The following is a 55,608-nucleotide window of genomic DNA, read 5'->3' as shown; positions in this document are numbered from 1 at the left end:
GCGACATGGAGCACGAGCCCGACCTTCCTCGTGTGGCGACCGTGGTACGCCGCCGCGCAGGCCGAAGCGGCAGCACTCACCGCGGCCCCGAACCTGGACCAATGCCTGGCGTCGGCCACCGTCGCCACCCGCGGCAACCCCGTGGCCGCCGCGCTCGTCCGCCGTGCCGGAGCCCTTGCGCGAGGTGACCACGAGGAGGTGGCCGCACTCGCGGCAGCCTTCGACGACCTCGGCGCGCTCTACCAGCGAGACCGCAGCCGTCAACTCGGCCGGTGACGGCGGAGCCGACGCTGCTACGTCGTTGCGCACACGGACATTGATTGTCTGCCGAGCGCGGTGACGACGTGGCAGGCCCCGACGCCGAGCAGCGCCACCGTCATCACCCACCGGTGCGCGGCGCCGAGCCCGGCGAGCGCGCTGATCGTGTCGCGGAGCGGGTCGAAACGTGGCTGGAGCGCCGCGGCGACGCTCCAGCCGCCGATGAGCAGGACCGGTGCGGTGGCCGAGGAGACCACCGCGGACCACCGCACCGAGTCACGCATGCCAGCAGTATGAGGCGTCAGGACCCCCAGGCCTCCAGCTCCCACAGCGAGTAGCCCCACTGCGTCCCGCGCTGGGTGCCGTTGACCCGCAGGTAGCGGCCGGAGCCGTTGACGGTCACGTCGTCGATGCCGCCGTCGCCGGTCGTCGTGGTGTAGATGTTCGTCCAGGTGGCGCCGTCCGGCGAGGTCTGGATCTGGTACGCCTTGCCGTACGCCGTCTCCCAGTTGAGCCGCACCCGCGTGATCGTCCGGGTGGCGCCGAGGTCGAGCCGGATCCACTGCGGGTCGCTGTAGGCGCTGCCCCAGCGGGTCGCGGTGTTGCCGTCGACGGCGTTGGCGCCGGCGTGCGGGCTGCCGGACTCGACGGACGACACCGTCACCGGGCAGTTGCGGCACAGCGACTGCGGACCGGTGCTCGCCGGCGTGCCGTACACGCTGAGGTCCCAGATCGAGTAGCCCCACTGCGTGCCGCGCTGGGTCTGGTTCACGCGCACGTAGCGGCCGGTGCCGGTGAGGGTGACGTCGTCCACGCCGCCGTCGCCGGTGGTCGTGGTGGAGACGTTGGTCCAGGCGGCCCCGTCCGGCGAGGTCTGGATCTGGTACGCCTTCGCGTAGGCGGCCTCCCAGTTGATCCTGACCCGGTTGAGGTTGTACGAGGCGCCGAGGTCGACCTGCAGCCACTGCGGGTCGGCGTGGACGCTGCCCCAGCGGGTCGCGCTGTTGCCGTCGACCGCGTTCGCCGCGACGAGCGTGCTGTTGGGCTCCACCGACGACGCGGTCGCCGTCTTGCCGCGGGCGATGTCGGTGGCCGGCTGGCTGCCGTCGGTCCTGATCCGGATGTTGCGGTAGAAGATGTCGGCGCCGGCGCCGTCGTTCTGCACGCCGATGTAACCGGACTGGATCGCCCGGGTGCTCGTGTAGTCGTTGATCTTCACGCCGTTGAGCCAGATCTCGACCCGCTGGCCGTGCACGCCGATCTCGTAGGTGTTCCACTGCCCTGGCGCGTTGAGGGCGGCGGCGCGCAGCGCGGTGTCGGGGGCCTTGAAGCTGTAGACGCTGCCGGTGGTGCGGGTCGGGTCGGCGTCGGTGGCGTCGATCTGGATCTCGTGACCGGCGTTCACCGGACCCCAGGGGTCGCCGTTGGGGTCGGGGAAGCCGATGAAGACGCCGCCGTTGTCGTCGCCGGGCATCTGCCAGTCGACCTTCAGCGAGTAGTTGGAGAACTGGCTCACCGGGTACCAGAGCAGCCCCATCCCACCGAACGAGGTGAGCGTGCCGTCGGCGAGCGTGAACCCGCCGGGGCCGGCCTGCCGCCACTGGTTGAGGCTCGCCTGGCCGCCGTCGAACAGCGCCTGGTAGCCGGTCTCGGGGCGGCAGTCCGCCTGGACCTGCCCCGCGGCCCACTTGATGCCGCCGAGGAGGTGGGCGGTGAAGTTCGCCTCGGTGTAGGACGCCTCGGTGTGGCCGAGTCCGGTGTACCAGCTGCGGCCGCCGTCGAACTGCTTGCACCACGAGATGGGGTGGTCGCCGGCCATCGACCCGCCGCTGTAGCTGCCCTCGTCGAGGCTCATGAGGACCTTGGCGGTGCTGCGGGGGTTGGTCTGGTAGTTGTACCACTCGTCGGTGCGGGTCCAGGTCTGCGGCAGGTGCGCGGTGGCCGCGTGCGCGCGGTCCTCGACCCTGATCGTCGCCTGCTGCTGCGCCGGGTGCGAGCTGAACCAGGCGCCGACGAGGTTGCCGTACCAGGGCCAGGTGTACTCGGTGTCGGCCGCGGCGTGCACGCCGACGTAGCCGCCGCCGGCGCGGACGTAGGACTCGAACGCGGCCTGCTGGCCGGCGTCGAGCACGTCGCCGGTGGTCGACAGCCACACGACCGCCTTGTACTGGGCGAGGTTCGCGGTCGTGAACGCGGCCGCGTCCTCGGTCGCGTCGACGGCGAAGTTGTTCGCGTTGCCGAGGGCCTGGACGGCGGCGATGCCGTTGGGGATCGAGCTGTGGCGGAAGCCCGCCGTCTTGGAGAAGACGAGGATCTTGTACGCGGGGGCGGCGGCCGCGGGGGTGGCCGCACCACTCGCGGCGAGGACGGCGGCGACGGCGGCCGCCGCGATCAGTTTCCGAACAGGTCTACGCACGGGACGTGCTCCTTCCGGATGGATCGCGGGCCTGTGCGGGACCGTCGCGATCGCGGGGAGGGAGGAGCGCGCCGAACGCACCTTCCGTTGCTTCTGCCAGAACTTTGCCCCGGACAAACAAAAGTGTCAATGGGTCACTTCAGTCGTGCACGACTTAATCGCGTGCTACCGTTCTGGACGTGAGGGATGTCCTGGCACTCGACCAGCAGGTCTGCTTCGCGTTGTACACGGCCTCGCGGGCCGTCACCGCGCGCTACCGGCCACTGCTCGACGAGCTCGGCATCACGTACCCGCAGTATCTGGTCCTACTCGTGCTCTGGGAGCGGGACCAGCGGACCGTCAAGGAGATCGGTGCCGCCCTGCGGCTCGACTCCAGCACCCTGTCGCCGCTGCTCAAGCGCCTGGAGGCGGCCGGCCTCGTCACGCGGGCGCGCCGCGCCGACGACGAGCGGTCCGTCACCATCCAGCTCACCGAGGCCGGCGCCGCGCTGCGCGAGCGGGCCCGGGACGTCCCGGCCAGGCTCGTCTGCGACGGCGGGCTCGGCGTCGACGAGCTCGACGAGCTCCGCGAAACCCTGGTGCGCCTCACCGGCGCGCTCACCGACCTGCATGGAGGCCCTCCTGATGGCAGTCCTGTACACCGCTGAGGTCACCGCCACCGGCGATGGCCGCGACGGCCACGTCACCAGCACCGACGGCATCATCGACGTGGACGTCGCGGTGCCGAAGGAGATGGGCGGCGCCGGCGGCGCGACCAACCCCGAGCAGCTGTTCGCGGCCGGCTATGCGGCCTGCTTCCACAGCGCGCTGCGGCTCGTCGCCCGCCGCGCCAAGGCCTCCGTCGAGGGCAGCAAGGTCAATGCCCGGGTCGGCATCGGGCCCAACGGCAACGGCGGCTTCGGGCTCGACGTCACCCTGACGGTCGCCCTGCCCGGCGTCGAGCGGGAGGTCGCGTGGCAGCTGGTCGAGGCGGCGCACCAGGTCTGCCCGTATTCCAACGCAACCCGCGGCAACATCGACGTCAAGCTGGAGCTCTCATGACGACCAGCAGCAAGGTGTGGCAGCTCGCCGCCCGGCCGGCCGGCTTCCCGACGCCCGAGGACTTCCGCCTCGTCACCGAGGAGCTGCCCGCACCCGGGCCCGGCCAGGTGCTGGTGCGCAACGAGGTCATGTCGGTCGACCCCGCGATGCGCGGCCGGATGAACGACGTGCCGTCCTACGTGGCGCCGTTCCAGCTCGACGCGGCCCTCGACGGCGGCGCCGTCGGCACCGTTGTCGCCTCGGAGAGCCCCGACGTCGCCGTCGGCGACAGCGTGCTGCACGGGCTCGGCTGGCGCGAGTACGCGCTGCTCGACGCGAAGCACACCCGGGTCGTGGACACCACGATCGCGCCCGCCTCGGCGTACCTGGGCGTCCTCGGCATGCCGGGGCTCACGGCGTACGCCGGACTCCTCGACGTCGCGAGGATGCGGCCCGACGAGACGGTCTTCGTCTCCGGCGCCGCCGGGGCCGTCGGCACCCTGGTCGGGCAGATCGCTCGGCTGCGGGGCGCGCGGCTGGTGATCGGGTCCGCGGGGTCGGCGGAGAAGGTCCGCTACCTCGTCGACGAGCTCGGCTTCGACGCCGCGTTCAACTACAAGGACGGCTCGATCCGCACCCGGCTCAAGCAGCTGACGCCCGACGGCATCGACGTCTTCTTCGACAACGTCGGCGGCGAGCAGCTGGAAGCGGCGCTCTTCCGGATGAATCTGCACGGCCGGGTCGCGATCTGCGGTGCGATCTCGCAGTACAACAACCCCGACGCGACCGGCATCCGCAACCTGACGCTGCTGATCAGCAAGCGGATCACCATGCAGGGGTTCCTGGTGCTGGACCACTGGGGGCGGCGGCAGGAGTTCGTCGACGAGATGTCCGGCTGGCTGCGCGAGGGCAAGGTGAAGGTCGCGGAGACGTTCGTCGACGGGATCGACCACGCCGTCGACGGGTTCCTCGGCATGCTCCGCGGCGAGAACGTCGGCAAGATGATCGTCCGGCTCACGTGAGCGGGTTCGCGGAGCTCGCGCTCGCCGCCGGGCTCGCCCACCCGCGCGCCCGCCGCGCGGCCGGGCTCGCCGCCGCAGGCTTCTTCGCGGCGGTGTTCCCGGCCGACGTGAAGATGGCGGTCGACCGGCGAAAGGCGCCGCCGGCCCGCCGCGCGATCGCCTACGGCCGGCTGCCGCTGGTCCTGTGGGGTTGAAGGTGGCGCGGAAAGCGCGTATTCAGTAGCAGGGTGATGGTTACCGCACGGCTGGTGCTGCGCCGCTGGCGCGACGAGGACCGGGTGCCGTTCGCGGCGCTCAACGCCGACCCCGAGGTCATGCGGTTCTTCCCGCGGCCGCTGACCCAGGCCGAGAGCGACCAGTTCGCCGACCGGATCGAGGCCGCGTTCGACGAGCACGGCTACGGGCTGTGGGCCGTCGACGCGGCCGAGGCCGGTGGCTTCGTCGGGTTCGTCGGGCTGTTGTGGCAGCGGTTTCCGGCGCACTTCACGCCGGCCCTGGAGATCGGGTGGCGGCTGGCCCGGCACGCCTGGGGGCGCGGCTACGCGACGGAGGCGGCGGTGGCGGCGCGGGACTTCGCGTTCCGCCCCGTCGCCGACCCGGCCGGCGGCGCCGGCATGGACGAGATCGTGTCCATGACCACGCGGACCAACGCGCCCTCGCAGGCGGTGATGCGGCGGATCGGGATGACCCGCGACCCCGCGGACGACTTCCTGCACCCCAGCCTGGCGCCGGACCACCCCCTGGCCCCGCACGTGCTGCACCGGCTGCGGCGGATCTAGCGGTACCGGCTACCGGTACAGGCGCAGGTGCAGCTGGAAGGCGACCTCGGTGAAGCGGATCGTCGGCGGGCGCAGCGCCAGCAGCTGCCGCTCGAGGACGACCTGCAGCTCGCGCGGCGGCGCCTCCGGACGCGCCATGATCCGCACGCCGACGGGCCGCGACGGGCCCAGGCGGAACTCGACCATGAGCTCCTCGGTGCCGTGCCGGACCCCGGTGAACGCCCGGTCGACGATCCCCCGCGCCCGGTCGATGAAGTCGCCGAGCTCCGCCGCCGTCGTCGCCCGCCGCAGCTGCTCCTCCGGCGTGAGGAGCACGATCCGGCCGCGGTCCACGTGCCGGAGCGTCCGGCCGTCCGCGACGTCCGGGCCCGCCTCCTCGGCGCGCGGCGGGTGGTAGATGGTGAGCTCGCCGGTGCGGTACCGCTCCCCGGCGTTGTGGTCGCCACCGGCGTCGTCCGAGGGCCACTGGCCGCCCGGGCCGGGCCGCACCGCCGTCAGCTGGCGCGTCGCGGGGCCCGGGCGGGGCGCCAGCCGCAGCGCGAGGGTGCTGACCGCGCCGGCGGGCAGGCCGATCTCGATCGAGCGGCCCGCCTCGACCGCCTGCCGCAGCCGGGCGTACATCGCGCCGGTCAGCAGCACCGCGAAGCCGTCCTCGACCTGCCGGGCGGTCGGCTCGGCGGTGCCGCGGACCAGGAGCAGGAAGTTGCAGCCGATGCGGGACGAGCGCTCGCCGCCGGGCGCCACGATCGCGGCCGGGCCACGCTGGCCGGGGGCCCACACGTAGGTCTGCGGGACGTCGGCGAGGCCGGGCAGGAACGCGCACACGTCGTCGGCCTCACGCAGCGCCTCCTCGAACGCCTCCAGCTCCTCGTCGGCGCCGCCGATGTAGGAGGTCGGGTCGCCCGCGGTGATCGTCAGCTCCAGCCGGTCGCCGATGTGCACGACCCGCAGGAACGGCAGGTTGTAGGCGGGCGCCTTCGACAGCATCGTCGCGGCCCGGAACTCGGCGTCGTCGACGACCGGGGCGCGGCCGGGGCGGAACCACCAGGGGTACGGGTAGTACCGCTCCTGCGCGCCCAGCAGCGACAGGACCCGCGCGTGGCCGAAGCGCTGCACCACCGCGGTCTCGCCGGCCAGCAGCGGCAGCGCGACCAGCGGCGGGCGCTCGAAGCGCACCGTCGACGGGATGTCCTCGGGGGCGGCGGCGTACACGAACCCGGTGACCCGGCCGTCGCTGTCGATGCCGGGCTGGTTGAAGACGCTGACGTCGCCGGCCTCCACGAGCCTGCCCTCGGCGGCGAGCCGGTGGACGGTGCGCGCCATCGACAGCGGATAGCCGGGGGCGGGCGCCCCGGTGCGGACCACGGCGAACACCATCTCCCGCTGCCCGTGCCGCTCCAGGCCCTCGGTCGTGTAGAGCAGTGCGGGCAGCATGCCGGAGGCCGTGCGGATGCCACCCTCGTCGATGGCGACCGACAGCTGCCGGGGGATGAGGACCTCCCGGCCGACGGGTAACGCAGAGCCCACGGGGCCGATCATCGCATCCGCGCGCAACAGTTGACCTTGCCCGAAGCCCGGGTGCCGCCCGGTGCGCCGGAAACGTCGCTGGTGGTGAGGGTGGCGCTGCACGGTGTGGGCGGGCGACGATGGTGTGATGCGGATGACGTCGGAGCCGCCGGCCGAATACGTCGCGTTCGTGTCGCGGCACCTGGAGCCGCTGCGACGCGACGCCGTGCGCGTCGTCGGCGCCGAGACGGACGCGGATCATCTGTACGGCGACGTCCTCACCGACGTCGCGACCCGGTGGAGCTGGCTGGAGCTGCAGCGCACCCGGCTCGGGCACGAGGGCGCCGCCGACGACTTCCTCGGCCGGGTCTTCGCCCGCCGGTCCGAGCGCTGGTTCACCGGCGAGGACGCGGCCGGCGACGACGACCACGAGATCCAGGTGACCGCCTGGTATCCGGACGAGCACCCGGACCAGCGCCCGCCGGCGCGCCGCGTGTACGTGAGCAACGCCGTCCGGCTCGCCCCGATGCTCGTGCCGCGGCGCAGAAGCACCGTGTTCGTCGCCGGGCCGGCGTGCGAGGCGGCGATCGCGTGGTGGCACGCCTACGAGACGATCCGGCGGCGGCGCCTCGCGTACCTCGGATTCGTGGCGATCGTGCTCCTGCTGGCCCTGGCGAGCGTCAGCTCACCGCCCCCGGCGTGACGCACGGGAGTTGAGCTGCGCGACGGCGCGCCGGGTGTGTCCGGCGTCACGGCCGCCTGACCATGCGTCGGGCGGCGCCCTCAGCGGCGTTGACGCATCCTGCTACTGTCCGCCGAGGGCCGGTTGGGGGTGACATGAGCACGACGACACGCGTCGCGGGACGCTCGGCGCGGCACGGCGCCGCACATCGCCGGATCGCGGCGGTGGCGATGGCCGCTGCCTTCGCCGGCGGCGCGCTCGGCACGCTCGCCGTCGCCCAGCCCGCACACGCCGCACCCGCCGAGGCCGACGTCGAGGCGAAGGCGGACGGCAGCGTCCAGGGCAAGGCCGGCGACAAGGCCTCCCTCGGCTTCCGGGTCGCGAACCACGACAAGGTCGACGGCGACGTCGCGGTCATCGTCAGGATCACGCTGCGGGGCAACAGCGCCCAGATCGAGAGCGCCCGGATCGACTCCCCCGGCTCCTGTGCCGTCGAGCGCAACACGGCCACCTGCCGGACGACGCTGCGGGGCGAGGCGTCCGCCAAGGGCTCGGTCCAGCTCGTCCTGCGGGCCGCCGGCGAGGCCGAGGGCACGGTCGCCATCGGCCTCGCGCCGAACCAGAGGGTCAGCGACCCGAAGCCCGGCAACAACACCGACGCCTTCAAGATCCGGGTGACCGGTGGCAGCCCGACCCCGTCGAAGTCGACGCGCGCGTCGCAGAGCGCCTCCGCCGACCCGGCCGCCACCTCCACCGAGGAGATCGCCCCGCCGGAGGCCGGCAACGGCGCGATCCCGCGCGAAGACCCGAAGACCACCCCGGTCAAGAACGGGGGCGGCCTGTCCTTCGGCTTCTGGATCGGCGTGGTGGCCATCGTCGCGGCCCTCGGCCTGGTCGGCAGCCTCTTCTACTTCCGCCGCAAGGACCGCCTCGAGCCGGACACCGGCGTGTTCCAGCTGCCGAACGCCGGCGGCGACAACCCGACCTCGGTGATCCCGCCGTACACGGGCGGGTCGACCGTCTACGGCTCGCCCGCCGCTCCCCCACCGCCGCCCGGTCCGCCGGTTCCCCCGGGTCCGCCGCCCGTTCCGGGGCCCGGGAGCAACGACCAGACGATCCTCATGCGCAGGCCCGACGATCTCTGACCGCGCCGTGCCCGCTCCGATCGGGCAGGATGGTGCGATGCGCAGCGAGCGGACCTCATCGATGCGACCGGCCGCGCTCGGCACGGCCCTCGTCTTCACCGCCAGCGGCACGCTGCTCGGCACGTGGGTGTCGCGGATCCCGGCGGTCGTCGCCAAGCTCGACGTCACCGCCGGCGAGCTCGGGCGGGCGCTGCTCGCGCTCGGCATCGGCTCGCTGCTGTCGATGCCGCTGACCGGGCACATCTGCCGGCGGCTCGGCAGCCGCACCTGGGTCGCGAGCATGTCGGTGGCGGCTGCGGTGGTCCTGAGCTGCGTGGGGCTGGCGCCCGACCTGGTGTGGCTGTCGGTGGCCCTGTTCGCGCTCGGCATGGTGTACGGGTCGTGGGACGTCGCCATGAACGTGCAGGGCAGCGCCGTCGACCAGCTGGCCGGGCGCGAGTGGATGCCGCGGTACCACGCGTGCTGGAGCCTCGGCTCGATCCTCGGCGCGGCGGCCGGCTCCCTCGCCGCGCGCGCCGGCACCGGGATCGCCCTGCACTTCACGGTGGCCGCATGCGGCGCGACCGCCGCCACGTTCGTGGGGCTGCTGCGGTACGTGGACGAGCGCTCCGGCGCGACGCCGCTGGATGCGACCGGTGCCCGGCGGCCGGGAGCCCCGGTCAGGAACCGGGCCCTGCTGCTCATCGGCGCGCTCACCCTGTGCGCGACCGTCATCGAGGGCGCCGCCGGTGACTGGCTGGCGCTGTACCTGCACACCGGGCGAGGATTGTCGGAGGCGTCGGCGGCGCTCGGCTTCTCGGCCTTCGCCGCCGCGATGACGGTCGTGCGGTTCGCCGGTACACCTGCCGCGGCGAGACTCGGCCGGGCCGGCGCGGTGCGGGCGGGCGGCCTCCTCGGCATCGCCGGCGTGCTCATCACCGTCCTGTCCCCGTGGGTGCCGCTGACCTACGCCGGCGCACTGCTGTGGGGCGCCGGCGTGTGCCTGGTGTTCCCGGCCGCGGTGAGCGCCGCCGGCGAGACCGACCGGCCGGCCGAGTCGATCGCGCTCGTCACCAGCATCGGCTACGGGTCGATCCTGATCGGCCCCCCACTCATCGGCGCGCTCGCCGACGTGGTCGGCATGGACCGGGCGCTGCTGACCCTGGCCGTGCTGGCCGCCGGCGTCGCCGTCCTCGCCCCCGCCGTCCGGGAGTCGACCGACCGCACGCCGGTCGCCCGATAGCCCTCTCCCCCACGACAGCCACGAGCCGACCCGCGCGGCACGAGACGACACAGCACGAGACGACGCAGCACGAACGACGCGGCACGAGACGACGCAGCGCGAAACGGGACGGCGCGAAACGGGACGGCGCGAAACGGGACGACGCAGCACGAACGACGCGGCACGAGACGACGCAGCGCGAAACGGGACGGCGCGAGACGGGACGGCACAGGACAGCGCGGATATGTCCGCTGCGCGAACATATCCGAAATTTCGGTTATGTCGGTTAGGAGCGGCAGGCCGGCACCACCGCTGGTCGGGGCCGCGGTCAGTCCGGCAGGGCGTCCATCGCGCGGTAGATGCGCACGTCGGAGACCGGGTAGGCGGTGCCGAGCGCCTGGGCGAACAGGCCCACCCGCAGCTCCTCGATCATCCAGCGGATCTCCCGCAGCTCGGGGCTCATCGTCATGCCGGCCACCAGCTGGTCGTACTCCCGCTGGACCTCCTGCACGGTCAGCATCCGGTCGCGGTCGCGGGCGGTGTCCGTCGGCACCTTCTCCAGGCGCCGCTCGATGCCGCGCAGGTACCGTTCGAGGTCCGGCAGCCGCTGCCACCCCGTGTCGGTGACGAACCCCCGGTACACCAGCCGCCCCAGCTGGCCGCGCATGTCGGTGAGCGCCGGCAGCAGCAGCGGATTCTTGGTGCGGGCGAGGCGCTGCTCGACGTCGTAGGAGGCGGCCAGGATCCGCTGCACGTTGCCGACGACGTCGAGGGTGAGGTCGACCAGGTCGGCGCGGACCTTGTCGCGCAGCTTCGCGAACGCCTCGCCGTCCCACACGGGGCCGCCGGCGTCGGTCATGAGCTGGTCGACGGCGCAGGACGCGCAGTCGTCGAGCAGGTCGACGGCGTTGCGGTGCGGATTGCGGCTCAGCGCGAGCTTCGCCTCGTTGGACAGCCGGCCCTGCACGAACTTCGCCGCCGGCGGCAGCGTGAGCAGCAGCAGGCGGCGGGTGCCCGCCCACATCTCGTGCCGCTGCCGGGCCGGCAGGTCGAACGCCTTGACCGCCACCGACGTGCCCTCGTCGACGATCGCCGGGTAGACGGTGATGGTGTGCCCGGCGACGGTCCGCGACAGGCTGCGCGGCAGCGTGCCGAAGTCCCAGGTGGTGCTGCCGGTGCGGGTGACCTCCGTCGCCGCCTCGGCGACCGTCTCCTGCACCTTCGGCGCCAGCCGGTCCCGCAGCTGCGGGAGGCTCTTGCTCTCGGCGAGCACCTGGCCGCCGTCGTCGACGACCCGGAACGACATCTTCAGGTGCTCCGGCACCTTGGTCAGGTCCCACGCGTCGCGCGGCACCGTCACCCCGGTCAGCCGGCGCAGCTCACGCTCGAGGGCGTCCAGGAGGTGCCCGTCGCGGACCGGCATCCCGGCGAGCGCGTCGCGGGCCGTGTCGGGCGCCGGGACGAAGTTGCGCCGCAGCGCCTTCGGCAGCGACTTGATGAGCGCCGTCACGAGGTCCTCGCGCAGGCCGGGCACCAGCCAGCTGAAGTCCGCGTCCCGGACCCGGCCGAGCAGCGGCAGTCCGATGTGGACGGTGACACCGTCGGCGTCGGCGCCGGGCTCGAACTGGTACGTCAGCGCGAACCGCTGGCCGTCCTGCTCCCACGCGTCGGGGTACTGGTCCTTCGCCACGCCGCCGGCGGTGTCGTTGACGAGCATCGCCGGGTCGAACGTGAGCAGGTCGGGCTGGTCCCGGCGGGTCTGCTTCCACCAGCTGTCGAAGTGCCGGCCGGAGACGACGTCCGGGCCGATCCGCTGGTCGTAGAACTCGAACAGGGTCTCGTCGTCGACGAGGATGTCGCGGCGGCGGACCTTGTGCTCGAGCTCCTCGACCTCTTCGAGCAGCCGCCGGTTCTCGGCGAAGAACGCGTGATGGGTCTCCCAGTCGCCCTCGACGAGCGCGTGCCGGATGAACAGCTCGCGCGACAGCGCCGGGTCGATCCGGCCGTAGTTCACCTTGCGGGAGCTGACGATCGGCACGCCGTACAGCGTCACCTTCTCCATCGCCATCACCGCGGCGGGCTTCTTCTCCCAGTGCGGCTCGCTGTAGTTGCGTTTGACGAGGTGCTGGGCGAGCGGCTCGATCCACTCCGGCTCGATGCGGGCCGCGACCCGCGCCCACAGCCGGGTCGTCTCGACCAGCTCCGCCGCCATCACCCAGCGGGGCGTCTTGCGGAAGAGCGCCGAGCCGGGGAAGACCGCGAACTTCGCGCCCCGCGCGCCGAGGTACTCGTTCTTCTCCGCGTCCTTCAACCCTATGTGCGACAGCAGCCCGGCGAGCAGCGACACGTGGATGTTGTACGGGGCGGCCGGCTCCTCGTTCGGCACCACGTCCATGTTGCGCAGCACGGACCGCAGCTGGCTGAAGATGTCCTGCCACTCCCGGACCCGCAGGTAGTTGAGGAACTCCGCCTTGCACAGCTTGCGGAACTGGTTGCTGGACAGCTCCTTCTGCTTCTCCTGCAGGTAGTTCCACAGGTTGACGTAGCCGATGAAGTCGGAGTCCTTGTCGGCGAACCTGGCGTGCTGCTGCTGCGCCTGCGCCTGCTTCTCCACGGGCCGCTCGCGCGGGTCCTGGATCGACAGCGCGGCGGTGATGACCATGACCTCGCGGACGCAGCCGTTGCGCTCGGCCTCGAGGACCATCCGGGCCAGGCGCGGGTCGACCGGCAGCTGCGACAGCCGGCGGCCGAGCGGGGTGAGCCGCTGGCCGCTCTCCAGCGCGCCGAGCTCCTCCAGCAACTGCACGCCGGCGGTGACGTTGCGGCGGTCCGGCGGGTCGATGAACGGGAACGCGGCCAGGTCGCCCAGGCCGAGCGAGATCATCTGCAGGATGACGGACGCGAGGTTGGTCCGCAGGATCTCCGGGTCGGTGAACTCCGGCCTTCCCTCGAAGTCCTCCTCGCTGTACAGGCGGATGCAGATGCCGTCGGAGGTGCGGCCGCAGCGGCCCTTCCGCTGGTTCGCCGACGCCTGCGACACCGGCTCGATCGGCAGCCGCTGCACCTTCAACCGGTGACTGTAGCGGGAGATGCGGGCCGTGCCGGGGTCGATCACGTACTTGATGCCGGGGACCGTCAGCGACGTCTCGGCGACGTTCGTGGCGAGGACCACCCGGCGGCCGGTGTGCGACTGGAACACCCGGTGCTGCTCGGCGAACGACAGCCGGGCGAACAGCGGCAGGATCTCGGTGTTGCGCAGGTCGAGCTTGGCGAGGGCGTCGGCGGTGTCGCGGATCTCCCGCTCGCCGCTGAGGAACACCAGCACGTCGCCGGGGCCCTCGGCCTGCAGCTCCTCGACGGCGTCGCAGATCGCGTCGATCTGGTCGCGCTCGTCCTCGCCCTCGTCGGGGGCCTCGATCGGGCGGTACCGGACCTCGACGGGGTACGTGCGACCGGACACCTCGATGATCGGGGCGTCACCGAAGTGCCGGGAGAACCGCTCCGGGTCGATCGTCGCCGAGGTGATGATCACCTTCAGGTCGGGGCGCTTCGGCAGCAGTTGCCTGAGGTACCCGAGGATGAAGTCGATGTTGAGGCTGCGCTCGTGCGCCTCGTCGATGATCAGCGTGTCGTACTGGCGGAGGAGCCGGTCCTGCTGCATCTCGGCGAGCAGGATGCCGTCGGTCATCACCTTGACCATCGTCTGGTCGCCGGAGTGGTCGGAGAACCTGACCTTGAACCCGACCGTGGCGCCGAGCTCGCTGCCCAGCTCCTCCGCGACGCGCTCCGCGACGGTCCGCGCCGCGATCCGCCGCGGCTGCGTGTGCCCGATCTGCCCCGCCACGCCCCGGCCGAGCTCGAGACAGATCTTCGGCAGCTGGGTCGTCTTGCCCGAGCCGGTCTCGCCGGCGACGATCACGACCTGGTGGTCCCGGATCGCGGCGAGGATGTCGTCCTTGCGCTGGCTGACCGGCAGCTGCTCCGGATAGGTGATCTTCGGTACCCCGGCCCGGCGGACCTCGACCCGCTGCTCGGCGCGCTCCACGTCGGCGCGGATGGCCTCGGCGATCGCCTGGGCGTGCGGGGACTTCTTCGCCCCTTCGATGCGGCGCCGGAGCCGGTGCTGGTCCTGCGGCATCAGCCCCGACAGGCGCGCGCGGAGCTCACGGAGCAGCTCCTGGCCGGCAGTGCTCTCGGGAGCCTTTTCCGCGTGTGTACGACTTCCGGGCCGTCTCCGGTGTTTCCTGCCGCTGTTCTTGTCGCCGCTTGTTTCGCCGCCGCCCTCGTTGCTGGGCTCGGTCACGCCGGTGGGCTGGGGCACGTCAGACATAACGCTCGCAAGGATAGGCACGCGTCGCCGCGATTGCCCGGTGATTTTCCGCTCCGCGGGTTCTGCGATTCTCGGCGGATCGCCACTTCTGCCACTACCGTCACACCCATGGCCTCCTCCCAGCCCGTGAAGCCCCGGCCCCCGAAGGCGCTGGAGCTGGCGACCGTCGATGAGGACGACCTCCGCGACGAGGGCTCCTACCGCGGGATCGGCTTCTACGACCTGGACCTGACCGGGCGCTCGGCCAAGGGCGCCGAGTTCGACCAGTGTCGCTTCAACCGGGCCGACCTGAGCGAGTCCTCCCTGGTCAAGGTATCGCTGACCGACTGCCTGGTGGAGAGCAGCAACTTCGCCAACGTGCACGGCGACCAGTCGGCCCTGCTGCGGGTGGCGGTCAAGGACTCGCGGCTGACCGGCCTGCACTGGCTCGACGGGGTGCTGCGCGACGTCACGCTCAGCGACTGCCGGACCGACCTGTCGGTGTTCCGCGCCTCCAGGTTCGACACCGTCCTGTTCGAGGACTGCAACCTGACCGGCGCGGACTTCACCGGTGCCGACCTGACCGGCGCGACCTTCACCCGCTGCGACCTGACCGGCGCCCAGTTCTCCGGCGCGAGCATGGACGGCACCCGGCTGACCGGCTGCGTCCTGTCCGGCGTGGGCGGCGTGACCAGCTTCGCGGGCGCCACGATCAGCACCGGCGACCTGGTCACCCTGTCGCACACCCTGGCCGCGGCGCTGAACATCACCATCGCGGACGCCTAGCTGGGCCACCCCAGGTCGCTGCTCTTCCGGCGGCGGGCGGTCACTTCGATCTCGATCCGCATCCGGGGGTCGGACAGCCCGCACACCTGCATCGTCGCCGCCGGGCGGACGTCGCCGAGCCACTCGCGCAGCACCGGCCAGCAGGGCTCGAAGTCTCCGGCGTCCGGCAGCAGGTACCGCACCCGCACCACGTCCGCGACCCCCGCCCCGGCCTCCCGCAGCGCCGCGTCGATGTTCACCCAGCACTGCCGCGCCTGCGCCACCACGTCGTCGGAGATCGTCATCGACGAGTAGTCGAACCCCGTCGTCCCCGACACGTGCACCCAGTCACCGTCCACGACCGCCCGGGAGTATCCGATCTCCCGCTCGAACGTCGACCCGCTGGAGATCAACCGCCGCTCACTCATGCCGACACCGTAGCGTCAGAGCACACCCAGCTGCCGCATCACGTCCACCTCGTCCGACATGACCCAGATCTCAGTGATCTTCCCGTCCTCCACGGTCAGGATGTCGGTCACCCGGATCTTCAGCCGCCGGCCGGTCGCCTCCACCCGCCCGAGCGGCGTGTCGTACGGCCCCACATGCCGCGCATGGATGAAGAAGCCGATCACGAGCCGGTCGGCGGTCTCCACCCGGTGCACCAGCTCGGTCCGCCGGTCCGCGAACGCCACCTGCATCGCCCGTGCCCGTTCCACCAGGGCGCCAGCGGTCGCCGGGGTGCCGTTCACCGGCACCGGATCGGCATACCACTGCCTGAAGTCGGCAGCGGCGTCGGTACGGCCATCGACAGGCTGATCCCACAGCGCCAGCACCGCATCGAGGTCGATGGTCTTCAATGATTTCTCCACCCCTCCACTCTGCCCGGCCCGATCGCCGCCGCTGGCATCCTTGTCGGCATGGCGTCGACATTGAACCGGCCCGGCCGGCCGAGCCGTGCAGACCTGGCCGCCGCGGCGGACAAGATCCTCCCGGACGTCATCGCGCCCGGCCTCGACGTCCTGCTCTGCGGCATCAACCCCGGCCTCTGGTCCGCCGCCACCGGCCACCACTTCGCCCGCCCCGGCAACCGCTTCTGGCCCGCTCTGCACCTCGGCGGCTTCACTCCCCGCCGGCTGCGCCCCGACGAGCAGGACCTGCTCCCCGGCTACGGCCTGGGCATCACCAACCTGGCCGCCCGCGCCACCGCCCGCGCCGACGAGCTGACCCGCGAAGAGCTCACCGCCGGCGGCGCGATCCTCCAGGACAAGGTCGAACGCTTCGCCCCGAGGTGGCTCGCCGTCCTCGGCGTGACCGCCTTCCGCACCGCCTTCGGCGCCGCACGGGTCAAGGTCGGCCCCCAGGACCAGCACCTCGCCGGCGCCCGCCTGTGGATCCTGCCCAACCCCAGCGGCCTGAACGCCCACTTCACCCTCGACGGACTCGCCGCCGAGTTCGCCGCCCTGCACCGGTCCGTCACCGCCGGCCCGGCCTGACGCCCGCCCTGTTACGCGGGCCCCACTTCCCCGGCCGGCCCCTCGAACCTGGCCGCCCGCTCCCGCAGCAGCTGGCCGAACAGCCCGCTCGGCTGCCCGCAGTCCGCGCAGACGAAGTTGTCGTCGAGCCGCGCCCCGCCACAGTGGTCGCAGGACCCCCGGTCCCGCGGGTCCTGATACGAGACCAGCGCCTCCACGAACGCCCGCGCCACCCCCGGCGAGAGCCGCACGACGGCGTCGCCGGCCGTCACCTCGACACCGCCCCCGCCGTCGCCGGGCGGCGGGTCGAACACCGCGATCCTGCGAGCGAACCCCTCCACCGCGGCCGCGACCTCACCAGCCGTCGCGCCCGGCCACCGCACCGTCATGCAGCGACCCTAACCCGCCCCTCCGGCCCGACGGGACCAGGTCGCCGGCCGCCGGCGGCGGTGTTCAATGCCGCGCGGTGTCGCCGATCGCCTGGCCCAGGATCTGCAGACCCTGGTCGATCTCCTCGTCGGTGCTGGTCAGTGGCGGCGCGATCCGGAACGTGCCACCCATCCCGGGCAGCTGCACCACGTTGACGTGCAGGCCGAGCTCCAGGCAGCGGCGGGTCACGGCGGCGCCGATCTGGTTTGCGCCGGCGCCCTCGTCCTTCAGCTCGATGCCCTGCAGGAGTCCTCGCCCGCGGACGTCGGCGACGACCGGGTGGCGGCGCTGGATGTCCAGGAGCCCGTCGCGCAGGCGGGTGCCGAGCGTCGCGGCACGGAGGTCGAGCTGGTCGCGTTCGAGGACGTCGAGGACGGTGTTGCCGACGGCGGCGACGAGCGGGTCGGAGACGTGGGTGGTGTAGAAGAGGTAGCCGCGGTCGTGGGCGCGCTCCTCGATCTCGGCGCTGGTGAGCACCGCCGCGAGGGGCAGCCCCGCGCCGAGCGTCTTGGACAGGGTGAGGATGTCGGGGACGACGCCGTCGCGTTCGAAGGCGTACCAGGTGCCGGTGCGGCACAGGCCGGTCTGTGCCTCGTCGAGGATCAGCAGCATCCCCCGCTCGCGGCACTTGCGGTGCAGTGCGGCGAAGTAGCCGGGCGGTGGTTCGATGACGCCGCCGGAGCTGAGGATCGGCTCGACGAGGCAGGCGGCGAGGCTGCCGACGGACTGGGCGTCGACGAGGTCGAAGGCGAGGTCCAGCTGCCGGCGCCAGTCGTGGGAGCCGTCCGGCGCGGTGAAGTCCGGCCGGTACGCGTTCGGCGTCGGGATGGCGATGTTGCCGGGGGCGTTCGGTCCGTACCCCTTGCGGCCGGCGCTGTAGGTCGCGGCCGCGGCGGCCTGCGTCATGCCGTGCCAGGACTTGGCGAAGGAGACGATCTCGTGGCCGCCGGTGACGAGCTTCGCCATCCGGACGGCGGCCTCGTTGGCCTCGGCGCCGGTGGTCAGGAGGAGCACCTTGTCCAGGGGTCCGCCGCCGGCCGGCGCGCCCGGCAGCGCTGCGGCGGCTTTCTCGACGGAGGCGGCGAGCCGGCGGCTGAGCTCGACGACCGGGCGGGACAGCATGCCGCTGAAGAGGTGGTCGAGCGTGCCGACCTGGCGGCGCACGGTGGCGACGATGTCCGGGTGGGCGTGGCCCAGGATGGCGCTCATCTGGCCCGAGGTGAAGTCGAGGATCGCGCGGCCGTGCTCGGTGTAGACGTAGCTGCCTTCGGCCCGGTCGATGACCTCCGGGGTGAAGGTCCCGCCGTACCGGATGACGTGCCGCCGCACGTCCTGCCAGAAGTCGTCGCTCATGGCTCGACGGTAGGCGCGCGCGTTGTCAGGCTCCAGCGCATCATTCCGCACATACTGTTCGGGACCACCGGACAACTGTTCGCGACCACCGGACAACTGTTCGCGACCACCGGGCAACCGTCCGGGACCACCGGGCAAGCGTTCGGGACCATCGGGCAGCAGGAGGCCGGCGTGCTGGATCCGTGGCGGTTGCGGCTGCTCACGTTGCTGGAGAGCCTGGGCACGGTGCGGGCGGTGGCCGGGTCGGCGCGGTTGAGTCCGTCGAACGTGTCCGAGCAGCTGGCCGTGCTCGAGCGGGAAGCCGGCGCCGAGCTGTTCGAGCGCGCGGGGCGCCGGTTACGGCTCACGCCGGCGGGGGCGGCGCTGGTCCGGCACGCGCGGGTGATCCTCGACCAGATGGACGCCGCACACGAGGAGCTGGCCGCGTTCGGCGCCGTGGAGGGTGGGCTGGCCGGACGGGTCCGGCTGGGCGCGTTCACGAGTGCGCTCAACACGTTCGTCCTCACCGCGGTGCGGGACCTCGGACGGGACCATCCCCGGCTGCGGGTCACGGTGTGGGAGCTCGACCCGGCCGCGAGCCTGGCGGCCCTGCAGCGCGGCGAGTGCGACGTCGTGGTCACCGCCGACCTCGGTGCGGGCGACGCCGCGATCGCCCAGGACGTCGTCCACACCCTCCTCGCCACCGACGAGATCATGCTGGTCACGGCCGGGCCGAGCCGCGACCCGGTGGACCTGGCCGAATTCGCGCGGCACCCGTGGAGCGTCGAGCTGCCGGGCACGTGGACGTTCGACCTCGTGACGACGGCGTGCCGGCGGGCGGGGTTCGAGCCCGGGATCGCGGGCTGCTTCGCCTCCTACGGTCCGCTGCTGGCGCACGTCGAGGCCGGCCTGTCGGTGACGCTGCTGCCTGAGCTCGCCGTCGACCCGCGGTTCCGGGTGGCCGCGCGGCCGGTCCGCGACCCGATGCGGCGCCGGATCACCGCCGCCGTCCGGCGCAGCTCCGCGGAGCGGCCCTCGGTCGCGACGGTGGTCGAGAGCCTCCGCCGCGCCGCCGCCTGACAAGGCCGGCCCGCCGGACCGGCGGCAGGACCCGGGCTACGGCCCGTCCGGGGACGCGGCGCGCAGGTGGGCCAGGACGAGCGGGTCGATGGCGTCGTCGACGAGGCGCTCCTCCAGGTTCTCCACGCCGGCCCAGCCGGCCAGGTCGGCGAAGCCCAGCGCCTGCAGCCGCTGCGCCACCTCGGCGGCCAGCGCACCCGTCAGCGGCAGCAGCGTCGCCGGGTCCGGCTTCTGGAAGTACAGGTCCCACAGGTCGATCAGGGTGCCCAGCCGCGTGACCGGGTCGGGGTCGTCGTCGACGCGCAGGTCGACCTCGACGTCGCTGAGGCCGCCGTACCCGGCACCGCGCCGGACGACGAACAGCGCCGCACTCTGCCGGCCGCGGCTGTCGCCACCGGCCCGGTCCCCGGCGGTGAGCGCCGCGTGCAGCCGCCGGGCGAGCGGGGCGGCAGGGTCGGCGAGCCACGCGGCCTCCATGTCGCGGACGACGTCCGCGCCGGTGAGGATGTTGCCCTGGATCGCGTACCCGTCGCCGGCCACGCCACCGGCCCACGGGAAGCACTCGTCGCCGGTGAACGTGGCGCCGTGCCCGGACCGGCCGACCACCCCGAGCTGCCGGGACGCGCGGCCCGGGTCGGCGGCGGTGAGCCCCGCGACGGTGCCGGCGGCCGTGGTGCCGGTGCCGAGCAGGGCCAGGCCCTGGACGCGGTACGCCAGGTTCGCGAACGACTGCGTGGCCAGCGCGCCGACGTCGGCCCGGGCGGCGGGGACGGCCGCGCCGACGGCGAGGAACTTGCTGGCCACGGCGACACCGAGGGCCTGCCCGTCAGCGGACCGCCCGACGATCGAGAACGTCATGGCGGACACCGTAACGGAACCGGCGGGACACCGGCCCGGCCGCGCCACGAACGGCCCGCCGGCGAACGTCCCGATCAGAAGACCCGCTCGCCGGCCGTACAGGTGGAAAACCGCGAGCGGAACGGCCTGAACGCGCTCAGGAAGGCAGCGCCCCCGGCGGCTGGGAGAGGCAGACGAACGGTCCCCGCACCCCGGCGCTGAAGCGCTCCGCCGCCCGCAGCGCCACCTCGACCCGCCGCTGCGGCGCCATCCGGGAGTTGGCGGTCGCGAAGAGCGCCCCGAGGGCGATCTCGTCGCCGACGCCCACCGCCGCGTACCCGTCGGCGGCCTCGGCGACCTGGTAGTCGTCGTGGACGGTGAACAGCCGCCCCTTCACGCCGACGAGGAAGGTGCCGCCCTCCTCGCGTTCGCTGTCCCGGCGGGCCCAGCCGCCGGCCTTCAGCGCCTCGCGGACGGAGTCGATGAACCGTGTCGCCATGAACCGTTCGATGTCGCCGACGGGTTTCGGTGGCTTCAGCGCGTACCGGATGAGCTGCCCCATCCGGAACGAGGTGGTGAACCCGAAGAGGTAGCCGTTGTTGTGGAACACCTTGCTGTCGGCGCGGACGGTGAGGCTCCACCCCGAAGCGCCCGCGCTGTCGCCGCCGATGTACACGGTGCCCGAGTGCACCAGCCCCACGATCGCCGTCATTTCCCGCCCCCGCCCACGAAGACCCCCTGCCCCGACTCAACCACATGCCCGGCGGCGTGCCGCGCGAGGCCGGCCACCATGAGATCGATCGCGAACGCGAACCGCTCGTCGCCGCTCCCCTCGGTCATCGCCGGCGCCATCGCGACGAGGTTGGGGAAGCGGTCCACCGGCAGCGACGCGTAGTACTCCCGGATCTGCGCGAGGTACGGCGCGGCGTCCGCCTCCGACTGCCGGCCGTGGCTGACGTGGATTGAGGTCTCGACGGCGTCGGCGACGATCACCAGCGACATCTGGTCCATGCCCCACGCGGCGATCTTGTCGGGGATGCCGGCGCCGCGGAGGACGGCGAGCATCGCCTCGGTGTAGCGCAGCGAGTTGGGCCCCACCGGGATGTTGGCCCGGGCGACCTTGACGAGGTCGCGGTGGGTGAGGAACACCGCCCGGCTGTCCCAGCAGCTGCGCTTCACGACCGCCGCCCAGTCGCCGGGCGCGTCCAGCACCGGCAGCGGGATCTCGCCGACGACACGGTCGAGCAGCTGCTCCAGCAGCTCGTCCTTGTTGGCGAAGTACGCGTACAGCGACGCCGGCCCGGTCCCGAGGTCCTGCGCCACCCGCCGCATGCTCAGCGCGTCGAGCCCGTCCCGGTCGACGAGCCGCAGCGCGGTCTCGATCACCGCCTCCGCGCTCAGCGGCTGCCGCGCCGCCGGTGCCTTCCGCCGGGTCCGCCAGGGCGGCGCCGGCAACTCCGATCCGTGCAGGGCGCCGGTCTCCACCGAGGCGCTGGACGACGGTAAGGCACTGGAGTCGGGGACGGGTGACACACACCAATCGTACTTGACACGAACAGTGTTCGTGACTAGAACAGTGTTCGTGAACAACGAACAGCGTTCGAAGACGTACCGCTGGCGCTGGGCGGTCCTCGCCGTGGTGCTCGCCGCCGAAGTCATGGACCTCCTGGACGCCACGGTCATCGCCATCGCCGGCCCGTCCATCCGCGCCGACCTGGTGGGCCCCGCCGGCGGCACCGCCTTCCTGCAGTGGCTCGCCGCCGGCTACACCCTCGCGTTCGCCGTCGGCCTGGTCACCGGCGGCAGGCTCGGCGACATCTTCGGCCGCCGCCGCATGTTCCTCGCCGGCGCCGGCGGGTTCACGCTGATGTCGCTGCTGTGTGCCGTCGCGCCCGGCCCGGCGTCGCTCGTCGTGTGCAGGATCCTGCAGGGCCTCGCCGGCGCCGTCCTCATCCCGCAGGGGCTGGGCCTGATCAAGGCCGCGTTCCCACCGGAGCAGATCGGCGCGGCATTCGGCGCGTTCGGCCCGGTGATGGGCCTGTCCGCGGTCTGCGGCCCGATCCTCGCCGGCGTCCTCGTCGACGCCGACCTGTTCGGCACCGGCTGGCGGATGATCTTCCTCATCAACCTGCCCGTCGGCGTCGCCGCGCTGATCGGCGCCTCGCTGGTGCTGCCGCGCCCCACCCCCGGCGACGAGGCGAAGCTCCGGCTCGACCTGACCGGCACGGTCCTGCTCAGCGCGTCCTTACTGCTGCTCGTCTTCCCGCTGGTGCAGGGGCGCGAGCTCGGCTGGCCCTGGTGGGCCTGGGCGATGATGGCGCTGTCCGCCCCCATGTTCTGGGTGTTTCAGCGGCACCAGCAGCGCCTGCACCGCGACGGACGCAGCCCGCTCATCGAGCCCAGCCTGCTGGCCAAGCAACGGTTCACGGCCGGCCTGCTCGTCGGCCTGATCTTCTTCGCCGGCCTGATGGGCCTCACCCTCATCCTCAGCATCTACCTGCAGCTGGGGCTCGGCTTCTCGCCGCTGCGCGCGGGCCTCACCCAGTCGCCGTGGGCCTTCGGCACGGCCGTCGGCGCGGTGGCGGGGCACGTGCTCAGCGCCAGGCTCGGCGGCCGGCGGCTCCTCGTCGGCGGCACCGCCGTGCTCGCCGCGGGCGTGGTCGCGCTGCTGGTCACCCTGACGGTCGCCGACGGTCCGGTGTCGTCCGTGGCACTGCTGCCGTCGCTGCTGGTGCTGGGCGTCGGCATGGGCTGCTCGATGGCCCCGTATTTCGACATCGTCCTGGCGGCCGTCGACGAGCACGAGGTCGGTTCGGCGTCCGGCACCCTGACCGCCGCCCAGCAGGTCGGCGGCGCGATCGGCGTGGCCGCCCTCGGCACCGCGTTCTTCGCCTGGGCGGGCGGCGGCCTCGGCGCGGGGCTGCGGCACGTGCTGTGGCTGGAGCTCGGGCTGCTCACGCTCGCCGCGGGCCTGTCGTTCCTCCTGCCCGCCCGCGCCCGGCCCGAGGAGCCCGCCCACAGCCGGCCCGAGGAACCCGCCCACGCCACCTGACCCGGGGCGCCCGCGCCCAGCCCGAGAAGGCATCGGGCAGGGTCGGCTCACCCGTTCCGGAGGAGGCGTGCCAGTGGCGTGACGTGGGTTAACCCCGGCGTTCGCGGGGAAACAGGTACATGCGGGCGAGAGGAGAAGCCATGACGTACACCGTGAACGACCGGCCGGCCACCGCGCCGCGCGTGCAACCCCCGACCCTGGCGGGGACTGCCACCTCGGCAACCGACCACCGCTCAACGGCGGACCTGGTCAAGCTTGCCGCCGAACAGATCTCCACCCTGGTGCGGGACGAGCTGAAGCTGGCCCAGGTCGAGCTGGCCCAGAAGGGCAAGCGGGCCGGGATGGGCGTCGGCATGTTCGGCGGAGCCGGCCTCGTCGCGCTCTACGGCGTGGGCGCCGTCCTCGCTGCCGTCATCATCGCCCTCGCGGCGGTCATGCCGGCGTGGCTGTCAGCTCTGGTGGTGGGCGTGGTCCTGCTGGCCGTCGCCGGGGTCCTCGCGCTGCTCGGCAAGTCGCAGGTGAGCAAGGCCGGGACGCCGGTGCCGCAGGACGCGGTCGCCAGCGTCAAGGCGGACATCGACACGATCACGCACTCCGTGAAGAACGGGGGGCACCGATGACGGCGACGCACTCGACGAGCAGCCACAACGGGCACGTCACCCCGGCCGATCCCGAGGCGCTCCGGCAGGAGATCGCCCGGACCCGGGCGGACCTGGGTGAGACCGTCGAGGCCCTCGCGGCCAAGGCCGACGTGAAGACCCGCGCGCAGGATGCCGTCTCCACGTCGGTGACCGCGGCGAAGCTGCGGATGCGGGAGGGTGTGGAGCAGGTCGCCGTCAACGCCGCGTACGCCACTCGCGAGCTGCGGACCAACCCGCGCCGGACGGTGGAGCTCACGCTGCAGCGGATGGTCCAGTCGGTCCGGGAGCGCCCGGCTCCGTGGGTGGTCGCCTCCGGGCTGCTCGTCCTTGCCGCTCTGGTCGGTTACCGGAAGGGGAACGAGTGAACAAGATCCTGTACAAGCCGTTCAGCATCGCGTTCAGCGTGGCCGGCGGCGTCGCGGCGGGAATCGTGTTCAAGCAGATCTGGAAGCGGCTCTCCGGTGAGGACGAGGCACCGCAGGCGACCTCGCAGGACTACGGCTGGGGCGAGGTGCTTGCCGCGGCCGCCCTGCAGGGCGCGATCTTCGCCGTCGTGAAGGCCGCGATCGACCGCGGTGGCGCGGCGGGCGTGCGCCGTCTCACCGGCGACTGGCCTGACTGACAAGGCACACGTGAGAAGGGTCTCCCCCGATCGGGGAGGCCCTTCTTCGTGTCCACAGCCCGGAGGACCCGAGGAAGCCGGGCGGTGGACACGGGGAGGCCGGCAACGCACGCACTCCCGTCCTCCAACCGTCCCGCGCAACACGAGCGGCCCAGAGTCTGTCCTGCAAGCGTGATCCAGCGCCGGCACCGCACGAGGGAGCGGGGCCGGCGCGCGGGAGTCCGGTGCCGGGCCGTCGGGCGGATGGTCCGGCACCGGAACCCCCAGACACGCGGCTCGGGCCGGGACGCCCCAACACCGTCCCGGCCCGCCGCCCCGCCGGGCGCCTCACCAAACACCCGCGGGCAGCACCTCTCAGCGCAGCAGCGCCTGGGCCCGGTCCCGGACGTCGGCGTACACCTTGCGGGTCTCCGCCGCCTGCGGCGCCGGCGCCTCGGCCGAGGCGGCTCCGGGGACGCGCCAGGCGGGCGGCTCCGCGCCCCCGTCCAGCACCCACGCCGCCTGCCGGGCGGCGCCCAGCGCGACGTACTCCCCCGGATCCGGCACGCCGACCGGCACCCCGAACAGTGCGGGGGCGACATCTCGTACCGCGGCCGACGCCGCCGCACCTCCGATGAGCAGGACCCGCTCCACGGGCACGCCGAGGGCGCGCACCGCGTCGATGCCGTCGGCGAGCCCGCACAGCATCCCCTCGACTGCGGCCCGGGCCAGGTTCGCCGGGGTCGCGTTGCCGCGGGTGATGCCGTTGAGCAGGCCGCGGGCGTCGGGCAGGTTCGGGGTGCGTTCGCCGTCGAGGTACGGCAGCAGCGTCAGCCCGTCCGCCCCCGGCGCCGCCGACAGGGCCAGCCGGTCCAGTGTGGACAGGTCGACCCCGAGCAGCGCGGCGGCGGTCGACAGGACCCGGGCCGCGTTGAGGGTCGCGACGAGCGGCAGGTGCCGGCCGGTCGCGTCGGCGAACCCGGCGACCGTCCCGCTGACGTCGGTGACCGGCCGCTCCGACACCCCGAAGACGGTGCCCGAGGTGCCGAGCGACACGACCACGTCGCCCGGGCGCAGGCCGAGCCCGAGCGCCGCGGCCATGTTGTCGCCGGTGCCCGGCGCAAGAAGGGCACCGGCGACCGTCTCACCCACCACCTCGGCCGGCCCGGCGACCCGCGGCACGGCCAGCTCCCTGCCGAACGCCAATCGCAGGAGCCGCATCTGGTACGAGCCGTCCGCCGGCGACCAGTACCCGGTCCCGGACGCGTCGCCGCGGTCGGTGGTCGGGCTGCCCGCACCGCGGTCGGCGCGCAGCAGGTCGGTGATCCAGTCGTGCGGCAGCAGGACGCTCGCCGCGCGGGCGGCGTTGTCCGGCTCGTGCTCGGCGACCCACCGCAGCTTCGTGACGGTGAAGCTGGCGACCGGCACGAGCCCCGTCGCGGCGGCCCAGTCGGCGGCCCCGCCGGGCAGCTCGGCGATCAGGTCGGTGGCGGCCGCCGCGGACCTGGTGTCGTTCCACAGCAGGGCGTCGCGGACGACGGCGCCGGCCTCGTCGAGCAGCACCATGCCGTGCTGCTGCCCGCCGACGCCGATCGCCTTGACCCCGTCGAGGAGCCCGCCGCCGGTCGCCTCGCCGAACGCCCGCCACCAGTGGGCCGGGTCGACCTCGGTCGCGTCGGGGTGTCCGGCGCGCCCTTCCCGCACGACCTCACCGGTGTCGGCGTCGCAGACGAGCACCTTCGTCGACTGGGTGGACGTGTCGACGCCCGCCACAAGACGCCGGGTCATGCCGTCATGACCTGACACCCAGCAGGTGCTCCATCGCCAGCTGGTCCAGGTACTCGAAGGCGCCGCCGCGGGCGGCGAGCTTGTCGACGTCGAACTCCTCGGCCCGCAGCGAGTCGATCGTCTCGCCCTCGCCGAGGGTCGGCTCGTAGAGCTCGTTGACCCGCGCCGCCTCGAGCGCCGCCGCGACGTCCGGGTCCGCGCGGAACGACGCGACCCGCTCCTTGAGGATCAGGTAGTTGCGCATGCAGGCCCGCGCGGTCTCCCACACGCCGTCGTAGTCCTCGGTGCGCGGCGGCTTGTAGTCGAAGTGGCGGTAGCCGGTGTAGCCGCCGGTCTCCAGCACGTCGACGGTCCAGAACGCGCCGCGCAGGTTGCCGGCGCCGAAGCGCAGGTCCTGGTCGAAGCGGGGACCGTGCTGGCCGTTGAGGTCGATGTGGAAGAGCTTGCCGTGCCAGAGCGCCTGGGCGATGCCGTGGGCGAAGTTGAGCCCGGCCATCTCCTCGTGCCCGACCTCGGGGTTGAGCCCCACCCGGTCCGGCTCGTCGAGCGTGGAGATCAGTGCGAGGGCGTGACCGATCGTCGGCAGCAGGATGTCGCCGCGGGGCTCGTTGGGCTTCGGCTCGAGGGCGAAGCGGATGTCGTAGCCCTGGTCGCGCACGTACGCGCAGAGGAGGTTGAGCCCTTCGCGGTACCGGTCGAGCGCCGCCGACACGTCCTTGGCCCCGCCGGACTCGGCACCCTCGCGGCCGCCCCACAGCACGTAGGTCTCGGCGCCGAGCTCGGCGGCGAGGTCGATGTTGCGCAGCACCTTCTTGATCGCGAACCGGCGGACCGCGCGGTCGTTGGACGTGAACCCGCCGTCCTTGAAGATCGGGTGGCTGAAGAGGTTGGTGGTGACCATCTCGACCCGGATGCCGGTCGCCTTGAGCGCGTCCTTGAACCGGGCGATCAGGTGGTCGCGGGTCTCGTCGTCGCTGCCGAACGGGAACAGGTCGTCGTCGTGGAACGTGACGGCCGCGGCGCCGAGGTCGGACAGGCGGTGCACGGCCTCGACCGAGTCGAGCGGCGCCCGGGTCGGCCCGCCGAAGACGTCCTGCGCCTGCCAGCCGACGGTCCACAGCCCGAACGAGAACTTGTCGTCGCGGGTGGGCTGGTAATCGTTCATTCGCTACCTCTTAGCGGGGGGTGTTCGTTGGCGGACGCCTAGCACCCTACGCCGCCGGACGGGGTTAGTTCAATAACAGAACTAACCGTTTACACACGTCGCCCACTATCCCTTTTTTCGGGTTTTATTGCGTTTCAGGCCCGAAAGACGACCCTGTAGTACGTCTCGGAGTGCTGCAGGGCGAGCAGTACCGCGCCCCGCACCTCGGCGTCCGGGCCCAGCACGGAGGCGCGGATCTCGACGCCGCGCAGCGCCGGCGCCAGGGCGTGCCGGGCCACCGCAGCCCGCAGGGGGTCCAGCAGCAGGTCGCCGATCGGGGCGAGGCCGCCGCCGACCACGACGACCGCCGGGTTGTACGCGTTGATCAGCCACGACGCGGCCAGGCCCAGGTGCGCGCCGACCTCGGCGATCACCGACGCGGCCAGGGCGTCGCCGGCGCGGGCCGCCGCGGCCACGTCGCGCGCGTCGAACGTCTCCAGGTCCGCCAGGCTCGACGTCGCGCCGTCCTTCAGCTCCCGGCGGACGGCCCGGACGATCGCCGGGCCGGACGCGACCGTCTCCAGGCAGCCGACGTTGCCGCAGTTGCAGGGCTCCTGGTTGCCGGGGACGGCGTTGTGGCCGATCTCGCCGGCCGTGCCGCCGACGCCGTGGAACACCCGGCCGTCGGACAGGACGCCGGCGGAGAGGCCGGTCCCCGCGTACAGCAGCGCCAGATCGCCGACGCGGCCGCCGGCGCCCTCCAGGTTCTCGGCGACGGCGGCGGCCTGGCCCGCGTTGTGCACGTAGACGGGGGCGCCGAGCTCGGCGGCGAGGATGTCGCGGACCGGCACGTCGCGCCAGCCGAGGTTGGGCGCGAGGAGGCAGACGCCGGTGTGGAAGTCGGTGAGCCCGGGCAGCACCGCGCCGACCGCCGCCAGGCGGGCCGACGGCAGCGCCGTGCTCTCGATCGCGGCGCGGGCCTCGGCCGCCACCATCCGCAGCACTTCCGTCGGCGCGTCTGTGCCTCTGGTGGCTGTTGCGGCGTCTGTACCGGCTGGGAGCGCCGTCGGCGTGGGGAACTCCCGCCGGGCGATCTCCTCCCCCGCGGCGTCGCCGATCGCGACCGTGGTGCGCCGGGCGCCGATGTGGGCGCCGACCACCAGCTGGGAGCGGGCGTTGAACTCCAGCAGGATCGGCGGGCGCCCGCCGCTCACCGCGGTCGACCCCGGTCCGATCTCGCGGACCAGACCGTCGGCGATGAGCTCGTCGACGATCGCCGACACGGTCGGCTTCGCGAGGGTCGTCGACCTGGCGATGCTCGCGCGGGAGACCGGCCCGCCCTCCTTGACCAGTGCCAGCACCAGCGAACGGTTGACCTCGCGCATCACGTTGTGATCGGCACCGCGGCGGGGCTCGGGTGAGCGCTCACCCATACGTTCGTCTGGTCGCATAATCCGACAACGCTACCCCGGCGATCACCCGAAAGCGCGCACCCTACATTGGTATCGGACATTCCCCACCGGCTAGCTTCACAAAAGCCGGCCGCGGCAGGCCCCGACGGCCCGTCGCGGGCACGGCGACACTCTCTGCGGGAAGGCAGTCTCAGCCATGCACATCTCGGCACGCGGCGACTACGCGGTGCGCGCCTCGCTCGGCCTGGCGGCCGCTTACCCCACGGTCGTCTCGGCCGCCGGCCTCGCCGACGAACAGGAGATGCCACGAAAGTTTCTCGAGGCCGTCCTCGGGGACCTGCGCCGGGCCGGCCTCGTCCGGGGCCAGCGCGGCGTCGACGGCGGGTACGTGCTGACCCGCCAGCCATCGGAGATCATGGTCGGCGACGTGCTCCGCGCCGTCGACGGCCCGCTCGCGGAGGTCCGCGGCGTGCGCCCCGAGGAGGCCATGTACTCGGGCACCGCCGAGCACCTGCAGCAGCTGTGGGTCGCCGTCCGCGCCGCCGTCCGCAACGTCCTCGACGAGGTCAGCCTCGCCGACGTCGTCCGCGGCCGGATGCCCGCCCACGTCAGGCGGCTCACCACCCCGCCGCAGGCCTGGCAGCCGCGCTGAAACTCCTGGAACGGGGGGTGAGCGGCGGGTTACCGCCCTACGCTCAGGTCATGTCTAAGGCGCACGACCCCTACCTGCAGGCGGCCGAGGGCTTCCTGCACGCCATCCGCGACGAGCTGGACATGGCCGACGACCTGAAGATGGACCGGACGCTGCAGGTCACGCAGACCTACGCGCTGGTGAGCATCGCCCGCTCGCTGAACGTCCTCAGCGAGCAGGTCGAGACCGCCGACGACTCCCCGCTCGCCATGGCGGGCAACCTCATCAGCCGCTGACGTTGACGGCGCTCAGGCGGTCGCGTCGGCGGTGAACGCGTCGGCGATCCGGGTGACGTACTCGGCGGCGGCGGTGCCCGCGTTGGCCAGCTCCGACTCGACGACGGCCAGGCCGGGGGTCACCGGGACCGCGGCGAGCTCGCCGAGCAGCTCGCGCAGGTGCCGCTCGGTCGCGTCGGCCTGCGGGCGGACGCCGGCGGTCACGACGGTCACCGCGGCGACGTCCTTGAGACCCTCGGCGGGCAGCTGGTCGAATAGGACCTTCAGGACGCCCGTGTAGGTGCCCTTGTACGTCGGGGTCGCCACCACCAGCACGCTCGCCCGCCGGAGCCGGCCGAGCGCGTCGGCGACCGCACCGTCCCCGCTCTGCAGCAGCCGAGTGCCCAGGGCGGCCACGTCGATGGTGTGCGGCACCGGCTGCCCGAGCCGCTCCGCCAGCGCCGCCCCGACCTCCTCCGCCAGGTGCAACGTACGAGAGTGCGGACGCGGATTCCCGGAAACCACAACGATCATGCCGCCGATCCTATCTCCTACTGAGGAGATCGGAAATAGCGATTACTCTCCGCGACTCGTTCCCTGTGATCCGGAAGACTTTTCGCTGCTGTGACGACAAGAAGTCTTCCGGATCATGGAGCAGCAATCGGGGAGGGTCAGACCCAGGCGCGCGGGTCCGCCACGAGGTCGCGGACGCGCTCGGGGAGCTCGCCCGTGACGACGTCCTCGATGGTCACGGTTTCGAGGATGAGGCGCTCGTTGGCGCGCAGGGCGATCCACACGTCCTGCAGTGCGGAGGCGGCGCCGTGGTAGCCGAGCTCCTCGGGGCGCTGGCCACGGACGTTGGCGAGGGGGCCGTCGATCACGCGGATGATCTCGGCGAGGCTGATCTCGCCGGCGGGGCGGGCCAGCCGGTAGCCGCCCTCGGGGCCGCGCTGGGCGACGACGACGCCGCCACGGCGCAGCTGCAGGAGGATGCTCTCGAGGAACTTGGGCGGGATCTGCTGGGCCGACGCGAGACGGTCGGCGGTCACCAGCTTGCCGTCACCGGCCGAGGACGCCAGCTCCGCCACCGCGCGGAGGGCATAGTCGACCCGGGCTGAAAGGCGCATGACTCATCCTCCCACGCGTCGCAACAGTCCTTCCTGCACGGCGGTCGCGATGTGGCGGCCGTCGCGGGTGAACATGCGGCCGGTGGCGAGGCCGCGGGCGCCGGAGGCCGACGGGCTGACCGAGTCGTAGAGGAACCACTCGTCGGCGCGGAACCTGCGGTGGAACCACAGGGCGTGGTCGAGGCTGGCGCCGACGAAGCCGCCGGGGCCCCAGACCGCGCCGTGCACGGCGAGCACCGTGTCCAGCAGGGTGAGATCGGAGGCGAACGTGAGCGCGCACGCGTGCAGCAGCGGGTCGTCGGGGAGCTTGCCGTCCAGGCGCATCCAGACGCGCTGGGTCGGGGAGGCGGGGCGGTCGCCGGGGCGGACCCAACCGGGCTCGCCGACGTAGCGCACGTCGATCGGGCGCTGGATCATCGACCAGATGCCCGCGCGCTCCGGGTACTTGGCGAGGCGCTCCGCCACGGTCGGCACCTCTTCCGGCGGGGGCACGTCGGCGGGCGCGGGCGCGGCCTCGTGGTGGTCCAGGCCGTCCTCGGAGACGTGGAACGACGCCGACATGAAGAAGATGACCTTGCCGTGCTGCTGGGCGACGGAGCGGCGCACGGAGAAGGAGCGGCCGTCGCGGATGTTCTCCACCGCGTACGTGATGGGCTCGGCAGAGTCGCCGGGGCGGACGAAGTAGCCGTGCAGCGAGTGCACCTGGCGCTCCGGGTCGACGGTGCGGCCGGCGGCCACGAGCGCCTGGCCGGCGACCTGCCCGCCGAAGACACGCTGGGGGCCGACCGGCGGGCTCATGCCCAGGAACCGGTCGTCCCCCAGTGCTTCCAGGTCAAGGAGTCGGACGAGGGCGTCTACCGCCGCTTGTCCAGTAGCATGCTCGTCCACTCCTGCAATCTAGAGGTTCCTACTCGCTCTGGTCGTGTGACAGTGCTCCCAGCGTGTGGACCCGCAGCGTGTTGGTCGAGCCGGGGGTGCCGGGCGGGGAGCCCGCGACGATGACGACGTCGTCACCGGCGCTGAGCCAGGGCAGGCCGACCATGGCCATGTCGACCTGCTGGAACATCTCGTCGGTGTGCTGGACGAACGGCACGTCGAACGTCTGCACGCCCCACGACAGGGCCAGCTGGTTGCGCACCGTCGGCTCGGGCGTGAACGCGAGCAGCGGCAGCTCGCAGTGCAGCCGGGCGAGGCGGCGCACCGTGTCACCGGTCTGCGAGAAGGCGACGAGCGCCTTCGCGCCGATGTTGCGGGCGATGTTGGACGCGGCCGAGGTGAGCGCGCCACCGCGGGTGCGGGGGTCGTGCTGCAGCCGCGGCACCGACAGCGAGCCGCCCTCGGTGGTCGCGATGATCCGGGCCATCGTGGTGACGGTCAGGATCGGGTAGCGCCCGACGCTGGTCTCGCCGGAGAGCATGACGGCGTCGGCGCCGTCGAGCACGGCGTTGGCGACGTCGGACGCCTCGGCGCGGGTCGGGCGGGCATTCTCGATCATGGAGTCGAGCATCTGCGTGGCGACGATGACCGGCTTCGCCGACTCGCGGCACAGCTGGACGGCCCGCTTCTGCACGAGCGGCACCTGGTCGAGCGGCATCTCGACGCCGAGGTCGCCGCGGGCGACCATGACGCCGTCGAAGGCCGCGACGATCTGCTCGAGGGCGGTGACCGCCTCCGGCTTCTCGACCTTGGCGATGACCGGGCGGTGCACCCGCTCCTCGTCCATGATCTCGTGGACGAGCTTGATGTCGTCGGGCGAACGCACGAACGACAGCGCGATCCAGTCGGCGCCGAGCTGCAGCGCGAACCGGAGGTCCTCGGCGTCCTTCTCGGACAGGGCGGGGACGCTCACCGCGACGTTGGGCAGTGAGACGCCCTTGTTGTTGGAGACCATGCCGCCCTCGGTGACGAGGACGGTGATGTCGTTGCCTTCGACGCTGGTGACCTCGACGGCGACCTTGCCGTCGTCGATCAGCAGCCGGTCGCCGGCCTTCACTTCCTGCGGCAGCTTGGTGTAGGTGCACGAGACCCGGTCGGCGGTGCCGACGATGTCGTCGCTGGTGATGACGGCCGTGTCTCCGGTGCGCCACTCGTGCGGTCCGTTGGCGAAGCGACCGAGCCGGATCTTGGGACCCTGGAGGTCGGCGAGAATGCCCACGGAACGGCCGGCGGCAGCGGCGGCCTCACGGACGAGGGTGAACACCGCGGCGTGGTCCTCGTGGCTGCCGTGGCTGAAGTTGAGCCGCGCGACGTCCATCCCGGCGTCGACGAGGCCGCGAATCCGCTCGGGCGACGATGTGGCGGGTCCGAGCGTACAGACGATTTTTGCGCGTCGAGTCACACGTTGAGGCTAGCCCCTCCGCCCCGTGACGATTCGTCCGACCCACGGTGGCGCCATCAGTTGAGATGCTGTAAACCCGCCGTTCCCGGGGATATCCGGACGATGTCATCCAGCTCCCAGTGGCGCCGGCCGATGGACATCCGTGACACCCACGAGCCGCACCGGGTCGCGACGCCGCTCGAGCTGCTGTTCGACCTGTGCTTCGTGGTCGCCATCGCGCTGGCGGGGCAGTTGCTGCATCACGCGATCACTGAGGGTGACGGGGCGCACGGGGTCGTCGCCTACCTGGCGGTGTTCTTCTCCATCTGGTGGGCCTGGATGAACTTCACCTGGTTCGCGTCCGCGTACGACACCGACGACGTCGCGTACCGGCTGACGACCCTCGTGCAGATCGCCGGGGTGCTCGTCCTGGCCGCCGGCGTCACCGACGCGTTCCACGGGGACTTCGGCACCGTCACCGTCGGGTACGTCATCATGCGCGCCGCCCTGGTCACACAGTGGCTCAGGGCGTCCTACCGGGACGAGACCCGCCGCACGGCCCGCCGGATGGCGTTCGGCGTGACGGCCTGCATGGTCGGCTGGTCGCTGATTCTGCTCGCCCACGGCACCCTGCACCTGGTGCTGTTCGCCGTCATGGTCGCCGCGGAGCTGGCCGTGCCCATGTGGGCCGAGCGCTACCACCCCACCCCGTGGCACCCGCACCACATCGCCGAGCGCTACGGGCTGCTGTTCATCATCGTGCTCGGCGAGATCGTGCTGTCCACGACCGTGGCCGTGCAGGCGGGCTTCGTGCAGGACCGGCTGTGGTGGGTGGCCGCGAGCGGGCTGGTCATCGTGTTCGCGTTCTGGTGGCTGTACTTCGACCAGCCCGCCCACCGGCTCCTCGTCGACAACCGGCACGCGTTCGTGTGGGGATACGGGCACTACGTCGTGTTCGCGTCGGCGGCGGCGATCGGGGCGGGCATCGCGGTCATCGTCGACCGGCCGGAACTCTCCGGCGCGTCCGTCACCATCCCGGTCGCCACGCTGCTGATGGCGCTGTGGTTCCTGCACATCCGCCCGCGCACCTGGCTGGAGCCCACGGCCGCGGTGCTGGTCCTGGCCGCCACCTTCGTCGGACCGTCGCTGATCGTGACGGCGTTGGTGGCGTCTGTACTGGTAGCGGCCCGGCTGATCCTGCTGCGCCCACGCACCGGCCGGCGCCTCTCCGTCAGTGCTCGCGCTCGCCGCCGGTGAAGGCTTCCGCGCGGGCCCGGCCGTCGACGCTGTGGCTGAAGAGCCGCGCGTCGCCGTCCGCGGTGTGCGTCTGCCCCGTCAGCGTCGCGTGCAACGGCAGCGCCGACGTGAACTCCGCCCGCATCCGCGGCAGCGACGACGGGTGCGCGTCACGCAGCCACGTCACCATGTGCTCCCTGATGAAGCACCGCAGGTCCCACAGCTTCGGCGCGTCGGTCGCGCTGACCAGCGCCCGCAGCCGCATCGCGGTGCCGGTTGCCTCCACCACCTGCAGCACCGACACCCGCCCGTCCCACAGGTCGGTCGACTCCAGCGCCCGGCGGAGCTCCTCCCGCGCCTCCGGCACCGGCAGCCACCAGTCGACGTCGAGCATGACCTCCCCGAGCAGCGCCGCCTCCGTCCGTGTCCAGTTCTGGAACGGCTTCTCCGTGAAGTACGACGTCGGCAGGATCAGCCGCCGGTCGTCCCACACGTGGACCACGACGTACGAGAGCGTGATCTCCTGAATCCGCCCCCACTCCGACTCGACGATCACGACGTCCCCGAGCCGCACCGCGTCGCTGAACGCCAACTGGAGCCCGGCGAACAGGTTCCGCAGCACGCTCTGCGCCGCCAGACCCGCGATGATGCCGGCGAACCCGGCACTCGCCAGCAAACTGGTGCCGAGGATCCGCGCCTGCGGGAACGTCATCAGCATCACCCCACCGGCGATCACGGCGATCGTCGCCACCGTCACCCGCCGGATCATCACGATCTGCGTGTGCACCCGCCGCGCCTGCCGGTTGTCCGGCACGTCCGTCCTGAACCGCGCCAGCGCCGCGTCCTCGGCCACCACCAGCAACCCGGCCACCAGCCATGCCACCGTACCGATGATGAGCAGCTGCTCCACGTGCAGGAACGTTTGCCGCCAGTCCGCCTCGTGCGCTGTCCCGCGAACCGCGAAGTAGATCGCCGACAGCACCACCACCCACTGCGCCGGCCGGTGCGCCCTGGTCGCCAGCTCGGTCAGCAACCCCGACCGCCGCCCCACCCACAGCAGAATCAGGTGCACCCCTTGCACCAGCACCAACGCAACGAGCGCCACCCCGAGCGCGATCCCCAGCGGCTTGAGCGTGTCGATGAGCGTGTCTCGCATTCGGCGCTAGGTACCCGGGCCCCCTGGCCGCCTAACGTGTCCTGCGTCGCACCAACCAGCCAACCACCCCACCAACCACCGCCACCGCCACCACAACCCACCCGACCCCACCGCCGCCCGGCTCCCGCCCCCGACCACCCTCCGGCGCACTCGACACCTGCGGCCCACCCGACGCCACCTCAGCCGTGAGCGCCGCCACAGGATCGACAATCCCAAACCCGAACTCCTCATCCCGCCCCGGCTTCCCCCGATCGGTAGCAGTCGCCGTCAACCGACGGATGACTTCAGCCGCAGACAGCCCCGGAAACTTCGCCCGCACCAACGCCACCACCCCAGCGACAATGGCTGTCGAGTTGCTCGTCCCATCCCCCGTCTCGTACTTGCCGAATGCCCCGGTGGAAACGATGTCCACCGCCGGCGCCGCCAGCACCACCTCGGGCCCAGTCGCCGAAATCGAGGCATGGTTGCCGTCCTTGTCGGTCCCCGCCACCGCCACGACACCCTGCAACTTCGCCGGGAAGCCAACCTGCTTGTTCTTCGGCGTGTTGCCGACCCCCGCCACCACGACGACGTCGGCTTTGACGGCGGCGGCGATCGCCTCCCGCAACTGGGGATATTCGCTCGTCACGGCCGCGACACAAATGACCTTCGCACCCTGCGAGGTTGCCCAGGCGATGCCGTCCGCGAGGTTGACGGGAGATCCACCGAAACCCCCGTAGACCGTCTGCACCGGCAGGATCATCGCCTTCGGTGCGATACCAAGCACGCCGGCACCGTCGGGCAGCCCACGCCCGGCGATGAGACCAGCCATCGCCGTTCCGTGCCCGTCCGTGTCCGCCTTGCCGTCCCCCTTCGCCTGCTCACCGAACACCCTTCCCGGCACCACGGCACCCGCCAGCTCGCCATGACGGTCGTCGACACCTGTGTCCGGAACGGCGACCAAGACCCCTGCGCCCGTGCTGAGCTGCTGCGCCTGCGCAATCCGCAGCGCGGCCAGATGCCACTGCCGGTCACGGATGCTGTCAGCCATCGCGGGAGCCGGCGCCGACATGCCGACGACCACGACGGCGAGGCAACCGGCGACCACCGAACGGATCGCGCTCAACGATCGATCCCGATGACACCCGGTCCCGGCTCGTGAGGCCAGGTCGCGGGCGGCTGAATGACCGGACTCACGCCATCGGGCACCGACCACGACTCGCCCTGTTCGCCACGTCGACGGCTGACCGTCTCGGGGTCTCGGTAGCTCCCGGCCCGGCCGATCGGCGGCGCGACCGGTCCACGAGCTCCGGTCGACCCACCGGCCGCTCCGCTCGTGACGGACCCTCCACCGCTACCACTGGGCGCGGCGAGTCCGGTGAACGGATTCGCGCCCAGCACGCGGCCAGGACCGAGCACGGCAGCACGTTCCGCCCGGCTGACCGGCCCGGCCGCGTCGACCACCACACCACCCGGCGCCGGCTGACCGACGCTTCCTCCGGCCAACCCAACAGCGTCGTCCCGCTCCGAGCCGACCGTCTCGGAGCCGACCGTCTCCGAGCCGACCGTCGGCCCAGGCGGATCGAATCGCGGAGGTGGAAACCCGGCGCTGATCAACCGGCCCCCTCCCCCGCCCGCCCGGCCGCCCGATTTCGGCTGGCCGGAAGCGATCGGCACGTCGACGATCTGGGTCGCCAACCTGATCCGCTGGTATTCGGGAAGAACCACATCGAGCCCAGCCGCAGGCTCCGCAACGGCAGCGTCCGTGTTCATGAGAATGCGACGAGCGTGCTCGTCGAGCAGGCCGCGAGCCTGCTGCCCGATCCGCTGATCCGGCACCTTGGCCGTCAGCCGGTACTCCTCGACAAGCGGCTCCAGTTCACCGCGCGCTTTCCCGATCGCCTCGACGATCAAGTTCAAGTTGACGCGAACCTCCGCCGCCCCACTCGCAACCAACGACATGGCCTCGATCATGTTGTTGATGCGCTGAATGAACGTCGTTGCCGCTTCGCTCTTCTCTGGCGGCCAGCCTTCGGCGAGCTGGTCCCGCAGGATTCGCAGGCGGTCGCGCTGGGTTTCCAGCGCGGTCTGCTGACGACGCAGCGTCGCCAGGTGCAGGTGAGCATCGGCCTCGTCGTCCGCCGCCACCATCTCCCACAACTGCGGCACCCGCCACCGCTTGTACGTCTCAACCATCAGCCCGGCCCCATCACACACCGCGCAACCCGCACATGATCACTCACCGCGTCCTCCCCGCCACGATGCGCAATAGACAACCGTGACGGTACCGCACATTCAATCGCTCACAACGCCACTTGATTCGCACCACCCGCACAGCGTGGCGCCCCCTACCGCCGCCGCCTGACCAGCAGTCCTATACACACAAGCAGCAGCCCACCACCGACAACCCCCCACACAACCCCCGACCACCCCGCCCGCTCCTCCGGCACCCCCACCTCAGACGCAGACACCGACGGCAACGCACTCGGAACCGCCGCCGTCAACGCCGCAACCGGATCGACAATTCCGAACCCGAACTCCTCATCCCGTCCCGGCTTCCCCCGATCCGTCGCGGTAGCCGTCAACCGCCGCACCACCTCCACGGCCGACAGCTGCGGAAACTTCGCCCGTACCAACGCCACCACCCCCGCCACAATCGCCGTCGAATTGCTGGTTCCGTCCCCGGCCACGTACTTCCCGAACGCCCCGATCGAAACGATGTCCACCGCCGGAGCCGCCAACACCACCTCCGGCCCGGTAGCGGAGACCGCCGCATGGTTCCCGTCCTTGTCGGTCCCGGCAACCGCCACCACCCCGGGCAACTTCGCCGGAAACCCCACCTGCTTGTTCTTCGGCGTGTTCCCAACCCCCGCCACCACCACGACATCCGCCCTGATCGCGCGCTCAATCGCCACACGCACTTCCGGATATTCACCGGTGACGGCAGCCACGCAGATGACCTTCGCGCCCTGCGAGACCGCCCATTCGATACCCGCTGCGAGGTTCGTCGGAGAGCCCCCGAATTCGCTGTGAATCGTCTGCACCGGCAGGATGATCGCCTTCGGAGCGATGCCGAGGATGCCATTGCCATTCGCAAGGCCGCGTCCCGCGATCAGGCCGGCCATCGCCGTACCATGCCCGTCGGTGTCAGCCTTCCCGTTGCCTGACGCGCCTTCGCCGAACTCTTTACCTTCGATCACGGCACCGGCCAACTCGCCACGACGATCGTCGACACCGGTGTCCGTCACTGCGACAAGCACTCCTTCGCCGAGGCTCCACCGATGAGCATCAAGGACGCCAAGTGAGGCCAAGTGCCACTGCCTGTCGCGAATGGCGTCCGCGAAGGCGGGAACCGGCGAGGCGAGCGTCGCCGTCGTCACCGCGATGACGGCAATCGACCGGAACACCCGGTTCAACGATCGAGCCCAATCACACCCGGTCCCGGGTCATGCGTCTGAACTGGCGGCAGCGCCTCAAGCAGCGGCGTCACCCCTTGATTCACCGCCCACTGCTCGTCATGCCCCGTGTCCTGCGCCCGCCGCCGCGCGACGTACTCCTCGAATGATCGGTCCTGATGTCGACCCGCTCCGGACGGACGAACCCCAGCAGGCGCGGACCGCGCCGATGCCGCAGTTGGGCGCATGACGCCACCGCGCGCTGACGTCGGCGGTGCAGCGCCGATCACCCCACCCGGGAGTCCCCGCATCGCTCCCCCACCGACGCCTCGGACCATCCCATCGTTCACGGACACAGGCATTCCACTCACTGGTCCGACACCAAGGACTCGACCAACGACCGGATTCATCTCAAGCGAACCGAGTGGTGGCACACCGTTTGAAGAACCCATTCCCGTGCCACCCGGGCGCAAGCCGTTCGCCTGCACTTCGCCTGGCTCTTCGGCAAGGACGACGTCGTCGCCGGCGACGTCGGCGGTGACAGGAGCGGGTGGGTCAAACCGCGGCGGACGCAACTCGCCCAAGCGCTCCCAGGCTCGATTCTCACCACCAACTCCGTTGCCACCACGTCCGCCAGCCACATCATCGGTGCCACCGTTCGCGGGCGGGACGTCCGTCAGCATGCTGATCCGCGCATACGTGGGAAGCGCCACCTGCAACGCCATGTTCGCGTCACGCACCGTGCCGTCCGCCGAGATGAGAATCTGGCGTGCCTCCTGGTCCAGCACCTTCTTCGCCTTCTGGGAAACCCGCGGGTCGACAACCGCCTCGGCCTTCGCATACCGCTCGACCAACGGCGCCAACTGATGCCGTGCGTCCTCGATCGCATTGACAATCAGCGCTACCGCGACCCGGACATCGGCGGCGCCCCGTGCTGTTGCGGCCAACGCGTCAAGCATGTCGTTGAGCCGCTGGAGGAACATTGTTGCCGCTTCGCTCTTCTCTGGTGGCCAGCCTTCGGCGAGGTGGTCTCGCAGGAGGCGCAGGCGGTCGCGCTGGGTTTCCAGGGCGGTCTGCTGGCGGCGCAGGGTGGCCAGGTGCAGGTGGGCGTGCTCGGCGTCGTCGGCGGCAAGCATCTCCCAGAGTTGGGGCAGGCGCCATCGCTGGTACGACTCGGCCATCAGAGTGACCTGCCAGTCCTCGAGTCGCGCTGGGCGGCCCACAGCGCGTCGTCGACCTTGGTCGAGGCGACGGCGAGCGCGGCCTTGAACTCGTCGCCGGTGAGTGTGTCCGCGTGGGAGTATGCTGCCACGACCTCCTCGGCTGCTTGCACGAACACGGACCCGTTGTGGACGAACGCGTCCATCAGGTCGAGCAGTTCGATGAGCTTCCGGTGGTACACCGTCGCCGCGGCCTGCACGTCCGGGCTGGCCGTGCGGGTCCCGAACGTCGGGGTGTCGACGAACGTGCGCAGGATCTGGTCGTGCTCCGGCGACAGATGCCCGCTCAGGTCGGCCCGCAGGCCGGCTCCGAACGACCGGACCGCCTCCAGATCGACGTTGAACCCCGCCACATGATCACTCACCGCGTCCTCCCCGCCACGATGTGCAATTGACAGACGTGACGGTACCGCAGGATCAGCCGTGGTAGGAGGCGGGCATGTCGCAGGCGTCGAGGCTCTGGTTGTAGCCGTCGAAGAAGGCGCCGGTGCGTTGGGCGGCTGAGCCGTGGGCGCCTTCCTGGAACCAGGGCTCGTCGTCGGGGTCGGCGACGGAGAGGAGGCCGTTGCGCAGTTCGTCCAGGTCGCCGTCTTCGAGGGTGAAGTCGCCGACCTTGATGGAGTCGCCGATGTAGGCGCCGGCGAAGCAGTCGGCCTGGAGCTCCTGGTAGATGGTGAAGGCGTAGTCGATGCCGAGGCGTTGCTGGATGGCGTGGCCGTATTCGTGGCCGAGGAGGTAGAAGACGAAGGCGTCGCCGAGGTCCTTGTAGACCTCCTGCGACCAGTTCACGTCGTACGCGATGAAGTCGCCGATGGGGCAGTAGGCGGCGTTCTGGGTCGGGATCGGCTGGTGGCCGCACATGACCTCGCCGTCGACGCGGTAGGGCACGATGCGCGAGACCGGCCTGAAGCCGACGATCCTGGAGCTCCAGTAGCGTTCGACGACCTTCACCGCGATCCGGACGTCGGTGGCGAACGTGGAGTCGGGCGCCGAGGCCCGCGGCGGCGGCGAGGTGGAGTACGTAGGCGCCGTATAACCAGGCGTATAACCAGGCGAATACGAAGGAGGCGAATACGTAGGGCGTGAAGAAGGCAACGGCGGCGCGGCAGGGATGGTCGGCGCCCAGAAAGGCGTGGTGTCGGCCAGTACCGCTGAGGAAGGAAGCAGCGCGGCCGAGGAGGAGCACAGCGCGAGGCCCACGAAGAGCAGCGAGAGGATGAGCGGGCGTTTCATGGCCGAGGGGTACCCGGGAGCGGCCCCGCGAACAGGACCGCTCCCGATTAGCAACCCGTCAGGCGGTCAGGGCCACCGCGCTCGGCTCGACCGGAGCCGGCAGGGTGCCGTCGCCGCCGAGGTACGCGTGGATCGACGCCGCCGCGGAACGGCCCTCGGCGATGGCCCAGACGATGAGCGACGCGCCCCGGTGCATGTCGCCGGCGACGAAGACGCCCGGCGTGGACGTCTGCCAGTCGGCGCCGGTGTCGATGCCGCCGCGGCGGTTGCGGGTCAGGCCGAGGTTGGTCAGCAGCGGGCCGGGCTCGGTGCCCTCGAAGCCGATCGCGAGCAGGACCATGTCGGCGGGGTAGAGCCGCTCGGTGCCGGGGATCTCGGTGACGACCCGCTGGCCGTCCACTCTGGACACCTGCACCTCGGCGATGCGCACGCCGGTGAGGTCGCCGTCGTCGTTGCCCTCGAAGGCGGTGACGGCGACCGCGAAGGCGCGCGAGCCGCCCTCCTCGTGCGCGGGGTAGTCGCGCAGGATCCACGGCCATGTCGGCCACGGGTCGCGCGACTCGTCCCGGACGGCCGGCGGCACCGGGTACTGGTCGAGCTGCAGCACGGACTTCGCGCCCTGCCGGTGCGCGACGCCGAGGCAGTCGGCCGCCGTGTCGCCGCCGCCGATGATGATCACGTTCTTGTCGAAGGCGGAGATCGACGCGGACGGCACCCGCCCGGCGACGACCCGGTTGGCCTCGACGAGGTGCTCCATCGCCAGGTGTACCCCGGAGAGCGCGCGACCCTCGATCTCGACGTCGCGAGCGGCCAGGGCACCGCAGGCGAGCAGCAGCGCGTCGTGGCGGGCCCGCAGGTCGGCGACGGAGACGGTGACGCCCACGTTGACGCCCGTCTCGAAGCGGACCCCCTCGCCACGCAGCTGGTCCAGCCGCATGTCGATGTGCCCCTTCTCCAGCTTGAAGTCGGGGATGCCGTACCGCAGGAGCCCGCCGAGGGCGTCGTCCCGCTCGTACACCACGACGTCATGACCCGCACGGGCCAGCTGCTGCGCGGCGGCGAGCCCCGCCGGGCCCGAGCCGACGACGCCGACGCTCTTGCCGGACCGCTCGGGCGCGGGACGGGCGGTGACCCGGCCCGCGGCGACCGCGCGGTTGATGATCTCGACCTCGACCTGCTTGATCGTGACGGGCTGGCCGCCGGCGATCGACAGGACGCACGCGGCCTCGCACGGCGCGGGGCACAGCCGCCCGGTGAACTCCGGGAAGTTGTTCGTCGCGTGCAGGGCCTCGATGGCGAAGTCCCAGTTGCCGGTGCGGACGAGGTCGTTCCAGTCGGGGATGCGGTTGCCGAGCGGGCAGCCGTTGTGACAGAACGGGATGCCGCAGTCCATGCAGCGGGTCGCCTGCTCGGCGATCAGCGCGTCGGACGCAGGCGGATACACCTCGCGCCAGTCGCGCAGCCGGACCGGGACGGGGCGACGGGCGGGCAGGCGCCGCTCGTACCGCATGAAGCCGTTCGGGTCAGGCACGCGCCACCTCCATGACCGCCGCGTCGACATCGCGGCCGGCCGCCTCGGCGGCCCGCTTGGCCTCCATGACGCGCTTGTAGTCGCGCGGCACGACCTCGGTGAAGGACAGCACCGACTCGTCCCAGTTGTCCAGCACGCGCCGCGCCACGGCCGATCCGGTCTCGGCGAGGTGCGACTCGATCAGCGAGCGCAGCACCGCCGGGGAGGTGACCGGCTCCAGGTCCACCAGTTCGGCGTTGACCAGCGTGGGGTCGAGGTTCCAGATGTACGCGACGCCACCCGACATACCAGCGGCGAAGTTCCGCCCGGTGGGGCCGAGCACGACCACGGTGCCGCCGGTCATGTACTCGCAGCCGTGGTCACCGACACCCTCGACGACGGCGGTCGCGCCGGAGTTGCGCACCGCGAACCGCTCCCCCGCCTTGCCGCGCATGAAGAGGGTGCCGCCGGTGGCGCCGTACAGGGCCGTGTTGCCGCCGATGATCTGCTCCTCGGCGACGAACGTGGCGGTCGGGTCGGGGGTCACGACGAGCTTGCCGCCGGACAGGCCCTTGCCGACGTAGTCGTTGGCGTCGCCGAGGAGCCGGAGGGTGACGCCCTGGGGGACCCAGGCACCGAAGGACTGCCCGGCGGTGCCGCGCAACGTAACGTCCACGGTGTCGTCGGGCAGGCCCGCGCCACCGACCCGGCGGACGATCTCGCCGCCGAGCATCGCGCCGACGGAGCGGTGCTCGTTGCGGACGGCGATCTCCAGCTTGATCGGCGTGCCCTCGTCGAGGGCGGGCGTGACCGCGGCGATGAGCTGGTTGTCCAGGGCCCGCTCCAGGCGGTGGTCCTGCTTGGTGGTCTGGCGCCGGGCCGCGTCGTCGGCGAGGGGAGGCACGTGCAGCAGCGGGGTCAGGTCGAGCCCGCCGGCCTTCCAGTGGTCGACGGCCGAGCGGACGTCGAGCAGCTCGGTGTGGCCGATCATCTCGTCGAGCGTGCGGAAGCCCAGCTCGGCCAGGTAGCCGCGGACCTCCTCGGCCATGAACCAGAAGAAGTTCTCGACGAACTCGGGCGAGCCCGTGAACTTCTTGCGCAGCGCCGGGTTCTGGGTGGCGATGCCGACCGGGCACGTGTCGAGGTGGCAGACGCGCATCATGATGCAGCCCGACACGATGAGCGGCGAGGTCGCGAAACCGAACTCCTCGGCGCCGAGCAGCGCCGCGATGACGACGTCACGGCCGGTCTTGAGCTGGCCGTCGACCTGGACGCTGACCCGGTCGCGCAGCCCCGACAGCAGCAGCGTCTGCTGGGTCTCGGCGAGGCCGAGCTCCCACGGCGTGCCGGCGTGCTTGAGCGAGTTGAGCGGCGAGGCACCCGTGCCGCCGTCGTGGCCCGAGATGAGGATGACGTCGGCCTTGGTCTTCGCCACGCCGGCGGCGACGGTGCCGACGCCGACCTCGGAGACCAGCTTCACGTGGACGCGGGCCGCCGGGTTGACGTTCTTCAGGTCGAAGACCAGCTGGGCGAGGTCCTCGATGGAGTAGATGTCGTGGTGCGGCGGCGGGGAGATCAGCCCGACGCCGGGGGTGGCGTGGCGGGTCTTGGCGATCCAGGGCCACACCTTGTTGCCAGGCAGCTGGCCGCCCTCGCCGGGCTTGGCGCCCTGGGCCATCTTGATCTGCAGGTCGTCGGCGTTGACCAGGTACTCGGTGGTCACGCCGAAGCGGCCGCTGGCGATCTGCTTGATGGCGGAGCGGCGGCGCGGGTCGTGCAGCCGCTCGGGGTCCTCGCCGCCCTCGCCGGTGTTGGACTTGCCGCCGATGTTGTTCATCGCGATGGCGAGGGTCTCGTGCGCCTCCATGGAGATGGAGCCGTAGGACATGGCGCCGGTCGCGAAGCGCTTGACGATCTCGGTGGCCGGCTCGACCTCCTCGATCGGCACGGCGGGGCGGACCCCGGTGCGCAGCTCGAAGAGGCCGCGCAGCGAGCCGGCCTGCCCCGCCAGCTCGTCGACCTTCGCGGTGTACCGCCGGAAGACGTCGAACTGCTTGGACCGGGTCGCGTGCTGGAGGAGGAACACCGTCTCCGGGTTGAACAGGTGCAGCTCGCCCTCGCGGCGCCACTGGTACTCGCCGCCGACCTCGAGCCGGCGGTGCGCCCGCTCGGCGTCGTTGGCCGGGTAGGCGCGGGCGTGCCGCGCGGCGATCTCGGCGTGGATCTCGGCGAGGCCGATGCCGCCGATCTTGCTCGGGGTGCCGGTGAAGTACCGCTCGACGAGGCGCGGGTCGAGCCCGACGGCCTCGAAGACCTGGGCGCCGCAGTACGAGCTGACGGTCGAGATGCCCATCTTCGACATGATCTTCAGGACGCCCTTGCCGAGCGCCTTGACGTAGTTGTAGATCGCCTTCTCCGGGTCGACGCCGGGCAGCGCGCCGGTGGCGATGAGGTCCTCGGCGCTCTCGAAGGCGAGGTACGGGTTGACCGCCGAAGCGCCGAACCCGGACAGCAGCGCGACGTGGTGCACCTCGCGGCAGTCGCCGGACTCGACGACCAGCGACACCTGGGTGCGGGTCTGCTCGCGCACGAGGTGCTGGTGCACGGCGGCGGTGAGCAACAGCGACGGGATCGGCGCCAGGTCGACGGTCGAGTCGCGGTCGGACAGAACCAGGACCCGCACGCCGTCCTCGATCGCCTCGGACACGCCGCGCATGATCTCCACGAGGCGCCGCTTGAGACCGGTCGCGCCGTCGCGGATCGGGTACAGGCCGGAGACCCGGACCGCCTTGAAGCCGGGCAGGTCGCCGTCGTCGTCGATGTGCAGCAGCTTCGCGAGGTCGTCGTTGTCGATGACCGGGTACGGCAGGGCGATCTGCCGGCAGGACGCCGGGCCGGGCTTGAGCAGGTTGCCCTCGGGGCCGATGGTCGCGGCGACGCTGGTGACGATCTCCTCGCGGATCGCGTCCAGCGGCGGGTTCGTCACCTGGGCGAAGAGCTGGGTGAAGTAGTCGTACATCAGCCGCGGCCGGGTCGAGAGCACGGCGACGGGCGTGTCGGTGCCCATCGAGCCCAGCGGCTCGGCGCCGGTCCGCGCCATCGGGCCGATGAGGATCTTCAGCTCCTCCTCGGTGTAGCCGAAGGTCTGCTGGCGGCGCTGCACGGAGTCGTGCGTGTAGACGACGTGCTCCCGCTCGGGCAGCGAGTCGAGGTCCATGAGCCCGGCGTGCAGCCAGTCCTCGTAGGGCTCGGCCTGCGCCAGCTCGGACTTGATCTCGTCGTCGGTCTTGATGCGGCCGGCGGCGGTGTCGACGAGCAGCATCTTGCCGGGCGCCGAGCGGCCCTTGGCCACGATCGTCGCCGGGTCGAGGTCGAGCACGCCCGCCTCGCTGGCGAGCACGATGAGGCCGTCGGCGGTCTGCCACCAGCGGCCGGGGCGCAGCCCGTTGCGGTCCAGGACCGCGCCGACGACCGTGCCGTCGGTGAAGGCGACGCTCGCCGGGCCGTCCCACGGCTCCATCAGGCAGGCGTGGAAGCGGTAGAACGCCTTGCGCAGCGGGTCCATCCGAGGGTCGTTCTCCCACGCCTCGGGGATCATCATCAGCACCGCGTGCGGCAGGCTCCGGCCCGCCAGGTGCAGCAGCTCCAGCACCTCGTCGAAGTTGGCGGAGTCGGATGCCTCGGGCGTGCAGATCGGGAAGAGCCGGCGGATGTTGCCGGGCAGGTTCTCGGTCGCCAGGAGGGCCTCGCGGGCCGCCATCCAGTTGCGGTTGCCCCGGATGGTGTTGATCTCCCCGTTGTGGGCGATCAGCCGGTACGGGTGGGACAGCTCCCACGACGGGAACGTGTTGGTCGAGAAGCGGGAGTGGACCAGTGCGATCGCCGACGTGACGCGCTCGTCGGACAGGTCGGGGAAGAACGACACGACCTGGTCGGGGGTGAGCATGCCCTTGTAGGTGATGGTGCGCGAGGACAGCGACGGCAGGTAGAGCTGGATGCCGCGCTCGCGGGTCTCCCGCTCGGTCTGCTTGCGCACGCAGTAGACGACCCGGTCCAGGTCCAGGCCGGACAGCACGGCGCCGGGCGCGCCGAGCTTCTCCGCGCTGATGAAGACCTGCTTGATGCGCGGCATCGCGGCGAGCGCGGTCGCGCCGAGGTCGGAGGCGTCGGTCGGGACGTCGCGCCAGCCGAGCACGTGGGCACCCTCGACCAGGGCGTACTTCTCCAGGACGCGCATCGCGCGCTGGGCGGCCTCGTCGTCGACGGGCAGGAACGCCAGGCCGGTCGCGTAGAAGCCGGCGGGCGGCAGGTCGATCCCGGCGTCCGCGGTGACGTCCCGGAGGAACGCGTCCGGGATCTGGATCATGATGCCGGCGCCGTCGCCGGTGTTCTGCTCGGCGCCGCGGGCACCTCGGTGGTCCATGCGCAGCAGCGCGGACAGCCCCTTGTGCACGACGTCATGAGACCGGCGGCCGTGAATATCGGCCACGAACGCGACCCCGCAGGCGTCGTGCTCGAAAGCAGGGTCGTACAGGCCCTGCGGCTGCGGTCCCGGGTAACCCATCGGGCCTCCTGACGTCATCGATTGCGAGTCGGGACAACGTCGGCCCTAAAAACAGCTTACAAAGCAGTCTTGCCAGTGTACGCGAAGATTGCGGCGCGATCCTCATGTGTTGTCCCGACCGGCCGCCACGCGCGATGCCGACCAACGTACCGTCTGCGCGCCGGACGACCTACACGCGGGATCGTGACAAATCCCACGAGCCGCAGGTGGGGGCGCTGCGCGGGTCCGTTACCGAATCGGGACGCAACCTCCAACAGTCTGGAACACGTCCAAGGAGCGGATGGCTCAGGCTGTCCGTTACTTCCTACGATGATGCACGGCAAGATCGCCCGCCACCAGTACGACCGCCAGCTGCACCGGGGATTGAACCGGGTGGCACAAACGTGGGATACACCGGCGTAGCAATCGGCGCATGCTCAACCCCAACAACGCTAGCCCAACGAAGGAGGTGTGGACATGGGAGTCTCCGCACGCGCACTGGCCACGATCACCGCTCTTGCCGGCCTGATCGCCCTTTCTGCTTGCAACGCCGACGACAAGCCCAAATGGAGTGACAGCACCAGTGCCGGCGGCCCCTCGGCTTCCGCGTCCGCCGCGCAGCCAACCGCGACCCTCACCGCGCCCGCCGACGGCGCGACCGGCGTCTCCACCGCCACCGAGCTGGCCCTGCAGGCGGCGCCCGGCGCGAACGCGTCGGTCACGCTGACGGACGCCTCCGGTGCGACGGTCGACGGCGGCCTGCGCTCCGACGGCTCGACCTGGATCCCGGCGAAGCAGCTCAAATACGGCACGCAGTACACGGCGACCGTGACCTCCGCCGGCGACAGCGCCGGGAAGAAGGTCACGTTCACGACCATGGCGAAGCCCGGCAAGACGGTCAACGTGTCGACCGCCCTGTCCGACAACAAGGTCTACGGAGTGGCCATCCCGATCGTCGTCCGCTTCGGCTCCAGCGTCCCGCAGGAGCTGCGGGCGAGCGTCGAGAAGCGGCTGCTCGTCACCAGCACGCCTCCGCAGGTCGGCACCTGGTACTGGTTCAACGGCGGCGAGGTGCACTTCCGCCCGAAGGAGTACTGGCAGACCGGCACGAAGGTCAGCGTCCGCCTGGCGACGGGTGGCCTTCAGCTGACGAAGACCGGCTGGGGCACCAAGGACGTCACGACCAACTTCACCATCGGTGACAAGATCGTCATGGTCACCGACGACAAGACCCACCAGATGACGGTGGAGAAGAACGGCGAGGTCATCAAGACCATCCCGGTGAGCCTCGGCAAGGCCAAGACGCCGAGCTCCAGCGGCGCCATGGTGATCATGGACAAGCAGCAGTCCGAGCTGTTCGTGTCGACCGACCCGTCCGACCCCTACCGCGAGACCGTGTACCTGACGCAGCGCATGACCAGCGGCGGCGAGTACATCCACGCGGCCCCGTGGTCCGAGGGCGACCAGGGCAAGCGCAACGTCTCGCACGGCTGCACGAACGTCTCGCAGAAGAACGCGAAGTTCCTGTTCGACCTGACGAAGATCGGCGACGTCCACATCGTCAAGAACACCCCGCGCAAGCTCGCCTGGGGCAACGGCTGGACCGACTGGGACAAGACCTGGGACGAGTACGTCAAGGGCAGCGCCCTCCCGCCGCCGGCCGCCGCGCCGGCCGCGGACCCGAGCGCCAGTCCTTCGGTGACCGTGTCGCCCTCCGCGTGACGCGTTGAAGGGGCCGCTGTCAGCCCACCGAAACGGTGGGCTGACAGCGGCCCCTTCGCTGTCTCATCATGGCTGCCGTGCTCGACTGGATCGACCCGACGTTCCACGCCGCCGAGGTGATCCTCACGGTGCTGGTGCTCGCCGTCCTGACCGTCACGGTCCTGCGGGCGGCACCGGACCGGATGCGGGCGCGGATCGCCGCCGGTGGCCTCGTCGCGGCGTTCCGCCGGTCGGCGGCGACGAACACCCTGACCGCCCTCATCGCCCTCGAGGCGGTCCTCGTCGGCCCCGGCCTGGCCCTCGCCGACCTCGGCCTGCGCCCCGTGACCCTCGGCGACGCCGCGACCGCGCTGACCCTGTCCGCCGCGGCCGCCGGCACCGCCGCGGTGCTGACCGTCCGCGCCGGCCCGCTCGGCCCGGACGACGACCCGCTCGCGTTCCTGCGGCCCACGACGCCTTCGGAGCGCCGCTGGGCGGCCGCCGGGGCCGTCGCCGCCGGGACCGGCGAGGAGATCGTGTTCCGCGGCCTGTTCATCGCCGCCGGCACCGGCGTGCTCGGCCTCCCCGCGTGGGCGGCGGCGGCCCTCTCCGCGGTGCTGTTCGGGCTCGGCCACCGCTACCAGGGCCTGCGGGGCGTGGTCGCCACCACCGGAGCGGCGGTCGTGTTCACCGCCCTGTACGCGCTGACCGGCAACCTGCTCGTGCCGATCACCCTGCACATCACGGTGGACCTGGTGTCGCTGCTGCTGGTCCCGGCGCTGCTCGCCCGGCGGGCGGCCGCATCATGAACGACATGTTCGAATGGGTCACCCCCCGGTTCGGTATCGCCGACACCGCCCTGGTGCTGCTCGTCGCACTCGTGACCACCGCCGGCGGCATCCGCGCCGCGACGGCGAAGGTCCGCGCCGCCCGCGAACGTCTCGTCACCACCCCGGGCGGCAGGATCCGCCTGTACCGCGGCGGCATCATCACCACGATCGCGCTGACGCTGGCCGCGTTCGCCGTCGTGGCGACGGACGGCGTCGACCTCACCGACCTGGGCCTGCGCCCGATCGGGGCCGGCGATGTGGTGGTCGCGGCCGTCGTCTCGGCGTGGTTCGCGCTGATCGTGGTCGTCAACCACGCCCGCTTCGCGCGCGCCCGCCGCGACGGCACCCGCATGATCGGCCGGCGCAACGCCGAGGAGACCCTGGCGCGCGTCCGGTTCCTGCGGCCGGGCACGGCGGCCGAACGCCGGCTGGCGGGCCTGCTCTCCGTGAGCGTGGGCGTCGGCGAGGAGGTGGTGTACCGGGGGCTGTTCATCGCCGCCGGCGTCGGGGTCCTCGGGCTGGACGCGTGGGTGGCCGCGGGACTGTCGCTGCTGCTGTTCGGCGCCGCCCACCTGTACCAGGGGTGGCGGGGCGCGCTGGGTGCCACGGTGCTCGGGGTGCTCTTCACGCTGCTGTACGACCTCACCGGGGGCCTCTTCGCGCCGATCGTCGTGCATGCCGTGTTCGACGCGGCCGCCCTCGTCGCCGGGCCGCTGGTGGCGCAGTGGGTCGAACGCCGGCCTTCCCCGCCCGCCTCTGCTGCCGCCTCCCCGGTTGCCTCGCCTGCTGCCTCCCCGGTTGCCTCTCCGGCCGCCTCGCAGGTGGTTGATTCGGGGGCGTTGAAGTTACGCAGCGCGATGCCGGAGTGAGCAGTGGGTCGATATCGGCGGTCGGGTATCGCATGCGGATCGATGCGGCGCTAGCGTCTCGGCCATGGCTCTCGTCCGTCGCACGAACGTGCTCGGTCCCCATTCCAGCCGCGTCGTCGCGGCCGCTTCGGTGACGCCCGCCGCCGACGCTCCCGCGGTCGGCAGGGCCCACGTGCCCGCCCAGCCCGGCCCGTTCTCACAGGGCGCCTCCACCCAGTCCGCGAGCGCCGAGGCCGGCGCGGCGCCGGGCGCCGAGGGCGCTGTGCAGGGCGACGAGGTGGGGATCGCGATCGCCGCGGCCGGCCCGCCCGAGCCCACGCCGGGCGGCGAGGCCGCCGCGGTCCCGCCGCAGCCCGCGTCGGTGCTGTCCCTGGTGTCGGCGTTCCTCCTGGTCGCCGCCGGCGGCCTCGGCTCCTGGGCCCTCTGGCACTACAAGATCAACGCTCAGGCGATCCACCTGCCCGACGCGACGACGTTCTTCGCGGTGCTGTTCGCGTTCGCCACGGCCGTCGAGCGGATCCTGGAGCCGTTCGCCAGGTTCCTGCCCGGCAAGCACGCCCGCGGCGAGCTGGAGGCCGCCGTGGCCAACCTCGCCAACAAGTACCACGACGCGACCCTCGACGACCTGATCCAGGTCGCTCACGCGAAGTCCATGCTGGAGAAGGGCCGAGCCAGCCGCGGCCTCGTCTCATGGGGCATCGCCACCGCCGTGGCCACCGTCGCGTCCTCGGCAGGCGGCTTGTACCTGCTGCACTCCATCGCCGGCGAAGACTGGAACGGCATCCCCGTCTGGATCGACGCCATCGTCACCGGCATCGTCGTCGGCAGCGGCACCAAGCCCCTCCACGACGTCATCAGCAAGGTCCAGAAGAACAAGGAGAAGTCCGAAGACTCCCCCTGACCCCGCCCTGCCCTCGCCTCGAACCGGACCGCGGCTCCCACTGGTGCGCCGGCCAAGGACGTTCGCCGGGTTGGTGGCACGCCGGTTGCGGTGTGCCGGGATGGGACAGTTCGGCCTCACCCTCGACAGCGATCAGGTTCGTTGTCGAAGGGTGAGGTGGGTGGATGGCTGAGCCGGTCCGAGCGCGGCGGCTGAGCGATGAGGAGGGCCGCCGGCTGCAGTAGATCGTGCGGCGGGGCAAGCACGGATCGATCCGGGTTCACCGGGCGTTGATCATCATGGCGTCCGCGTCCGGGACGCCGGCGCCGGCGATCGCCCGCCTCGTCGCCGCGCATGAGGACACCGTGCGGGACGTGATCCACCGGTTCAACGAGATCGGGCTGCGGGCGCTGGACCCTGACTGGGCGGGTGGCCGTCCCCGTCGTATCAGTCCCGACGATGAGACCTACCTCGTCGAGACGGCCAAGGCCCGGCCGAAGACGCTGGGCCCACCGTTCACGCACTGGAGCATTCGCAAGCTCGCCGGTTACCTGGCCACCAACCGGGTCCGGCGGGTGTATCCGGGACGGGAACGGTTGTGGCGACCTGCAGCAGTACCTGCGCTGGCGCAACGCCAACGCTCGCCACCCCGACGTCCTGGCAGCCCAACGCCGCGAACGCGCCCGTATCCGCAGCGAACGCCGACAACGCTGGGGCCGCCCCGCGCTGGCACAAGCCGCCTGAGCTCAGCCCGTCGTGTCGAAGTGCGCCGAGTCGTACGGCCGGCGGCCAACCGTGCAGTGGTAACAGTGCTCAACGACACCGTCGGCGTTGTACCACTCATGACGGCCGCAGTCCGTCGCCCCTTTGTCCGCAACACCTTGATCGACCAGGAACCACGGCAGCCGTCGCCGAAGCCACGTCCGCCACCGGTACCGGCCACGGCCCGCACTGCTCATCAGCACAAGCTACGACGACTCCCGGCCCCACACATCCAATATCACGAGCAGTGCGAGGCGCCCCTCGTCGCGCTGGTCGGCGTCAGAGGACCAGGAGGCCGTCGGTCTGGGCGCTGTGGGTCATGACGGCCAGGGCGGTCGGGACGTTCAGGAACGGGAGGTAGGGCAGGTCGTAGGGGTGCATCCGCAGGACCTGGGTGGCGTGGTGGCCCGGCACGACGCCCGAGGGGTAGGCGCGGGCGCAGCGGCGGTCGACGAGGCCGTTGCGGGTGGCGAAGGCCGCGACGGCCTGCCACTCCTCCAGGCGTGCGACGGTCGGCAGGGGCATGCCCGGGGGTTCGGCGAAGACGTCGACGGAGGTGAAGGGTTCGCTGCCGGCGAGCCACCACGACAGGGCGCGGACCGCGGAGCGCAGGGGGTGTTCGCACCAGTACGGGACGAGGCCGGCGCGCAGGACGTGCCAGGGGTCGAGGAGGCGGCCGCATTCGACGACGAGACGGGCGCCGGTGCGGTCACAGTCGCGCAGCCAGCCCCGGTACAGGTCCGCGACGGCACCGCTGAGGACGTCGGGGTGGCGGTAGAGGACCTGGCGGACGGGGTGGCCGTGCGCTGAGCCGTACCGGCGCAGGTCCTCGACCAGGCCGCGGTCGACGGCACGCTCGCCGTCGCTGTCGGTGCGGGGAGACCTGCCGCGCAGTGAACGTTCGTCGCGGTAGTCGGCGGGGCCGAGGCCGCTGGCGCGGCTGCCGAGCTGGAAGCTGTAGCCGTCGTCGCCGGCGGAGGTCTGCCAGCGGCTGACGTCCCTGACCACGACGATGGGGGCGTCGGGGTTCAGGCGTTCGGCGATGAGCCGGCGGTACGCGAGGGGCAGCCGGCGCCAGCGGACCACCGCGTAGGCGGTGGCGGCACCGGACCAGCCCCGCCACACCGGGTCGTACACCTGCCGGATGCCGACGTCGGGGTTGTCCGCGAGGATGTCCCGGGCGAGGCGCTCACCGTCCTGCATGGGGCGTTCGCCCTCGGCGACCTCCGGGGTCGGCACCTCGAACGCGACCGGCAGCCACGGCACGCCCAGGGCCATCGCGAGGTGGACGGCGGCGCCGTGCGGGGAGCCGACGACGAGACCGTTGTAGGTGCCTTCGGGGAGCTGGCCGACGAGCCACGCGGCGACGTCCTCGGCGTCGAGCTCGCGGCGGGCGTGCCGGCCTGCACCGTCGGACCGGCTGCCCGGCGGGGCGCCGATCCGGCCCGACCGGTCCATTGTCCATTGTGGAGCCGCGATGACGGGGCGGGCGACGCCGCTGCGGTACGCGAGGGCCCGGCCCGACGCGATGGCGAGCGTGGTGCCCAGTCCGTTCGGCCACAACGCCTCGACATCCTGCGTGGCTTCGACCCGCCGCCTCATACCGCTCCTCGACCTCCGGCCCGACCATCGGTCACCCGATCACCCGATCACCCAACGGCGGTCTTCCCAGACGCGCTCCCTGTAAACCACGTCCAGGCAAGCCGGGAAGCCGGGAGCGCCAGGCCCGGGGCCGGGAACGGCCAGGCCGGGGTGCCAGGAAATGGCGTCGGGGGCGCCAAACCCGTAGACTCGCTACACATGAAGGCGGACGCGCTGCGCGGGCATCTCGACGCACTCCTGCTCGCGGTGCTGGACGGCGAGCCCCGCCACGGCTATGCGATCATCGAGGCCCTCCAGGAGCGCAGCGGTGGCTCGCTGGCGCTCCCGACGGGCACGGTCTATCCCGCGCTGCGGCGGCTGGAGCGCGCGGGGTATGTGGAGAGCGCCTGGTCCACGGTCGGCGGGCGCGAGCGCCGCACGTACAGGCTGACCAGCGCCGGCCAGAAGGTCCTGGCCGAGGAGCGGTCGGCGTGGCAGGAGTTCACCGCCACGATCGGCGCGGTGCTGCTCCCCCCGCCCGCGACGGCTTGACCTTCAGGCCATTGCCGCCGGTGTACTGGTGGCCGACACGCACCGGATCGCGAGGCACCCCGCATAGCCGAACGCGGCGGTGTTGACGGCCATGCCGATGAGCACCGGCGGCCAGGTCGCGGCGGCCGGCCACTGGTGCAGGCTCAACCCGAAGACGGTCAGGCCCAGCAGCGCGTGCATGCCGAGGAACACGACCGTCGCCTGGCCGACGAGGCGGGCGTACCGCAGGCCGTCGCGCAGGAACCGGCTGCCCCACCCGAACCCGACGATCGCCAGCCCGGCGGCCGCCGCGGCGAGGAACGACGTGTACTGGAAGTGGTCGACGAGCACCCAGTAGACGTGGCTGGCGCGCTCGTCGGTGCTCCATTTCGTGTTCCACCACATGAGCGGCTCGAGCAGCGTCATGACGGGCAGCACGAGCGCGATCCAGGTCGCGGTCCGGCGGCCCTGCAGCGCGGCGAGCTCGGTCTGGTAGCCGGGCACGACCTGCCGGTGGGTGCCGAAGTCGGCGACGGCCCGGCGCTGCGCGTCGAGCGGGTCCTGGCCCGCTTCCGCGTACGCCTCGGCGGCGTCGAGCAGGCTGTCCCGCGCCTCGGTGATCATCTCCTGCCGGTGCCGGCGTGGCCCCCGCAGCGCGGCGGCGAGGCCGTCGACATAGACGTCGATCGGGCCGGCTCCCTGCGTCACCCCGTCCACCGGTCAAGGTTCCCACATGGTGGTTGTCCGGCGTCAACCACCGTTCGTCCGCCTTCCCCGACGCGCACGACCCCAACGGCGTCAGCCACCGCTCGTCCGCTTTCCCCGATGGGCACGGTTCTGCGGCGTCGGCTGCCGTTCGTCCGGCCCTCCCCCGACGGGCACGCCCAGCGGCGCCAACCACCGCTCGTCCCGGCCAGCCCCGGCGTACACGACCCAGCGAC

General features: G+C 71.9%; 53 protein-coding genes and 1 pseudogene (1 of these 54 cut by a window edge). 25 read left to right on the top strand and 29 right to left on the bottom strand.

Annotation, left to right across the window (positions count from 1 at the left end):
* Positions 1 to 276 carry the 3' portion of an ATP-binding protein gene (locus ACFY3L_RS10010; RefSeq protein WP_389320951.1) on the top strand. It extends 2,373 nt beyond the left edge of the window, so the window shows 276 of its 2,649 coding nt (coding positions 2,374-2,649); its start codon lies beyond the left edge, outside the window; the stop codon is at positions 274 to 276.
* A gap of 17 nt (positions 277 to 293) precedes the next feature.
* Here ACFY3L_RS10010 and ACFY3L_RS10005 read toward each other — a convergent pair whose 3' ends face one another.
* Both ACFY3L_RS10005 and ACFY3L_RS10000 read right to left on the bottom strand, forming a co-directional pair.
* Positions 294 to 542 carry a DUF998 domain-containing protein gene (locus tag ACFY3L_RS10005; RefSeq protein WP_389320948.1) on the bottom strand — a complete coding sequence of 83 codons (249 nt, stop codon included), beginning with the start codon at positions 540 to 542 and terminating at the stop codon, positions 294 to 296.
* Positions 543 to 559: 17 nt separating this feature from the next.
* Positions 560 to 2,674 carry a ThuA domain-containing protein gene (locus ACFY3L_RS10000; protein ID WP_389320945.1) on the bottom strand — a complete coding sequence of 705 codons (2,115 nt, stop codon included), beginning with the start codon at positions 2,672 to 2,674 and terminating at the stop codon, positions 560 to 562.
* A gap of 179 nt (positions 2,675 to 2,853) precedes the next feature.
* On the opposite strand from ACFY3L_RS10000, the gene ACFY3L_RS09995 reads away from it, so the two are divergent.
* From ACFY3L_RS09995 to ACFY3L_RS09975, 5 genes are read left to right on the top strand one after another with little or no spacing between them, the layout of a single operon-like run.
* Entirely contained in the window at positions 2,854 to 3,321 is a 468-nt protein-coding gene (locus tag ACFY3L_RS09995; RefSeq protein ID WP_389320942.1) for a MarR family winged helix-turn-helix transcriptional regulator, read from the top strand.
* Positions 3,299 to 3,715 (top strand): organic hydroperoxide resistance protein, encoded by a 417-nt coding sequence (locus tag ACFY3L_RS09990; protein ID WP_389320939.1) that lies wholly within the window; start codon positions 3,299 to 3,301, stop codon positions 3,713 to 3,715. The genes ACFY3L_RS09995 and ACFY3L_RS09990 overlap by 23 nt, the downstream gene beginning before the upstream one ends.
* Positions 3,712 to 4,716, top strand: coding sequence for an NADP-dependent oxidoreductase (locus ACFY3L_RS09985; protein ID WP_389320937.1), 1,005 nt, complete (start codon positions 3,712 to 3,714; stop codon positions 4,714 to 4,716). Before ACFY3L_RS09990 ends, ACFY3L_RS09985 begins: the two co-directional genes overlap by 4 nt.
* Entirely contained in the window at positions 4,713 to 4,910 is a 198-nt protein-coding gene (locus ACFY3L_RS09980) for a hypothetical protein (RefSeq protein WP_389320934.1), read from the top strand. The genes ACFY3L_RS09985 and ACFY3L_RS09980 overlap by 4 nt, the downstream gene beginning before the upstream one ends.
* 36 nt (positions 4,911 to 4,946) lie before the next feature.
* Positions 4,947 to 5,495 (top strand): GNAT family N-acetyltransferase, encoded by a 549-nt coding sequence (locus ACFY3L_RS09975; RefSeq protein WP_389321177.1) that lies wholly within the window; start codon positions 4,947 to 4,949, stop codon positions 5,493 to 5,495.
* A gap of 9 nt (positions 5,496 to 5,504) precedes the next feature.
* Here the strand turns inward: ACFY3L_RS09975 and ACFY3L_RS09970 are convergent, their stop codons facing one another.
* The gene (locus ACFY3L_RS09970) at positions 5,505 to 7,022 is read right to left on the bottom strand and encodes a hypothetical protein (RefSeq protein ID WP_389320931.1); all 1,518 of its coding nucleotides are present in this window, start codon (positions 7,020 to 7,022) and stop codon (positions 5,505 to 5,507) included.
* Positions 7,023 to 7,149: 127 nt separating this feature from the next.
* Between ACFY3L_RS09970 and ACFY3L_RS09965 the strand changes: the two genes are divergently transcribed.
* The 3 genes from ACFY3L_RS09965 (at position 7,150) to ACFY3L_RS09955 (ending at position 10,050) form a co-directional block, all read left to right on the top strand.
* Positions 7,150 to 7,704 (top strand): hypothetical protein, encoded by a 555-nt coding sequence (locus ACFY3L_RS09965; RefSeq protein ID WP_389320928.1) that lies wholly within the window; start codon positions 7,150 to 7,152, stop codon positions 7,702 to 7,704.
* Positions 7,705 to 7,838: 134 nt separating this feature from the next.
* Positions 7,839 to 8,828, top strand: a complete 990-nt coding sequence (locus tag ACFY3L_RS09960) for a hypothetical protein (RefSeq protein ID WP_389320925.1) — start codon at positions 7,839 to 7,841, stop codon at positions 8,826 to 8,828.
* 37 nt (positions 8,829 to 8,865) lie between these two features.
* Complete coding sequence (locus ACFY3L_RS09955) at positions 8,866 to 10,050, top strand: MFS transporter (protein WP_389320922.1); 1,185 nt, start codon at positions 8,866 to 8,868, stop codon at positions 10,048 to 10,050.
* A 307-nt stretch (positions 10,051 to 10,357) separates the two neighbouring features.
* Here the strand turns inward: ACFY3L_RS09955 and hrpA are convergent, their stop codons facing one another.
* Positions 10,358 to 14,359: an ATP-dependent RNA helicase HrpA gene (gene hrpA / locus ACFY3L_RS09950; RefSeq protein ID WP_389320920.1), complete on the bottom strand. Its 4,002-nt coding sequence runs from the start codon at positions 14,357 to 14,359 to the stop codon at positions 10,358 to 10,360.
* 108 nt (positions 14,360 to 14,467) lie between these two features.
* On the opposite strand from hrpA, the gene ACFY3L_RS09945 reads away from it, so the two are divergent.
* On the top strand, positions 14,468 to 15,124 hold the full coding sequence (locus tag ACFY3L_RS09945; protein WP_389320917.1) for a pentapeptide repeat-containing protein: 657 nt from the start codon (positions 14,468 to 14,470) through the stop codon (positions 15,122 to 15,124).
* On the opposite strand, the gene ACFY3L_RS09940 is transcribed toward ACFY3L_RS09945, so the two are convergent.
* Both ACFY3L_RS09940 and ACFY3L_RS09935 read right to left on the bottom strand, forming a co-directional pair.
* Positions 15,121 to 15,531 (bottom strand): RidA family protein, encoded by a 411-nt coding sequence (locus tag ACFY3L_RS09940; protein WP_389320915.1) that lies wholly within the window; start codon positions 15,529 to 15,531, stop codon positions 15,121 to 15,123. The two genes, ACFY3L_RS09945 and ACFY3L_RS09940, sit on opposite strands and share 4 nt — an antisense overlap.
* A 15-nt stretch (positions 15,532 to 15,546) precedes the next feature.
* The gene (locus tag ACFY3L_RS09935; protein WP_389320912.1) at positions 15,547 to 15,960 is read right to left on the bottom strand and encodes an ester cyclase; all 414 of its coding nucleotides are present in this window, start codon (positions 15,958 to 15,960) and stop codon (positions 15,547 to 15,549) included.
* A 60-nt stretch (positions 15,961 to 16,020) separates the two neighbouring features.
* Between ACFY3L_RS09935 and mug the strand changes: the two genes are divergently transcribed.
* Complete coding sequence (gene mug / locus ACFY3L_RS09930; RefSeq protein WP_389320909.1) at positions 16,021 to 16,596, top strand: G/U mismatch-specific DNA glycosylase; 576 nt, start codon at positions 16,021 to 16,023, stop codon at positions 16,594 to 16,596.
* A gap of 11 nt (positions 16,597 to 16,607) precedes the next feature.
* On the opposite strand, the gene ACFY3L_RS09925 is transcribed toward mug, so the two are convergent.
* On the bottom strand, positions 16,608 to 16,964 hold the full coding sequence (locus ACFY3L_RS09925; protein WP_389320906.1) for a hypothetical protein: 357 nt from the start codon (positions 16,962 to 16,964) through the stop codon (positions 16,608 to 16,610).
* 64 nt (positions 16,965 to 17,028) lie between these two features.
* Positions 17,029 to 18,357: an aspartate aminotransferase family protein gene (locus tag ACFY3L_RS09920; RefSeq protein ID WP_389320903.1), complete on the bottom strand. Its 1,329-nt coding sequence runs from the start codon at positions 18,355 to 18,357 to the stop codon at positions 17,029 to 17,031.
* 171 nt (positions 18,358 to 18,528) lie between these two features.
* On the opposite strand from ACFY3L_RS09920, the gene ACFY3L_RS09915 reads away from it, so the two are divergent.
* Positions 18,529 to 19,416, top strand: coding sequence for a LysR substrate-binding domain-containing protein (locus ACFY3L_RS09915; RefSeq protein ID WP_389320900.1), 888 nt, complete (start codon positions 18,529 to 18,531; stop codon positions 19,414 to 19,416).
* A 36-nt stretch (positions 19,417 to 19,452) separates the two neighbouring features.
* Here ACFY3L_RS09915 and ACFY3L_RS09910 read toward each other — a convergent pair whose 3' ends face one another.
* The 3 genes from ACFY3L_RS09910 to ACFY3L_RS09900 form a co-directional block, all read right to left on the bottom strand.
* Positions 19,453 to 20,274, bottom strand: a complete 822-nt coding sequence (locus tag ACFY3L_RS09910) for a DUF1028 domain-containing protein (RefSeq protein ID WP_389320897.1) — start codon at positions 20,272 to 20,274, stop codon at positions 19,453 to 19,455.
* A gap of 136 nt (positions 20,275 to 20,410) precedes the next feature.
* The gene (locus ACFY3L_RS09905) at positions 20,411 to 20,965 is read right to left on the bottom strand and encodes a hypothetical protein (protein WP_389320895.1); all 555 of its coding nucleotides are present in this window, start codon (positions 20,963 to 20,965) and stop codon (positions 20,411 to 20,413) included.
* Complete coding sequence (locus tag ACFY3L_RS09900; protein WP_389320892.1) at positions 20,962 to 21,786, bottom strand: TetR/AcrR family transcriptional regulator; 825 nt, start codon at positions 21,784 to 21,786, stop codon at positions 20,962 to 20,964. Before ACFY3L_RS09900 ends, ACFY3L_RS09905 begins: the two co-directional genes overlap by 4 nt.
* 49 nt (positions 21,787 to 21,835) lie before the next feature.
* On the opposite strand from ACFY3L_RS09900, the gene ACFY3L_RS09895 reads away from it, so the two are divergent.
* From ACFY3L_RS09895 to ACFY3L_RS09880, 4 genes are all read left to right on the top strand, one after another.
* On the top strand, positions 21,836 to 23,305 hold the full coding sequence (locus tag ACFY3L_RS09895) for an MFS transporter (RefSeq protein ID WP_389320889.1): 1,470 nt from the start codon (positions 21,836 to 21,838) through the stop codon (positions 23,303 to 23,305).
* 140 nt (positions 23,306 to 23,445) lie between these two features.
* On the top strand, positions 23,446 to 23,925 hold the full coding sequence (locus tag ACFY3L_RS09890; RefSeq protein WP_389320886.1) for a phage holin family protein: 480 nt from the start codon (positions 23,446 to 23,448) through the stop codon (positions 23,923 to 23,925).
* Positions 23,922 to 24,311, top strand: coding sequence for a DUF3618 domain-containing protein (locus ACFY3L_RS09885; protein ID WP_389320883.1), 390 nt, complete (start codon positions 23,922 to 23,924; stop codon positions 24,309 to 24,311). Before ACFY3L_RS09890 ends, ACFY3L_RS09885 begins: the two co-directional genes overlap by 4 nt.
* Positions 24,308 to 24,568 carry a DUF4235 domain-containing protein gene (locus tag ACFY3L_RS09880; RefSeq protein ID WP_389320880.1) on the top strand — a complete coding sequence of 87 codons (261 nt, stop codon included), beginning with the start codon at positions 24,308 to 24,310 and terminating at the stop codon, positions 24,566 to 24,568. Before ACFY3L_RS09885 ends, ACFY3L_RS09880 begins: the two co-directional genes overlap by 4 nt.
* Before the next feature lie 354 nt (positions 24,569 to 24,922).
* Here the strand turns inward: ACFY3L_RS09880 and xylB are convergent, their stop codons facing one another.
* The 3 genes from xylB to ACFY3L_RS09865 form a co-directional block, all read right to left on the bottom strand.
* Positions 24,923 to 26,335 (bottom strand): xylulokinase, encoded by a 1,413-nt coding sequence (gene xylB / locus ACFY3L_RS09875; protein WP_389320878.1) that lies wholly within the window; start codon positions 26,333 to 26,335, stop codon positions 24,923 to 24,925.
* A 4-nt stretch (positions 26,336 to 26,339) separates the two neighbouring features.
* Positions 26,340 to 27,500, bottom strand: coding sequence for a xylose isomerase (gene xylA / locus ACFY3L_RS09870; RefSeq protein ID WP_389320875.1), 1,161 nt, complete (start codon positions 27,498 to 27,500; stop codon positions 26,340 to 26,342).
* Between the two features lie 134 nt (positions 27,501 to 27,634).
* Entirely contained in the window at positions 27,635 to 28,864 is a 1,230-nt protein-coding gene (locus ACFY3L_RS09865; protein WP_389320872.1) for an ROK family protein, read from the bottom strand.
* Positions 28,865 to 29,087: 223 nt separating this feature from the next.
* Here ACFY3L_RS09865 and ACFY3L_RS09860 point away from each other — a divergent pair, with 223 nt between their 5' ends.
* Positions 29,088 to 29,543 carry an RrF2 family transcriptional regulator gene (locus tag ACFY3L_RS09860; RefSeq protein WP_389320868.1) on the top strand — a complete coding sequence of 152 codons (456 nt, stop codon included), beginning with the start codon at positions 29,088 to 29,090 and terminating at the stop codon, positions 29,541 to 29,543.
* Positions 29,544 to 29,593: 50 nt separating this feature from the next.
* Positions 29,594 to 29,818: a hypothetical protein gene (locus tag ACFY3L_RS09855; RefSeq protein ID WP_389320865.1), complete on the top strand. Its 225-nt coding sequence runs from the start codon at positions 29,594 to 29,596 to the stop codon at positions 29,816 to 29,818.
* 12 nt (positions 29,819 to 29,830) lie between these two features.
* Here ACFY3L_RS09855 and ACFY3L_RS09850 read toward each other — a convergent pair whose 3' ends face one another.
* From ACFY3L_RS09850 to pyk, 4 genes are all read right to left on the bottom strand, one after another.
* Positions 29,831 to 30,331: an NADPH-dependent FMN reductase gene (locus ACFY3L_RS09850; RefSeq protein ID WP_389320862.1), complete on the bottom strand. Its 501-nt coding sequence runs from the start codon at positions 30,329 to 30,331 to the stop codon at positions 29,831 to 29,833.
* Between the two features lie 137 nt (positions 30,332 to 30,468).
* Positions 30,469 to 30,924 carry an RrF2 family transcriptional regulator gene (locus ACFY3L_RS09845; protein ID WP_389320860.1) on the bottom strand — a complete coding sequence of 152 codons (456 nt, stop codon included), beginning with the start codon at positions 30,922 to 30,924 and terminating at the stop codon, positions 30,469 to 30,471.
* 3 nt (positions 30,925 to 30,927) lie between these two features.
* Complete coding sequence (locus ACFY3L_RS09840) at positions 30,928 to 31,722, bottom strand: acyl-CoA thioesterase (RefSeq protein ID WP_389320857.1); 795 nt, start codon at positions 31,720 to 31,722, stop codon at positions 30,928 to 30,930.
* A gap of 109 nt (positions 31,723 to 31,831) precedes the next feature.
* Positions 31,832 to 33,262: a pyruvate kinase gene (gene pyk, locus ACFY3L_RS09835; protein WP_389320854.1), complete on the bottom strand. Its 1,431-nt coding sequence runs from the start codon at positions 33,260 to 33,262 to the stop codon at positions 31,832 to 31,834.
* A 132-nt stretch (positions 33,263 to 33,394) separates the two neighbouring features.
* Between pyk and ACFY3L_RS09830 the strand changes: the two genes are divergently transcribed.
* A complete protein-coding gene (locus tag ACFY3L_RS09830) occupies positions 33,395 to 34,498 on the top strand; it encodes a low temperature requirement protein A (RefSeq protein WP_389320851.1) in 1,104 nt (367 codons plus the stop codon).
* Here the strand turns inward: ACFY3L_RS09830 and ACFY3L_RS09825 are convergent.
* The 9 genes from ACFY3L_RS09825 to gltB form a co-directional block, all read right to left on the bottom strand.
* Positions 34,473 to 35,633 carry a mechanosensitive ion channel family protein gene (locus tag ACFY3L_RS09825; RefSeq protein ID WP_389320848.1) on the bottom strand — a complete coding sequence of 387 codons (1,161 nt, stop codon included), beginning with the start codon at positions 35,631 to 35,633 and terminating at the stop codon, positions 34,473 to 34,475. The genes ACFY3L_RS09830 and ACFY3L_RS09825 overlap by 26 nt on opposite strands.
* A 31-nt stretch (positions 35,634 to 35,664) precedes the next feature.
* A complete protein-coding gene (locus tag ACFY3L_RS09820; protein ID WP_389320845.1) occupies positions 35,665 to 36,738 on the bottom strand; it encodes a S8 family serine peptidase in 1,074 nt (357 codons plus the stop codon).
* Complete coding sequence (locus tag ACFY3L_RS09815) at positions 36,735 to 37,808, bottom strand: hypothetical protein (protein ID WP_389320843.1); 1,074 nt, start codon at positions 37,806 to 37,808, stop codon at positions 36,735 to 36,737. The genes ACFY3L_RS09820 and ACFY3L_RS09815 overlap by 4 nt, the downstream gene beginning before the upstream one ends.
* Positions 37,809 to 37,960: 152 nt before the next feature.
* Complete coding sequence (locus ACFY3L_RS09810) at positions 37,961 to 39,019, bottom strand: S8 family serine peptidase (RefSeq protein ID WP_389321174.1); 1,059 nt, start codon at positions 39,017 to 39,019, stop codon at positions 37,961 to 37,963.
* A gap of 5 nt (positions 39,020 to 39,024) precedes the next feature.
* On the bottom strand, positions 39,025 to 40,188 hold the full coding sequence (locus tag ACFY3L_RS09805; protein ID WP_389320841.1) for a hypothetical protein: 1,164 nt from the start codon (positions 40,186 to 40,188) through the stop codon (positions 39,025 to 39,027).
* Positions 40,188 to 40,592: a hypothetical protein gene (locus ACFY3L_RS09800; protein WP_389320838.1), complete on the bottom strand. Its 405-nt coding sequence runs from the start codon at positions 40,590 to 40,592 to the stop codon at positions 40,188 to 40,190. The genes ACFY3L_RS09805 and ACFY3L_RS09800 overlap by 1 nt, the downstream gene beginning before the upstream one ends.
* Positions 40,593 to 40,644: 52 nt before the next feature.
* Complete coding sequence (locus ACFY3L_RS09795) at positions 40,645 to 41,460, bottom strand: neutral zinc metallopeptidase (protein ID WP_389320836.1); 816 nt, start codon at positions 41,458 to 41,460, stop codon at positions 40,645 to 40,647.
* Positions 41,461 to 41,518: 58 nt separating this feature from the next.
* Positions 41,519 to 42,991, bottom strand: a complete 1,473-nt coding sequence (locus ACFY3L_RS09790) for a glutamate synthase subunit beta (RefSeq protein ID WP_389320834.1) — start codon at positions 42,989 to 42,991, stop codon at positions 41,519 to 41,521.
* The gene (gene gltB / locus ACFY3L_RS09785) at positions 42,984 to 47,552 is read right to left on the bottom strand and encodes a glutamate synthase large subunit (protein ID WP_389320831.1); all 4,569 of its coding nucleotides are present in this window, start codon (positions 47,550 to 47,552) and stop codon (positions 42,984 to 42,986) included. The genes ACFY3L_RS09790 and gltB overlap by 8 nt, the downstream gene beginning before the upstream one ends.
* Before the next feature lie 438 nt (positions 47,553 to 47,990).
* Between gltB and ACFY3L_RS09780 the strand changes: the two genes are divergently transcribed.
* The 5 genes and pseudogenes from ACFY3L_RS09780 to ACFY3L_RS09760 all read left to right on the top strand — a co-directional run.
* A complete protein-coding gene (locus ACFY3L_RS09780) occupies positions 47,991 to 49,235 on the top strand; it encodes an Ig-like domain-containing protein (RefSeq protein WP_389320827.1) in 1,245 nt (414 codons plus the stop codon).
* A gap of 77 nt (positions 49,236 to 49,312) precedes the next feature.
* Complete coding sequence (locus ACFY3L_RS09775; RefSeq protein ID WP_389320824.1) at positions 49,313 to 50,023, top strand: CPBP family intramembrane glutamic endopeptidase; 711 nt, start codon at positions 49,313 to 49,315, stop codon at positions 50,021 to 50,023.
* Positions 50,024 to 50,028: 5 nt separating this feature from the next.
* The gene (locus ACFY3L_RS09770) at positions 50,029 to 50,913 is read left to right on the top strand and encodes a CPBP family intramembrane glutamic endopeptidase (protein WP_389320821.1); all 885 of its coding nucleotides are present in this window, start codon (positions 50,029 to 50,031) and stop codon (positions 50,911 to 50,913) included.
* Positions 50,914 to 50,977: 64 nt separating this feature from the next.
* Entirely contained in the window at positions 50,978 to 51,814 is an 837-nt protein-coding gene (locus ACFY3L_RS09765) for a hypothetical protein (RefSeq protein WP_389320819.1), read from the top strand.
* Between the two features lie 224 nt (positions 51,815 to 52,038).
* Positions 52,039 to 52,392, top strand: a pseudogene (locus tag ACFY3L_RS09760) (helix-turn-helix domain-containing protein); the annotation flags it as partial.
* Between the two features lie 442 nt (positions 52,393 to 52,834).
* On the opposite strand, the gene ACFY3L_RS09755 reads toward ACFY3L_RS09760, so the two are convergent.
* Positions 52,835 to 54,157 carry a hypothetical protein gene (locus tag ACFY3L_RS09755; protein WP_389320816.1) on the bottom strand — a complete coding sequence of 441 codons (1,323 nt, stop codon included), beginning with the start codon at positions 54,155 to 54,157 and terminating at the stop codon, positions 52,835 to 52,837.
* A gap of 198 nt (positions 54,158 to 54,355) precedes the next feature.
* On the opposite strand from ACFY3L_RS09755, the gene ACFY3L_RS09750 reads away from it, so the two are divergent.
* On the top strand, positions 54,356 to 54,688 hold the full coding sequence (locus ACFY3L_RS09750; protein WP_389320813.1) for a PadR family transcriptional regulator: 333 nt from the start codon (positions 54,356 to 54,358) through the stop codon (positions 54,686 to 54,688).
* 3 nt (positions 54,689 to 54,691) lie between these two features.
* Here ACFY3L_RS09750 and ACFY3L_RS09745 read toward each other — a convergent pair whose 3' ends face one another.
* Entirely contained in the window at positions 54,692 to 55,384 is a 693-nt protein-coding gene (locus ACFY3L_RS09745; RefSeq protein WP_389320810.1) for a permease prefix domain 1-containing protein, read from the bottom strand.
* Between the last annotated feature and the right edge of the window lie 224 nt (positions 55,385 to 55,608).

The sequence above is a fragment of the Dactylosporangium sp. NPDC000521 genome (assembly GCF_042898305.1).
GTDB lineage: Bacteria > Actinomycetota > Actinomycetes > Mycobacteriales > Micromonosporaceae > Dactylosporangium.
This window is presented reverse-complemented; position numbering and strand designations above follow the sequence as displayed.

What these genes read in the sequence shown, in the direction of transcription:
- ACFY3L_RS09805 (WP_389320841.1), bottom strand. Translation starts at nt 40,188, where the DNA reads ATGGCCGAGTCGTACCAGCGATGGCGCCTGCCCCAACTCTGGGAGATG.
- ACFY3L_RS09825 (WP_389320848.1), bottom strand. Translation starts at nt 35,633, where the DNA reads ATGCGAGACACGCTCATCGACACGCTCAAGCCGCTGGGGATCGCGCTC.
- ACFY3L_RS09925 (WP_389320906.1), bottom strand. Translation starts at nt 16,964, where the DNA reads ATGACGGTGCGGTGGCCGGGCGCGACGGCTGGTGAGGTCGCGGCCGCG.
- ACFY3L_RS09920 (WP_389320903.1), bottom strand. Translation starts at nt 18,357, where the DNA reads ATGAGCGACGACTTCTGGCAGGACGTGCGGCGGCACGTCATCCGGTAC.
- ACFY3L_RS09815 (WP_389320843.1), bottom strand. Translation starts at nt 37,808, where the DNA reads ATGGTTGAGACGTACAAGCGGTGGCGGGTGCCGCAGTTGTGGGAGATG.
- ACFY3L_RS09910 (WP_389320897.1), bottom strand. Translation starts at nt 20,274, where the DNA reads ATGACGTTCTCGATCGTCGGGCGGTCCGCTGACGGGCAGGCCCTCGGT.
- xylA (WP_389320875.1), bottom strand. Translation starts at nt 27,500, where the DNA reads ATGAACGATTACCAGCCCACCCGCGACGACAAGTTCTCGTTCGGGCTG.
- ACFY3L_RS09890 (WP_389320886.1), top strand. Translation starts at nt 23,446, where the DNA reads ATGACGTACACCGTGAACGACCGGCCGGCCACCGCGCCGCGCGTGCAA.
- ACFY3L_RS09945 (WP_389320917.1), top strand. Translation starts at nt 14,468, where the DNA reads ATGGCCTCCTCCCAGCCCGTGAAGCCCCGGCCCCCGAAGGCGCTGGAG.
- hrpA (WP_389320920.1), bottom strand. Translation starts at nt 14,359, where the DNA reads ATGTCTGACGTGCCCCAGCCCACCGGCGTGACCGAGCCCAGCAACGAG.
- ACFY3L_RS09765 (WP_389320819.1), top strand. Translation starts at nt 50,978, where the DNA reads ATGGCTCTCGTCCGTCGCACGAACGTGCTCGGTCCCCATTCCAGCCGC.
- ACFY3L_RS09975 (WP_389321177.1), top strand. Translation starts at nt 4,947, where the DNA reads ATGGTTACCGCACGGCTGGTGCTGCGCCGCTGGCGCGACGAGGACCGG.
- ACFY3L_RS09965 (WP_389320928.1), top strand. Translation starts at nt 7,150, where the DNA reads ATGCGGATGACGTCGGAGCCGCCGGCCGAATACGTCGCGTTCGTGTCG.
- ACFY3L_RS09985 (WP_389320937.1), top strand. Translation starts at nt 3,712, where the DNA reads ATGACGACCAGCAGCAAGGTGTGGCAGCTCGCCGCCCGGCCGGCCGGC.
- ACFY3L_RS09860 (WP_389320868.1), top strand. Translation starts at nt 29,088, where the DNA reads ATGCACATCTCGGCACGCGGCGACTACGCGGTGCGCGCCTCGCTCGGC.
- mug (WP_389320909.1), top strand. Translation starts at nt 16,021, where the DNA reads ATGGCGTCGACATTGAACCGGCCCGGCCGGCCGAGCCGTGCAGACCTG.
- ACFY3L_RS09780 (WP_389320827.1), top strand. Translation starts at nt 47,991, where the DNA reads ATGGGAGTCTCCGCACGCGCACTGGCCACGATCACCGCTCTTGCCGGC.
- ACFY3L_RS09885 (WP_389320883.1), top strand. Translation starts at nt 23,922, where the DNA reads ATGACGGCGACGCACTCGACGAGCAGCCACAACGGGCACGTCACCCCG.
- ACFY3L_RS09955 (WP_389320922.1), top strand. Translation starts at nt 8,866, where the DNA reads ATGCGCAGCGAGCGGACCTCATCGATGCGACCGGCCGCGCTCGGCACG.
- ACFY3L_RS09905 (WP_389320895.1), bottom strand. Translation starts at nt 20,965, where the DNA reads ATGACGGCGATCGTGGGGCTGGTGCACTCGGGCACCGTGTACATCGGC.
- ACFY3L_RS09840 (WP_389320857.1), bottom strand. Translation starts at nt 31,722, where the DNA reads ATGAGCCCGCCGGTCGGCCCCCAGCGTGTCTTCGGCGGGCAGGTCGCC.
- ACFY3L_RS09855 (WP_389320865.1), top strand. Translation starts at nt 29,594, where the DNA reads ATGTCTAAGGCGCACGACCCCTACCTGCAGGCGGCCGAGGGCTTCCTG.
- ACFY3L_RS09990 (WP_389320939.1), top strand. Translation starts at nt 3,299, where the DNA reads ATGGCAGTCCTGTACACCGCTGAGGTCACCGCCACCGGCGATGGCCGC.
- ACFY3L_RS09960 (WP_389320925.1), top strand. Translation starts at nt 7,839, where the DNA reads ATGAGCACGACGACACGCGTCGCGGGACGCTCGGCGCGGCACGGCGCC.
- ACFY3L_RS09845 (WP_389320860.1), bottom strand. Translation starts at nt 30,924, where the DNA reads ATGCGCCTTTCAGCCCGGGTCGACTATGCCCTCCGCGCGGTGGCGGAG.
- xylB (WP_389320878.1), bottom strand. Translation starts at nt 26,335, where the DNA reads ATGACCCGGCGTCTTGTGGCGGGCGTCGACACGTCCACCCAGTCGACG.
- ACFY3L_RS09755 (WP_389320816.1), bottom strand. Translation starts at nt 54,157, where the DNA reads ATGAGGCGGCGGGTCGAAGCCACGCAGGATGTCGAGGCGTTGTGGCCG.
- ACFY3L_RS09850 (WP_389320862.1), bottom strand. Translation starts at nt 30,331, where the DNA reads ATGATCGTTGTGGTTTCCGGGAATCCGCGTCCGCACTCTCGTACGTTG.
- ACFY3L_RS09795 (WP_389320836.1), bottom strand. Translation starts at nt 41,460, where the DNA reads ATGAAACGCCCGCTCATCCTCTCGCTGCTCTTCGTGGGCCTCGCGCTG.
- ACFY3L_RS09830 (WP_389320851.1), top strand. Translation starts at nt 33,395, where the DNA reads ATGGACATCCGTGACACCCACGAGCCGCACCGGGTCGCGACGCCGCTC.
- gltB (WP_389320831.1), bottom strand. Translation starts at nt 47,552, where the DNA reads ATGACGTCAGGAGGCCCGATGGGTTACCCGGGACCGCAGCCGCAGGGC.
- ACFY3L_RS10005 (WP_389320948.1), bottom strand. Translation starts at nt 542, where the DNA reads ATGCGTGACTCGGTGCGGTGGTCCGCGGTGGTCTCCTCGGCCACCGCA.
- ACFY3L_RS09750 (WP_389320813.1), top strand. Translation starts at nt 54,356, where the DNA reads ATGAAGGCGGACGCGCTGCGCGGGCATCTCGACGCACTCCTGCTCGCG.
- ACFY3L_RS09865 (WP_389320872.1), bottom strand. Translation starts at nt 28,864, where the DNA reads ATGCGCGAGGTCAACCGTTCGCTGGTGCTGGCACTGGTCAAGGAGGGC.
- ACFY3L_RS09940 (WP_389320915.1), bottom strand. Translation starts at nt 15,531, where the DNA reads ATGAGTGAGCGGCGGTTGATCTCCAGCGGGTCGACGTTCGAGCGGGAG.
- ACFY3L_RS09770 (WP_389320821.1), top strand. Translation starts at nt 50,029, where the DNA reads ATGTTCGAATGGGTCACCCCCCGGTTCGGTATCGCCGACACCGCCCTG.